At 65.8% G+C, this 56,466-nt stretch carries 51 protein-coding genes (2 of these 51 only partly in view); 27 read left to right on the plus strand and 24 right to left on the minus strand.

The window, feature by feature from the left end; translation table 11 throughout:
- Both ACZ5YA_RS30770 and ACZ5YA_RS30775 read left to right on the plus strand, forming a co-directional pair.
- Positions 1-649 carry the 3' portion of an ABC transporter permease gene (locus tag ACZ5YA_RS30770; RefSeq protein WP_464091665.1) on the plus strand. It extends 173 nt beyond the left edge of the window, so 649 of the gene's 822 nt are visible here — the last part of the coding sequence; the start codon falls outside the window, past its left edge; it ends in the stop codon at positions 647-649.
- Positions 646-2,421, plus strand: coding sequence for an ABC transporter ATP-binding protein (locus tag ACZ5YA_RS30775; RefSeq protein WP_464091666.1), 1,776 nt, complete (start codon positions 646-648; stop codon positions 2,419-2,421). The genes ACZ5YA_RS30770 and ACZ5YA_RS30775 overlap by 4 nt, the downstream gene beginning before the upstream one ends.
- 10 nt (positions 2,422-2,431) lie before the next feature.
- Here ACZ5YA_RS30775 and ACZ5YA_RS30780 read toward each other — a convergent pair whose 3' ends face one another.
- From ACZ5YA_RS30780 to ACZ5YA_RS30795, 4 genes are all read right to left on the minus strand, one after another.
- Positions 2,432-2,776, minus strand: coding sequence for an antibiotic biosynthesis monooxygenase family protein (locus ACZ5YA_RS30780; protein WP_059374714.1), 345 nt, complete (start codon positions 2,774-2,776; stop codon positions 2,432-2,434).
- On the minus strand, positions 2,773-3,876 hold the full coding sequence (locus tag ACZ5YA_RS30785) for a cytochrome P450 family protein (protein ID WP_464091667.1): 1,104 nt from the start codon (positions 3,874-3,876) through the stop codon (positions 2,773-2,775). Before ACZ5YA_RS30785 ends, ACZ5YA_RS30780 begins: the two co-directional genes overlap by 4 nt.
- Before the next feature lie 72 nt (positions 3,877-3,948).
- Positions 3,949-4,809, minus strand: a complete 861-nt coding sequence (locus ACZ5YA_RS30790; RefSeq protein WP_464091668.1) for an NAD-dependent epimerase/dehydratase family protein — start codon at positions 4,807-4,809, stop codon at positions 3,949-3,951.
- 75 nt (positions 4,810-4,884) lie between these two features.
- Complete coding sequence (locus ACZ5YA_RS30795; protein ID WP_464091669.1) at positions 4,885-6,531, minus strand: electron transfer flavoprotein-ubiquinone oxidoreductase; 1,647 nt, start codon at positions 6,529-6,531, stop codon at positions 4,885-4,887.
- A gap of 112 nt (positions 6,532-6,643) precedes the next feature.
- On the opposite strand from ACZ5YA_RS30795, the gene ACZ5YA_RS30800 reads away from it, so the two are divergent.
- The 3 genes from ACZ5YA_RS30800 to ACZ5YA_RS30810 all read left to right on the plus strand — a co-directional run bounded on the left by ACZ5YA_RS30800 (position 6,644) and on the right by ACZ5YA_RS30810 (position 8,641).
- Complete coding sequence (locus ACZ5YA_RS30800) at positions 6,644-7,093, plus strand: acyl-CoA thioesterase (RefSeq protein ID WP_059374708.1); 450 nt, start codon at positions 6,644-6,646, stop codon at positions 7,091-7,093.
- A gap of 184 nt (positions 7,094-7,277) precedes the next feature.
- Entirely contained in the window at positions 7,278-7,976 is a 699-nt protein-coding gene (locus tag ACZ5YA_RS30805) for a CoA transferase subunit A (RefSeq protein ID WP_025137174.1), read from the plus strand.
- Between the two features lie 11 nt (positions 7,977-7,987).
- Positions 7,988-8,641, plus strand: a complete 654-nt coding sequence (locus ACZ5YA_RS30810) for a CoA transferase subunit B (RefSeq protein ID WP_054450695.1) — start codon at positions 7,988-7,990, stop codon at positions 8,639-8,641.
- Positions 8,642-8,685: 44 nt separating this feature from the next.
- On the opposite strand, the gene ACZ5YA_RS30815 is transcribed toward ACZ5YA_RS30810, so the two are convergent.
- Positions 8,686-9,144, minus strand: a complete 459-nt coding sequence (locus ACZ5YA_RS30815; RefSeq protein WP_464091670.1) for a GNAT family N-acetyltransferase — start codon at positions 9,142-9,144, stop codon at positions 8,686-8,688.
- Positions 9,145-9,334: 190 nt separating this feature from the next.
- On the opposite strand from ACZ5YA_RS30815, the gene ACZ5YA_RS30820 reads away from it, so the two are divergent.
- From ACZ5YA_RS30820 to ACZ5YA_RS30860, 9 genes are all read left to right on the plus strand, one after another.
- Positions 9,335-10,210 (plus strand): MurR/RpiR family transcriptional regulator, encoded by an 876-nt coding sequence (locus ACZ5YA_RS30820; RefSeq protein ID WP_059374704.1) that lies wholly within the window; start codon positions 9,335-9,337, stop codon positions 10,208-10,210.
- A complete protein-coding gene (locus tag ACZ5YA_RS30825) occupies positions 10,207-11,187 on the plus strand; it encodes an isoaspartyl peptidase/L-asparaginase family protein (protein ID WP_059374702.1) in 981 nt (326 codons plus the stop codon). The genes ACZ5YA_RS30820 and ACZ5YA_RS30825 overlap by 4 nt, the downstream gene beginning before the upstream one ends.
- 44 nt (positions 11,188-11,231) lie before the next feature.
- The gene (locus tag ACZ5YA_RS30830; protein ID WP_054450703.1) at positions 11,232-13,112 is read left to right on the plus strand and encodes a dipeptide ABC transporter ATP-binding protein; all 1,881 of its coding nucleotides are present in this window, start codon (positions 11,232-11,234) and stop codon (positions 13,110-13,112) included.
- Between the two features lie 67 nt (positions 13,113-13,179).
- On the plus strand, positions 13,180-14,733 hold the full coding sequence (gsiB, locus tag ACZ5YA_RS30835) for a glutathione ABC transporter substrate-binding protein GsiB (RefSeq protein WP_059374697.1): 1,554 nt from the start codon (positions 13,180-13,182) through the stop codon (positions 14,731-14,733).
- Between the two features lie 89 nt (positions 14,734-14,822).
- A complete protein-coding gene (gene gsiC, locus ACZ5YA_RS30840; RefSeq protein ID WP_013392281.1) occupies positions 14,823-15,743 on the plus strand; it encodes a glutathione ABC transporter permease GsiC in 921 nt (306 codons plus the stop codon).
- A gap of 7 nt (positions 15,744-15,750) precedes the next feature.
- On the plus strand, positions 15,751-16,650 hold the full coding sequence (gene gsiD / locus ACZ5YA_RS30845; RefSeq protein ID WP_059374694.1) for a glutathione ABC transporter permease GsiD: 900 nt from the start codon (positions 15,751-15,753) through the stop codon (positions 16,648-16,650).
- Between the two features lie 108 nt (positions 16,651-16,758).
- Positions 16,759-17,853: a DmpA family aminopeptidase gene (locus tag ACZ5YA_RS30850; RefSeq protein ID WP_464091671.1), complete on the plus strand. Its 1,095-nt coding sequence runs from the start codon at positions 16,759-16,761 to the stop codon at positions 17,851-17,853.
- A 20-nt stretch (positions 17,854-17,873) separates the two neighbouring features.
- Positions 17,874-18,698 (plus strand): M55 family metallopeptidase, encoded by an 825-nt coding sequence (locus ACZ5YA_RS30855; protein ID WP_464091672.1) that lies wholly within the window; start codon positions 17,874-17,876, stop codon positions 18,696-18,698.
- A gap of 14 nt (positions 18,699-18,712) precedes the next feature.
- Positions 18,713-20,503 (plus strand): aminopeptidase P family protein, encoded by a 1,791-nt coding sequence (locus ACZ5YA_RS30860; RefSeq protein ID WP_464091673.1) that lies wholly within the window; start codon positions 18,713-18,715, stop codon positions 20,501-20,503.
- Positions 20,504-20,575: 72 nt separating this feature from the next.
- On the opposite strand, the gene ACZ5YA_RS30865 is transcribed toward ACZ5YA_RS30860, so the two are convergent.
- Entirely contained in the window at positions 20,576-21,577 is a 1,002-nt protein-coding gene (locus tag ACZ5YA_RS30865) for a hypothetical protein (protein ID WP_059374686.1), read from the minus strand.
- Between the two features lie 221 nt (positions 21,578-21,798).
- Here ACZ5YA_RS30865 and ACZ5YA_RS30870 point away from each other — a divergent pair, with 221 nt between their 5' ends.
- The 4 genes from ACZ5YA_RS30870 (at position 21,799) to ftsB (ending at position 25,712) form a co-directional block, all read left to right on the plus strand.
- A complete protein-coding gene (locus tag ACZ5YA_RS30870; protein ID WP_054450715.1) occupies positions 21,799-23,451 on the plus strand; it encodes a CTP synthase in 1,653 nt (550 codons plus the stop codon).
- Between the two features lie 203 nt (positions 23,452-23,654).
- A complete protein-coding gene (locus ACZ5YA_RS30875; protein ID WP_013392289.1) occupies positions 23,655-23,939 on the plus strand; it encodes a DUF1330 domain-containing protein in 285 nt (94 codons plus the stop codon).
- Between the two features lie 4 nt (positions 23,940-23,943).
- A complete protein-coding gene (eno, locus tag ACZ5YA_RS30880) occupies positions 23,944-25,230 on the plus strand; it encodes a phosphopyruvate hydratase (protein ID WP_054450719.1) in 1,287 nt (428 codons plus the stop codon).
- Between the two features lie 68 nt (positions 25,231-25,298).
- Positions 25,299-25,712, plus strand: a complete 414-nt coding sequence (gene ftsB, locus ACZ5YA_RS30885) for a cell division protein FtsB (RefSeq protein ID WP_059374685.1) — start codon at positions 25,299-25,301, stop codon at positions 25,710-25,712.
- Positions 25,713-25,748: 36 nt separating this feature from the next.
- Here ftsB and ACZ5YA_RS30890 read toward each other — a convergent pair whose 3' ends face one another.
- The 15 genes from ACZ5YA_RS30890 to ACZ5YA_RS30960 all read right to left on the minus strand — a co-directional run bounded on the left by ACZ5YA_RS30890 (position 25,749) and on the right by ACZ5YA_RS30960 (position 41,529).
- Positions 25,749-26,483, minus strand: coding sequence for a TadE/TadG family type IV pilus assembly protein (locus ACZ5YA_RS30890; RefSeq protein ID WP_464091674.1), 735 nt, complete (start codon positions 26,481-26,483; stop codon positions 25,749-25,751).
- A gap of 91 nt (positions 26,484-26,574) precedes the next feature.
- Positions 26,575-27,504 (minus strand): Hsp33 family molecular chaperone HslO, encoded by a 930-nt coding sequence (gene hslO / locus ACZ5YA_RS30895; RefSeq protein ID WP_059374681.1) that lies wholly within the window; start codon positions 27,502-27,504, stop codon positions 26,575-26,577.
- Positions 27,505-27,577: 73 nt separating this feature from the next.
- Entirely contained in the window at positions 27,578-28,099 is a 522-nt protein-coding gene (locus ACZ5YA_RS30900; RefSeq protein WP_464091675.1) for a gamma carbonic anhydrase family protein, read from the minus strand.
- Between the two features lie 22 nt (positions 28,100-28,121).
- Positions 28,122-29,816 (minus strand): acyl-CoA synthetase, encoded by a 1,695-nt coding sequence (locus ACZ5YA_RS30905; RefSeq protein ID WP_464091676.1) that lies wholly within the window; start codon positions 29,814-29,816, stop codon positions 28,122-28,124.
- Between the two features lie 97 nt (positions 29,817-29,913).
- A complete protein-coding gene (locus ACZ5YA_RS30910; protein WP_005801445.1) occupies positions 29,914-30,993 on the minus strand; it encodes an IS630 family transposase in 1,080 nt (359 codons plus the stop codon).
- Between the two features lie 132 nt (positions 30,994-31,125).
- Positions 31,126-32,016 carry a UDP-2,3-diacylglucosamine diphosphatase gene (locus ACZ5YA_RS30915; RefSeq protein WP_373429004.1) on the minus strand — a complete coding sequence of 297 codons (891 nt, stop codon included), beginning with the start codon at positions 32,014-32,016 and terminating at the stop codon, positions 31,126-31,128.
- A 126-nt stretch (positions 32,017-32,142) separates the two neighbouring features.
- A complete protein-coding gene (locus tag ACZ5YA_RS30920; protein ID WP_251877341.1) occupies positions 32,143-33,051 on the minus strand; it encodes a DUF2167 domain-containing protein in 909 nt (302 codons plus the stop codon).
- Positions 33,052-33,199: 148 nt separating this feature from the next.
- Positions 33,200-33,718 carry an RDD family protein gene (locus ACZ5YA_RS30925; RefSeq protein ID WP_059374672.1) on the minus strand — a complete coding sequence of 173 codons (519 nt, stop codon included), beginning with the start codon at positions 33,716-33,718 and terminating at the stop codon, positions 33,200-33,202.
- Positions 33,719-33,847: 129 nt separating this feature from the next.
- On the minus strand, positions 33,848-34,036 hold the full coding sequence (locus ACZ5YA_RS30930) for a hypothetical protein (protein WP_006389355.1): 189 nt from the start codon (positions 34,034-34,036) through the stop codon (positions 33,848-33,850).
- A 249-nt stretch (positions 34,037-34,285) separates the two neighbouring features.
- Positions 34,286-36,022 carry a THUMP domain-containing class I SAM-dependent RNA methyltransferase gene (locus tag ACZ5YA_RS30935; RefSeq protein WP_306633678.1) on the minus strand — a complete coding sequence of 579 codons (1,737 nt, stop codon included), beginning with the start codon at positions 36,020-36,022 and terminating at the stop codon, positions 34,286-34,288.
- A 34-nt stretch (positions 36,023-36,056) separates the two neighbouring features.
- Complete coding sequence (locus ACZ5YA_RS30940; RefSeq protein ID WP_187524030.1) at positions 36,057-36,485, minus strand: CopD family protein; 429 nt, start codon at positions 36,483-36,485, stop codon at positions 36,057-36,059.
- A gap of 98 nt (positions 36,486-36,583) precedes the next feature.
- The gene (locus tag ACZ5YA_RS30945; RefSeq protein WP_464091677.1) at positions 36,584-38,035 is read right to left on the minus strand and encodes a bifunctional 2-methylcitrate dehydratase/aconitate hydratase; all 1,452 of its coding nucleotides are present in this window, start codon (positions 38,033-38,035) and stop codon (positions 36,584-36,586) included.
- A gap of 70 nt (positions 38,036-38,105) precedes the next feature.
- Entirely contained in the window at positions 38,106-39,299 is a 1,194-nt protein-coding gene (gene prpC, locus ACZ5YA_RS30950; RefSeq protein ID WP_042792448.1) for a bifunctional 2-methylcitrate synthase/citrate synthase, read from the minus strand.
- Between the two features lie 97 nt (positions 39,300-39,396).
- Positions 39,397-40,287, minus strand: coding sequence for a methylisocitrate lyase (gene prpB / locus ACZ5YA_RS30955; RefSeq protein WP_054450739.1), 891 nt, complete (start codon positions 40,285-40,287; stop codon positions 39,397-39,399).
- 252 nt (positions 40,288-40,539) lie between these two features.
- Positions 40,540-41,529, minus strand: coding sequence for a malate dehydrogenase (locus ACZ5YA_RS30960; RefSeq protein WP_088139105.1), 990 nt, complete (start codon positions 41,527-41,529; stop codon positions 40,540-40,542).
- Positions 41,530-41,897: 368 nt separating this feature from the next.
- Between ACZ5YA_RS30960 and ACZ5YA_RS30965 the strand changes: the two genes are divergently transcribed.
- From ACZ5YA_RS30965 to ACZ5YA_RS31000, 8 genes are all read left to right on the plus strand, one after another.
- Positions 41,898-42,677 carry a GntR family transcriptional regulator gene (locus ACZ5YA_RS30965; RefSeq protein WP_042792450.1) on the plus strand — a complete coding sequence of 260 codons (780 nt, stop codon included), beginning with the start codon at positions 41,898-41,900 and terminating at the stop codon, positions 42,675-42,677.
- Between the two features lie 121 nt (positions 42,678-42,798).
- The gene (gene sdhC, locus ACZ5YA_RS30970) at positions 42,799-43,212 is read left to right on the plus strand and encodes a succinate dehydrogenase, cytochrome b556 subunit (RefSeq protein WP_013392307.1); all 414 of its coding nucleotides are present in this window, start codon (positions 42,799-42,801) and stop codon (positions 43,210-43,212) included.
- Complete coding sequence (gene sdhD / locus ACZ5YA_RS30975) at positions 43,212-43,595, plus strand: succinate dehydrogenase, hydrophobic membrane anchor protein (RefSeq protein ID WP_013392308.1); 384 nt, start codon at positions 43,212-43,214, stop codon at positions 43,593-43,595. The genes sdhC and sdhD overlap by 1 nt, the downstream gene beginning before the upstream one ends.
- 15 nt (positions 43,596-43,610) lie before the next feature.
- On the plus strand, positions 43,611-45,377 hold the full coding sequence (gene sdhA, locus ACZ5YA_RS30980) for a succinate dehydrogenase flavoprotein subunit (protein WP_191295314.1): 1,767 nt from the start codon (positions 43,611-43,613) through the stop codon (positions 45,375-45,377).
- An 18-nt stretch (positions 45,378-45,395) separates the two neighbouring features.
- On the plus strand, positions 45,396-46,112 hold the full coding sequence (locus ACZ5YA_RS30985) for a succinate dehydrogenase iron-sulfur subunit (protein ID WP_059374660.1): 717 nt from the start codon (positions 45,396-45,398) through the stop codon (positions 46,110-46,112).
- 132 nt (positions 46,113-46,244) lie between these two features.
- Positions 46,245-46,505, plus strand: coding sequence for a succinate dehydrogenase assembly factor 2 (locus ACZ5YA_RS30990; RefSeq protein ID WP_013392311.1), 261 nt, complete (start codon positions 46,245-46,247; stop codon positions 46,503-46,505).
- Positions 46,506-46,524: 19 nt separating this feature from the next.
- Positions 46,525-47,835 carry a citrate synthase gene (gene gltA / locus ACZ5YA_RS30995; protein ID WP_059375329.1) on the plus strand — a complete coding sequence of 437 codons (1,311 nt, stop codon included), beginning with the start codon at positions 46,525-46,527 and terminating at the stop codon, positions 47,833-47,835.
- 101 nt (positions 47,836-47,936) lie between these two features.
- On the plus strand, positions 47,937-49,049 hold the full coding sequence (locus tag ACZ5YA_RS31000) for a hypothetical protein (RefSeq protein ID WP_464091678.1): 1,113 nt from the start codon (positions 47,937-47,939) through the stop codon (positions 49,047-49,049).
- A 22-nt stretch (positions 49,050-49,071) separates the two neighbouring features.
- Here the strand turns inward: ACZ5YA_RS31000 and ACZ5YA_RS31005 are convergent, their stop codons facing one another.
- The 3 genes from ACZ5YA_RS31005 to mdeB form a co-directional block, all read right to left on the minus strand.
- Entirely contained in the window at positions 49,072-49,524 is a 453-nt protein-coding gene (locus ACZ5YA_RS31005) for a DUF2214 family protein (RefSeq protein WP_118933995.1), read from the minus strand.
- Between the two features lie 134 nt (positions 49,525-49,658).
- A complete protein-coding gene (locus ACZ5YA_RS31010; protein WP_059374654.1) occupies positions 49,659-51,956 on the minus strand; it encodes an NADP-dependent malic enzyme in 2,298 nt (765 codons plus the stop codon).
- A gap of 190 nt (positions 51,957-52,146) precedes the next feature.
- Positions 52,147-54,825, minus strand: coding sequence for an alpha-ketoglutarate dehydrogenase (gene mdeB / locus ACZ5YA_RS31015; RefSeq protein ID WP_251879512.1), 2,679 nt, complete (start codon positions 54,823-54,825; stop codon positions 52,147-52,149).
- 224 nt (positions 54,826-55,049) lie between these two features.
- On the opposite strand from mdeB, the gene ACZ5YA_RS31020 reads away from it, so the two are divergent.
- A protein-coding gene (locus ACZ5YA_RS31020) for an OPT family oligopeptide transporter (protein WP_464091679.1) crosses the window boundary here: on the plus strand, positions 55,050-56,466 show its 5' portion. It continues 632 nt past the right edge of the window; 1,417 of the gene's 2,049 nt are visible here — the first part of the coding sequence; the start codon lies at positions 55,050-55,052; its stop codon lies off the right edge, out of view.

Below are 56,466 nucleotides of genomic sequence, written 5' to 3' on the forward strand. Positions count from 1 at the left end.
CGACGTGCTGTCGCGGCTGATGGCGGGCGCCGGGGTCAGCGTGGCGGTCAGCGTGTTTTCCGTGCTGCTGGCGCTGCTCCTGGGCACGACGATAGGCGTCACGGCCGGCTATGCGGGCGGCTGGGTCGATCGCGGCATCACCGTGCTGGTGGAGTCGCTGATGGCGTTTCCCGGCCTCTTGCTCGCGCTGGGCATCATGACTGTGCTGGGACCGTCCAAATGGGGCGTGGTGCTGGCGCTGGGTCTGGCGTATTCGCCGTCGGTGTCGCGCATTGCGCGCGGCGCGGCGCTGTCCCTGCGCCAGCGCGATTTCGTCATCGCCTCGCGCGCCACCGGGCATGGCGGCCTGTGGACCGTGTTCCGCCACGTGCTGCCCAACTGCCTGCCGCCGCTGCTCATCTTCGCGACCTCGATCTTCGGTTCCGCCCTGCTGGCGGAAAGCGCGCTGAGCTTTCTCGGCCTGGGCGTGCCGCCGCCGCTGGCCACCTGGGGCGGCATGCTGTCCGAGAGCCGCAACGCCATGGACCAGGCCATCTGGCTGGCGGTATTTCCGGGCGCCATGATTTCGTTGAGCCTGCTGGGCATCAATCTGCTGGGCGACGCGGTGCGCGATCTGCTGGATCCGCGCATGCGGGGGGTGATGGCATGAGCGCTGCACAACCTCTGCTGTCCGTGCGCGACCTGGAGATCCGCTTTCCGGGCAAGCGCGACGCCGCGCCGGTGGTGAACCGGGTGTCATTCGATCTGCACGCCGGCGAATCGCTGTCCATCGTCGGTGAATCCGGCAGCGGCAAGACGCTGATCGGCAAGACCCTGCTGGGCCTGTTGCCCGATTCGGCGCGCATCACTGGCGGACAGGCGCTGTTCGAAGGCCAGGACCTGCTGCGGCAGGCGCCGCGCGACTGGCTGGCGAAGCGCGGCACCGGCATCGGCATGGTGTTCCAGGAGCCGATGGTATCGCTCAACCCGGCGTTCCGCGTGGGCGAACAACTGATCGAGGCGCTGGTGCTGCGCCGTGGCATGGCGCGCCGCGAGGCCTGGGACGAGGCCGTCCGGATGCTGGAGCGCGTACGCGTGCGCGACGCGCAGGATTGCATGAAGCGCTACCCGCATGAATTCTCCGGCGGCATGCGCCAGCGCATCCTGCTGGCGGGCGTGATGCTGCTCAAGCCGCGCCTCCTGATCGCGGACGAACCCACCACCGCGCTGGACTGCGTGGTGCAGAAGGAAGTGTTGGACCTGATGTGCGAACTGACGCGCGAGCAGGGCACTGCGCTGATCTTCATCAGCCACAACCTGGCCCTGGTGGCCGCATACACGCAGCGCGTGCTGGTGATGTGCCGCGGTCTTGCGGTCGAGACCGGGCCAGTGGCCGAGGTCCTGTCGCGGCCGGCGGATCCATACACGCTCAGCCTGCTGGACGCGCTGCCCAAGCGCGGTCCGGCCCGTCCCGCCGTCGAAGGGCCGCCCATTCTGCAGGTGGACGGATTGGCAATCGACTACTCGGTCCGCGAGGGCTGGTTCCGCAAACGCGCGGTGCGCGCCGTGCACCGCGCGACGTTCGCGGTGGCGCCGGGGGAAACGTTGGCCATCGTCGGCGAGTCGGGCAGCGGCAAGACCACGGTCATGATGTCCATCCTGGGGCTGGTGCCGCAGGCGCAGGGGCGGATTGAACTGGATGGCCAGGCCTTGCCCGCGGGCGGTTCGGGCCAGTCTTGGCAGGCGGCGCGCCGGCGGGTGCAGATGGTGTTCCAGGATCCCTATTCATCGCTGGACCCGCGCATGACCATCGGCGACCTGGTGGGGGAAGGCCTGCGGCTGGAAGTTGGCATGACGGCGGAAATCCGCCGCAAGCGCGTGGCCGAGGCGCTGCGGGACGTGGGCCTGGGCGAGGGCTACGCGGAGCGCTATGCGCACGAACTCTCTGGCGGCCAGCGCCAGCGCGTGGCCATCGCGCGGGCGCTGGTGCTGCGGCCCGAGGTCATCATCGCGGACGAGCCGGTGTCGGCGCTGGACGTCACCGTGCAGAAGCAGGTGCTGGAGACCCTGATGTCGCTGCAGCGCTCGCATGGCTTTGCCTGCCTGCTGATTTCGCATGACCTGGGCGTGGTCGAGCAGATCGCCGACCGCGTGGTGGTGATGTTGCGCGGCCATATCGTCGAAGAAGGCACGCGCGATGAAGTGTTCGACCGGCCCACGCATCCCTACACGCGCCGCCTGTTGCAGGCAGTGCCGGAACTGCGTGGCAACCGGACCGAGGGCTTTCGCGTGGAAGTGCGCGACCTGCCGGCGGGCCCGGGGCGCGACGAGGCCGATTACTTCGATCCCTCATCCGCGCCGGGCCTGCCCGCGATGACGGCGGTGTTCGAATCCGGCGCCACCCATCGGGTGGCGCTGGCGGCAGCCGCGGCCGGGGCCTGAGGCACAGGCCTCAGCCGTGCCGCTCGCGGCTGTCGGCGGGTGCCGCGTCGCGCTGGTTCATGCCATAGTCGCGCAGCACCTGCGCGACGCGCAGGCGGTAATTGGCGAAGACGCCGCCGCGCCCGGCTTCCTGGGCCCGGCGGTGCGACTCCAGCGTGCGCCAGCGCTGGACCGCCGCTTCATCGCGCCAGAACGAGAGCGACAGCAGCTTGCCCGGCTCGGACAGGCTCTGGAATCGTTCGACCGAGATGAAGCCGTCCACGGCCTTCAGTTCGTCGATGAGGCCGGCGGCGATGTGCAGATAGGGATTGGGGTCGCCGTGGGCGGGTTCGACTTCGAATATCACTGCGATCATGGCGCTTGCTCCTCGGAAAAATCAAACTGCGGCACGCGCGCGTTGGGCAGCGGCCGGTAACGGAAACGGGCCGCCAGCGCGGCGGCATCCAGGCCTGCGCGCAGCAGGCGCGTGAGCGCGCCCGCCGCATGCTGGCGGGCCGGCAGGCGGCCGGGGCAGGCGTGCCCGAACGCGCCGAAAGTCCAGTGCGCCTCGGGCTGCGCCGTGGCGGCCGCGGCCAGCACCAGCAGCACGGTCTGGCCGGCTTCGATGTATAGACCGCCGACGTCGATGCCGGCGGCGAGAAAGCGCCGCGTGTTGTGCAGCGGCGGGTCGCTGCGTTCCACGTCATCCATCAGCGCCAGCGCCGCATCGTCCGTGAGGTCCGCGCGCAGGCCGCGCCGTCCGGCCAGGATGATGGCGTTGCCCAGCAGGCCTGCGCCGGCCTCGCAGGATTGGAACAGCAGGCCGGCCAGATTGGCGGCCAGCAGCGCCGGCGCTATTCCCGCCCGCGCGCCGTCGTCGCGCAGCCGGCGCAAGGCGGGCGCGGCGTCTGGGGCCTGCAGATGCGACTCCAGGCGTGCCTGCAGACGCTGCGCGGCGGCGTGCCCCGCTTCAATGCGATCCGCCGCTGCGGTGGCGGGCAGCGCGGACAGGAACGCCGCGATATCGGCGGCGCAATCCGCGTACAGGCCTGGCGGCAGGCCCAGGAACGCGGCTTGCGCATGTACCGGCGCGGCGCTCAGGTAACGGTCGACGGCCGCGGCGTCCAGCGGGCCCGGATCCGGCCACATGGGCATACAGGCCTGCGCCGTCTGTTCGCGGAGGTAGGCGCTCAGCAGGGTCTTCACCTGCGTGTGCGTTGCGCTGTCGTTCATGCGCACGAAGCGGCCGAAGAGTTCGCCCGCCGGGCCTGGGCACAGTGCCTTGGGCACGGGCTCCGCCGCCGGACGCACGCGCGCGGCCGGATGTTGCATGATGGCCGCTATCGTGTCCGGATGGCTGGCCACCCACAGGTCCAGCGCCGCCTCGCGATACAGCGGCCGCTCGCGCGCCAGCGCGGCGTAGTACGGGTAGGGGTCGGGGTGAGTGACCGCCTGCAGGGGGTGGGCAGGATGCATGGCGATGGCCGGTAATGGATACGGCCGCCAGTATCCGCCAGCCTCGACGGTCACGATTCGATGCGCGGCGAACTATGCCTGCGGCGCGTCCGGGTTGCCTGCCGCTGCCAGCAGCGCGGCATAGCCGAGCCGCGAGTCCGGCCATTGCAGGGCGAAGCCGCTGGCGCGCAGGCGGGCGTTGCTCAGCTTCTTGCTGCCGACGTTGGCCGGCGCCGCCGCCTCGCGCGGCGCAGGGGCGCCGATCAGCCTGGCGAGGTCGGCGTAGAGCTCGTGCAAGGGCAGCGGCGTATCGTCGCAGCCTATGTAGACGGGCGCGGCGTGGGGCAGCAGCGCCAGGTGGACCACGGCCGCAGCCGCGTCGTCGATGTGGATGCGGTTGGCCCAGTGTTGGGGAGAGGCCGGCGCGCCTGCCGCGCCTTGGCGCAGGCGTTCGATCAGTTGCAGGCGTCCGGGCCCATACAGCCCTGCCAGCCGCAAGGCGGTCGAGGGCAGGCCGCGGGCCGCCAACGCGGCTTCGGCTTCGAGCAGGATGCGGCCATTGCTGCCCAGCGGCGCGGGCGGCGTGTCTTCGTCGACCCAGCCGCCCTCGTGTTCGCCGTAGACCGCGCTGGATGAGACGAACACGATGCGCTTGAGCTGCGTGGCGTCCAGTGCGTCCAGCACGTGTTTCAGGCCATCGACGAATACCGCGCGATAGGCGGCGGCTTCGCGCGCGCCGGGCGCGGGCAGGTGGATGAGCCGGGTGACGCCATCGGGCAGGGCGGGCAGTCCGTCGGCGCGGGAAATGTCGCCCCGCAGCCAGCGGATGCCGTCCGCAGTTCCGGCCGGCGGATTGCGGCGCAGCGCGTAGACTTCGTCGCCGCGCGCGAGGAAGCGCCGGGCCGCGCGCTGACCCAGGTCGCCGCAGCCGATGAGGAGTACGCGTTCAGTCATGGATAGTCCTGCCTGTCGAAAAAAAAGGCGCCCCGCGGGGCGCCTGTGGTGGCCGGGCGCGGGCGTCCGGTAGCTTTACATGCCGCTGTAGACGGGCCCTTCGCCGCCTTGCGGGGCCACCCAGACGATGTTCTGGGTCGGGTCCTTGATGTCGCAGGTCTTGCAGTGCACGCAGTTCTGCGCGTTGATCTGCAGGCGGTCCTCGCCGTGGTCGTCCTTGACGAATTCGTACACGCCCGCCGGGCAGTAGCGCGATTCCGGGCCGCCGTACTTGGCCAGGTTGGCCTGCACCGGTATGGAGGGATCCTTGAGCGTCAGGTGGATGGGCTCGTTCTCGTCATGGTTGGTGTTCGAGATGAACACCGAGCTGAGCTTGTCGAAGGTGAGCTTGCCGTCGGGCTTGGGGTAGTCGATGCGCGCGCATTGCGATGCGGGCTGCAGACAGGCATGGTCGGGCTTGTTGTGGCGCAGGGTCCAGGGCATCTTGCCCTTGAGCAGCAGCTGTTCGACGCCGGTCATCACGGTGGCGACGGTGCGGCCCTTCTTGAACCACTGCTTGAAGTTGCGCGCCTTGTTCAGCTCCGCATGCAGCCAGGAAGCCTCGAAGGCCGCGGGGTAGGCGGCCAGCTCGTCCTGGCGGCGGTCGGCGAGCAGCGCGTCGAACGCGGCTTCGGCGGCCAGCTTGCCGGACTTGATGGCGGCGTGGCTGCCCTTGATGCGCGAGGCATTGAGGAAGCCGGCCTCGCAGCCGACCAGCACGCCGCCCGGGAAGGTCAGCTTGGGCAGGGCCAGCAGGCCGCCCGCGGTGATGGCGCGCGCGCCGTAGGCGATGCGCTTGCCGCCTTCGAAGGTGCCGCGGATGGCGGGGTGCGTCTTGTAGCGCTGGAATTCGTCGAACGGCGACAGCCAGGGGTTGGCGTAGTCGAGGCCAACGATCATGCCCACCGCCACCAGGTTGTTGTCCAGGTGATAAAGGAAGGAACCGCCGTAGGTGTCGGCGTCCAGCGGCCAGCCGGCGGTGTGGATCACCAGGCCGGGCTTGGATTGGGCCGGATCGACTTCCCACATTTCCTTGATGCCGATGCCGTAGGACTGAGGATTGCGGCCGTCGTCCAGCTTGTAGCGGTCGATCAGCTGGCGGCCCAGCTGGCCGCGCGCGCCTTCGGCGAACACGGTGTAGCGGGCGTGCAGTTCCATGCCGGGCTGGTAGTGGTCGGTGTGCGAGCCGTCGCGGGCCACGCCCATGTCGCCGGTGGCCACGCCGCGGACGGCGCCGTTCTCGTCGTACAGCACTTCCACGGCCGCGAAGCCCGGGAAGATGTCCACGCCCAGCGCCTCGGCCTGCTCGCCCATCCACTTCACCACGTCGCCCAGGCGGACGATGTAGTTGCCTTCGTTGTGGAAACAGGGCGGCAGCAGCCAGTTGGGCGTGGTGCGCGCGCCGGTTTCGGACAGGAACATGAACTTGTCATGCGTGACGGGCACGTTCAGCGGCGCGCCTTTTTCCTTCCAGTCGGGGATGAGCTCGGTCAGCGCCAGCGGGTCCATGACGGCGCCGGACAGGATGTGCGCACCCAGTTCCGCGCCCTTTTCAAGTACGCAGACGCCGATTTCCTGATTCTTCTCAGCGGCCAACTGCTTAAGACGGATAGCAGTGGCCAGGCCGGCGGGTCCACCGCCAACCACGACCACGTCATATTCCATCGACTCGCGTTCAGACATTGCAAAGCTCCCCGTATGTATTCCATATATGGCTGGAAGTATTATCGGCGATTGTATTGCAGGCGGAGGCCATGGTTGCCTTCGTATTTCTTTTAGCCATCAGGAGCAATTGGTGAACGCGGACAAAACCTCAGCGCGGATCCTGGCCGTGGGAGATATCCATCAAGTCGAACTGCCTTTGCGGTGGGGCGACTCGGACGCTCTGAACCATCTGAACAATGCGATGTATTTCCGCCTCATGGAAGAGGCCCGGATACAGATACTCTATGGCGCGGGTTTCGCGCTGCCCGCCGATCAGGGACTCATCCTGGCGCATGCGTCCTGCGATTTCCTGCGGCCGTTGACCTATCCGGCCAATGTGCTCGTGACGCACAAGCTCATGCGCATAGGCCGCTCCAGCGCGGAATTCGAATTGCTGCTGGAGAGGGCGGGCGACGAAGGCGGTCCTTATGCCCGCGCGCGCAACGTGCTAGTCTGGATGGACTATGTGGCCAATGCGTCCGCCCCGTGGCCGCATGAGGTGCTGGTCAAACTGGGCGCCATGTTCAAGCCCGGGGCTTGAATCGGCGCCGGCCAAAATAGCGCGTGCGTTGGCCGGCCATGCCGGTAAAATCAGCGCAAAATCAAAAAAGCAATAAGGGCGCGCCACCCTAGGCGCCAGCCGCACAGGACTCCGTACGGTGTTGCTGGGCCGGCGCCGGCAGCCGCGCCCTCTTCAAGTTCGACCTTAACTAGGAGTTGGAGCGATGGACAAGGTTTTTGCAAGCGCCCAGGAGGCGCTGGCAGGCATCGTCAAGGACGGCCAGATGATTGCCGTGGGCGGTTTCGGCCTTTGCGGCATTCCCGAGGCACTGATCGCCGCGCTGCGCGATTCGGGCGTGAAGGACCTCACTTGCATCAGCAATAACGCGGGCGTCGACGGCTTCGGCCTGGGCCAGCTGCTCAATACGCGCCAGGTCCGCAAGATGATTGCGTCCTACGTGGGCGAAAACAAGGAATTCGAGCGCCAGTATTTGTCGGGCGAACTCGAGCTGGAGTTCACGCCCCAGGGCACGCTGGCCGAGAAGCTGCGCGCCGGCGGCGCCGGCATCCCGGCCTTCTTCACCCGCACCGGCGTGGGCACCATCGTGGCCGACGGCAAGGAAATCCGCGAGTTCGACGGCCAACAATACGTGATGGAGCGTTCGCTGGTGCCGGACGTGTCGCTGGTCAAGGCGCACATCGCCGACCGCAGCGGCAACCTGGTGTTCCGCAAGACCGCCCGCAACTTCAATCCGAACGTCGCCATGGCGGGCAAGTTCACGGTGGTCGAAGTCGAGGAAATCGTTGATACCGGCAGCCTGGATCCCGATCAGATCCATCTGCCCGGCATCTATGTGCATCGGATCGTGCTGAATGCCACGCCCGAAAAGCGCATCGAACAACGCACCACTCGCCCGGCCTAAGGAGAACAGACATGGCATGGTCACGCGATGAAATGGCGGCACGCGCCGCGCGCGAGCTGCAAGACGGCTTTTATGTGAACCTGGGCATCGGCCTGCCGACCCTGGTGGCCAACCACGTGCCCAAGGGCATGGAAGTGTGGCTGCAATCCGAGAACGGCCTGCTGGGCATCGGCCCGTTCCCCACCGACGATGAAGTCGACGCCGACCTCATCAACGCAGGCAAGCAGACGGTCACGACCTTGCCCGGCTCCTCGATCTTCTCGTCGGCGGATTCGTTCGCGATGATCCGCGGCGGCAAGATCAACCTGGCCATTCTTGGCGCCATGCAGGTGTCCGAAAAGGGCGACCTGGCCAACTGGATGATCCCGGGCAAGATGGTCAAGGGCATGGGCGGCGCCATGGACCTGGTGGCGGGCGTTGGCCGCGTCGTGGTCCTGATGGAGCACGTGGCCAAGAAGAAGGACGGCACCGAGGACATCAAGCTGCTGTCCGAATGCAACCTGCCGCTGACGGGCGTGGGCGTGGTCGACCTGATCATCACCGACCTGGGCGTGATGGAAGTCACCGAAAACGGCCTCAAGCTGCTGGAAACGGCGCCGGGCGTGACGGTGGACGAGATCAAGTCCAAGACCCAGGCCAAGCTGGACGTGTCGGCAGTCAAGTAATCCTTGCGCCGCACCCACGAAAAACGCCCCTCCGGGGCGTTTTTTTATGCCGTTTCGTCGAGCCGCATTCCCACATGCGGGATGCCGTCCTCGATGTATTCCTCGGTGACCTGCACAAAGCCGTGGCCGCCGTAGTAGTTGCGCAAGCGGGCCTGGGCGCCCAGATACATGGCGCGGCCGGGCCAGCGCAGGCGTACTTCCTGCATCGCATGGCGGATCAGTTCGTGGCCCAGGCCTTGGCCGCGGGTCGAGGGGGCGGTGATGACGCGTCCGATCTCGATCTGGCCGTCCTTCAGCGACGGATCCAGGATGCGGCAATAGGCCGCGAGCTTGCCGTCCTGCCAGGCCATCAGGTGCGAGGTCTGCCCGATCAGATCCTTGCCGTCCATGTCCTGGAAGATGCAATTCTGTTCAATGACAAAGACTTCCGTGCGCAACTGCAGGATCGCGTAGATCTCGGTCACGGTCAGTTCCTGGTGCGGCTTGCAGATCCAATCGGGCATAGCGTCAATCCGGTGTGGCGGGGTGGGAGGCCATTAGGGCGGGCCTTAGCGTACCTCAAACCGACCCCGTTTTATTTGATGCACTGTTACATGTTTTCACGGGTATACCCTTAGTATGAAAATCTATTTTCTTCTCTAAAATTTGTTTGTAAACAGATTTACATAAACTCCCGCTACACCTCCCTCCTCGATGAACAAGGCTGCACTTACGATTGCTGACCGGATCGCCCGGGCCCAGCCCGCGCTGAGCCGTACTCAGCACAAGATGGCCGAGTACGTGCTGGCGCACCAGTTCCGCGCCGCCACCATGACCATCGATGAGTTCGCCGCGGCAGTGGGGGTATCGGTGGCGACGGCCAACCGGTTTGCGCGCGCCCTGGACCTGCCGGGCTATCCGCAGTTCCGCGCCGAACTCGCGCGCGGCTTCGAGGCGGCGCTGGAGCCGGTGGAAAAGCTGCGCACCGAACTGGCGCATTCCGCCAGCGCCGTGCAGATCTTCGCCGCCACGCTGGAAGAAGACATCCGCAACGCCCAGCGCAACCTGCAGTCGCTGGACGCCGCCGCCTGCGAGCAGGCAGTGGAGGCCATCCTGGCCGCCGACCGCGTTTTCATCATCGGTTTCGGCGCCAGCGGCTTCCTGGCCGGCCTGTTGCAGCGCGGCCTGTGCATGCATCTGCATTCCGTCGAATCGCTGGCCGGTCCCGGCGGCGTGTCGCACGCGGCGCGCCAGATGGCGCGGATGACGTCCAAGGACCTGGTGATCGCGATCGGCTTTCCCCGCTATCTGGCCGACACGGTGACGCTGGCCGGAGCCGCCAAGCAGGCCGGCGTGCCCGTGCTGGTGCTGACCGACAAGCCCACCTCGCCGCTGGCGCCCACGGCTTCCGTGCTGCTGTATGCGTATTCCGCGCGCCAGCTGATTCCCAATTCCGAAACCGCTGCCCTGGGGCTGATCGAAGCCCTGTCGGCCGCGGTGGCCTATCGGGCCAAGAATTCCGTCGCGGCCGCCGCTGGGGTAACCCAGTCCGTCATGCCGTGGCTCATCCATGGAGTAGGTAAACGATGATTCAACCCGTGATCGCGATTCACGGTGGCGCCGGCGCGATGTCCCGCGCGGCCATGTCGCCCGAGAAAGAACAGGAGTACCTGAGCGCGCTGGAATCCATCCTGACCGCCGGCCAGGCCGTGCTGGCCCGGGGCGGCAGCGCCCTGGACGCCGTGACCGAAGCCGTCCGTCTGCTGGAAGACTGTCCGCTGTTCAACGCCGGCCATGGCGCCGTGTTCACCAGCGCCGCCACCCACGAGCTGGACGCCGCCATCATGGACGGCGCCACGCTGCGCTCGGGCGCGATCGCCGGCGTGCACCGCGTGCGCAACCCGGTATTCGCCGCGCGCAAGGTCATGGAAAACAGCAAGCACGTGTTCTTCGTGGGCGAGGGCGCCGAAGCCTTCGCCAAGGAAGAAGGCGTGGAACTGGTCGATCCTTCCTACTTCTCCACCGAAGCCCGCCGCGAACAGCTGCTGCGCGTGCAACGCGAAACGCCGGAAGCGGCGGTGCTGGACCACGACGGCCAGGCGCTGGTCGCGCGCGGCCAGCCGGCGCCGGCCGATCCGCTGGACTCGGACAAGAAGTTCGGCACGGTGGGCGCGGTGGCGGTGGACGCCCAGGGCAACCTGGCCGCGGCCACTTCGACCGGCGGCATCACCAACAAGCAGGTCGGCCGCGTGGGCGACGCGCCGCTGATCGGCGCCGGCACCTATGCCAGCAACAAGACCTGCGCGGTGTCCACCACGGGTACGGGCGAAATGTTCATCCGCATGGTCGCCGCCTATGACGTGGCGGCCCAGATGGAATATTGCGGCGCGTCGCTGGAAGCGGCCGCCGACCGCGTCGTGCATGAAAAGCTGCCCACCATCGAGGGCAAGGGCGGCCTGGTGGCTGTCGACGCCCAGGGCAATGTGGCCTTGCCGTTCAACACGGAAGGCATGTATCGGGGTTACGCCCGCGTCGGCGAGAAGCCGGTCACCGCTATCTACCGATAAGCGGCGGCGGGTTCGTTTTTTCAGTATTTGGGGAATCAAAAGAGATGGTTGATCGCGCAAACAGCCTGGCGCTGCCGGAAAACCGCGTGGTCCAGGTCGACGACCTGACAGTGCGCTTCGTGGGATCGGAGCGCACGGTCGAAGCCGTGCGCAATCTGTCGTTCCATGTGGACCGGGGCGAGACCCTGGCCATCGTGGGCGAATCGGGTTCGGGCAAATCGGTGACGTCCCTGGCGCTCATGCGTCTGGTGGAGCACGGCGGCGGGCGCATCGCCCAGGGCAGCATGGCCCTGCGGCGGCGCAACGGTTCCGTGATCGACCTGGTCGGATCCAGCCAACGCGAAATGCGCAGTGTGCGCGGCGCGGATATGGCCATGATCTTCCAGGAGCCGATGACCTCCCTGAACCCGGTCTTCACCGCCGGCGACCAGATCGCCGAATCGATCCGCCAGCACCAGGGCAAGGACGCCGCGGCCGCGCGCGCCGAGGCGCTGCGCATGCTGGAACAGGTCCGCATTCCGGAAGCCAAGTCGGTGCTGGACCGCTACCCGCACCAACTGTCGGGCGGCATGCGCCAGCGCGTGATGATCGCGATGGCGCTGGCCTGCAAGCCGGCGCTGCTGATCGCCGACGAACCCACCACCGCGCTGGACGTCACCATCCAGGCGCAGATCCTGCAGCTCATCCGTCAGTTGCAGGAAGAAATGCACATGGGCGTGGTGTTCATCACCCACGACATGGGCGTGGTCGCCGAAGTGGCCGACCGCGTGCTGGTCATGTACCGCGGCGACAAGGTCGAGGAAGGCCCGTCCGAGCAGGTATTCGCCTCGCCGCAGCACCGCTACACCAAGGCGCTGCTGTCGGCCGTGCCGAAGCTGGGCGCCATGCAGGGCACGGACCTGCCCGCGCGCTTCCCGCTGCTGCAGGCCGAAGGCCAGGCGCAGCCCGAGGCCGCTCCCGTCAGCGCGCCCGCCGCGCCGGACGCCAAGCGCGAGCCCATCCTGAGCGTGCGCAAGCTGGTCACGCGCTTCGATCTGCGCGGCGGCATCATGAGCCGCGTGCAGCGCCGCGTGCATGCCGTGGAGCAGGTCAGCTTCGACCTGTTCCCCGGAGAAACGCTGTCGCTGGTGGGCGAATCCGGTTGCGGCAAGTCCACCACCGGCCGTTCGCTGCTGCGCCTGGTCGATAGCCAGGGCGGTGAAATCCGCTTCGGCGGCCGGGACATCGTGCGCCTGAAGAACACCGAACTGCAGTCCCTGCGCCGCGACATCCAGTTCGTGTTCCAGGACCCGTTCGCCTCGCTCGATCCGCGCGTGACGGTCGGCTTCTCCATCATGGAGCCGCTGCTGGTGCACGGTGTGGCCCGTGGCCGCGATGCCGAGCGCCGCGTGGCCGAGCTGCTGGAGCGCGTGGGCCTTCCCGCCGAAATGGCGCAGCGCTATCCGCACGAATTCTCGGGCGGCCAGCGCCAGCGCATCTGCATTGCGCGCGCCCTGGCCCTGAACCCCAAGGTCGTGATCGCGGACGAATCCGTGTCGGCGCTGGACGTGTCGATCCAGGCGCAGATCGTGAACCTGCTGATCGACCTGCAGCGCGACATGGGCATTTCCTTCCTGTTCATTTCGCATGACATGGCCGTGGTCGAGCGCGTCAGCCACCGCGTCGCCGTCATGTACCTGGGCCAGATCGTGGAGATCGGTCCGCGCCGCGCCATTTTCGAGAATCCGCAGCACCCTTACACCAAGAAGCTGATGTCCGCCGTGCCGATCGCCGATCCGGCCCGCCGCCACATGAAGCGCACGCTGTTGTCCGACGAAATCCCCAGCCCTATCCGCAAGCTCGGCGACGAGCCGGTGGTGCAGCCGCTGGTGCAGGTCGGAACGGATCACTTCGTCGCCCGGCATCCGGTCGGCGGAGCGTATTGAGTCAGTCGTCGTAATTGTTTTTCTTCCACCAAACCCCCTAATTCCTTTTTTGGAACCAGGAGTTGCAATGATGAAAGTTCTGCGCCCCACCAAACTGATGGCCGCCGCTGCGCTGGCCTTCGGCGTGATCGCGTCGCCGCTGGCGCATGCCGCCAAGGACGTGACGTTCGCCGTCTCCATCGCGCTGGAAACGCTCGATCCGTACAACACCAACAGCACGCTGAACCAGGCGGCCGGCAAGGCCTACTACGAAGGCCTGTTCGAATTCGACAAGGACCTGAAGATCCAGAAGGTTCTGGCCACCGACTACACCGTCAGCGAAGACGGCCTGGTCTACACCTTCAAGCTGCGTCCCGGCGTGAAGTTCCATGACGGCACCGATTTCAACGCCGAAGCCGTCAAGATCAACTTCGACCGTCCGGCCAATCCGGACAACCGCCTGTCGCGCTACATCCAGTTCAGCGTCATCGACAAGACCGAAGTGGTCGACCCGATGACCGTCAAGATCACGCTGAAGAAGCCGTTCTCGGCCTTCATCAACGCGTTGGCCCACCCGGCCGCCATGATGATCTCGCCCGCCGCGCTGGCCAAGTACGGCAAGGAAATCGGCTTCCACCCCGTGGGCACCGGTCCCTTCGAATTCGTCGAATGGAAGCCGGCCGAATACCTGAAGGTCAAGAAGTTCGACGGCTACTGGAAGAAGGGCTACCCCAAGGTCGACACCCTGACCTTCCGTACCGTGACGGACAACAACACCCGCGCCGCCGTGGTGCAGACGGGTGAAGCGCAGTTCGCCTTCCCGGTGCCGTTCGAGCAAGCCGCCGTGCTGAAGAAGAACGACAAGCTGGACGTGGTCGATCACCAGAACTCGATCATGGCGCGCTACCTGTCGATGAACACGCAGCAAAAGCCATTCGACAACGTCAAGGTGCGTGAAGCCATCAACTACGCCATCAACAAGGAAGCCCTGGCCAAGGTCGCTTTCTCGGGCTATGCCACCATCGTCGACGGCGTCGTGCCGCAAGGCGTGGACTACGCGTACAAGACCGGCCCGTGGCCGTACGACATCAAGAAGGCCAAGGCCCTGCTGGCCGAAGCCGGCTACCCCAACGGCTTCGAAAGCCAGCTGTGGTCCGCCTATAACGACGGCACCTCGGTGAAGGTGGTGCAGTTCCTGCAGCAGCAACTGGCGCAAGTCGGCATCAAGGTGTCGGTCGAAGTGCTGGAATCGGGCCAGCGCGTGCAGCGCGTCCAACAGGTGCAGAAGCCTGAAGACGCCAAGGTCCGCATGTACTACGCCGGCTGGTCGTCCTCGACCGGCGAAGCCGACTGGGGCCTGCGTCCGCTGCTGACCACCGCCGCGTTCCCGCCGGTGCTCAACAACGTGTCGTACTACTCGAACAAGTCGGTGGACGACGGCATCCAGCAAGCCCTGGCCACGACCGACCGCGCCAAGAAGACCGAGATCTACAAGAACGTTCAGGAAACCATCTGGAAGGACGCCCCGTGGGCCTTCCTGGTGACCCAGAACAACCTGTACGTGAAGTCGAAGAACCTGTCGGGCGTGTACGTTGAGCCGGACACCTCGTTCTGGTTCGGCGACATCGATCTGAAGCAGTAAATCTGGCAGTAACTCTCGGGGCCTAGTCGCCCCTGTAAGGCCACATACGGCGGGGGCGCGGTGTCCCCGCCGATGTTGCAGGAATTTCAATGCTGACCTACATCGTCAAACGTCTTTTGGGCATGATCCCCACGCTGCTGCTGGTGGCCGTGGTCGTGTTCCTGTTTGTGCACATGCTTCCGGGCGACCCGGCGCGACTGGCCGCGGGCCAGGAGGCCGACCAGCAAACCGTCGAGCTCGTGCGCAAGGAACTGGGACTGGATCTGCCCCTGCCGCAGCAGTTCGTGCGCTACTTCAGCCACATGCTGCAAGGCGACCTGGGTACCTCCTTGCGTACCAAGCGCCCCGTCTCGACCGAAATCGCCGACCGTTTCATGCCTACCTTGTGGCTCACGCTCGCCAGCATGGTGTGGTCAGTGACCTTCGGCATGATCATCGGGATCGTGTCGGCGGTATGGCGCAATCGCTGGCCCGACCGTCTCGGCATGACGCTGGCGGTGTCCGGCATCTCGTTCCCCGCGTTCGCGCTGGGCATGATGCTGATGCAGGTCTTCTCCGTGAACCTGGGCTGGCTGCCTACCGTGGGCGCCTCGACCTGGCAACACTACATACTTCCGTCCATCACGCTGGGCGCCGCCGTGGCGGCCGTGATGGCGCGCTTTACCCGGGCTTCCTTCGTGGAAGTCATCCAGGAAGACTTCGTGCGGACCGCCCGCGCCAAGGGCCTGACCGAGCGCCGCGTCGTCATCAAGCATGCGCTGCGCAATGCGCTGATTCCCGTCGTCACGATGATGGGCCTGCAGTTCGGCTTCCTGCTGGGCGGCTCCATCGTGGTCGAGACCGTGTTCAACTGGCCTGGCCTCGGCCGCCTGCTGGTGGACGCCGTGACCCAGCGCGACTATCCGGTGATCCAGGGCCTGGTGCTGCTGTTCTCGCTGGAATTCATCCTGATCAACCTGATTGTCGACGTGCTCTATGGCGTCATCAATCCCAGCATCCGTTACAAGTGAGGCGGCCATGAGCAATACGACACCCGCCACGACCATCGCCGCCGTTCCCAAGAACGACGTGCGCACGCCGGCCACCGAGTTCTGGCGCAAATTCAAGAAGCAGAAGCTCGCCGTCGGCGCGGGCCTCTTCGTCCTGCTGCTCGTCGTCGTCGCGGTTTTCGCGCCGTGGATCGTGCCGTTCGATCCGGAGAACTTCTTCGACTACGACGCCCTGAACGCCGGGCCTTCCGCGACCCACTGGCTGGGCGTGGACTCGCTGGGCCGGGACATCTTCAGCCGCATCATCATGGGCGCGCGCATCTCCTTGGCCGCGGGCTTCCTGTCGGTCGCCATGGGCGCCATCGTCGGCACCTTCATGGGCCTGATGGCGGGCTACTACGAAGGCTGGTGGGAACGCATCACGATGCGTATCTCCGACGTGCTGCTGGCGTTCCCCGGCATGCTGCTGGCCATCGGCGTGGTTGCCATCCTGGGTTCCAGCATGGTCAACGTGATCGTGGCCGTGGCCGTGTTCAGCGTGCCGGCGTTTGCCCGCCTGGTGCGCGGCAACACGCTGTCGATCAAGCAGATGACCTATGTCGAAGCGGTAAAGAGCGTGGGCGCGTCCGACTGGACCATCATCATGCGCCACATCCTGCCCGGCACGATCTCGCCGATCGTGGTGTACGGCACGATGCGTATCGGCACTTCGATCATCACCGCGGCCAGCCTGTCGTTCCTGGGCATGGGCGCTTCGCCTCCCACGCCGGAGTGGGGCGCGATGCTGAACGAAGCGCGCGCCGACATGGTGATCGCGCCGCACGTGGCGATCTTCCCGGCGCTGGCGATCTTCTTCACGGTGCTTGCGTTCAACCTGCTGGGCGACGGCCTGCGCGACGCGCTCGATCCCAAGATCGACCGCAAGTAATCCTGCCGCCGGTCCTCCCTGAAGGGCCGGCGTGGAGGGCGAATCTTTGCGCCGTCGCCCCAGGGCGGCGGCGTTTTACATTCAGGAGCGTGGCGACACGTAGCGAACATGGACAAACAAGCGCTGGACATCCCCCGCATCGGCATATTGCCATCGGGACCGCTGGATTCGATCTGCGACGTGGGCGAGGTCTCGGTTGGCCACCGCACGCTGGCCGAAGGCCCGCTGCAGACCGGCGTGACCGTGGTGCTTCCGCATGGCGGCGATCCCTATCTGGACAAGGTGCCGGCCGCCGCCACCGTGCTGAACGGCTTCGGCAAGAGCACTGGCCTGGTCCAGGTGCAGGAACTGGGCGTGCTGGAAACGCCCATCGGCCTGACCAACACGTTTGGCGTGGGCACGGTGGCCAATGCGCAGATCCGCGCGGCGGTCGCGGCGAACCCTGGCATTGGCCGCGGCATGGCTACCGTCAATCCGCTGGTCTTCGAATGCAACGATGGCTATCTGAACGATATCCAGGCGCTGGCGGTGCAGGAATCGCATTACGCCGAGGCGCTGGCCGCCGCGGACAAGCGGTTCGAGCAGGGCGCAGTCGGCGCCGGCCGGGGCATGTCGTGTTTTTCGTTCAAGGGCGGCATCGGCTCCGCGTCGCGCGTGGCCTCCATCCAGGCGGGACCGCAGTACACCGTAGGCGCGCTGGTGCTGGCGAACTTCGGCCGCCTGCCCAACCTGACCGTGGCGGGCCGGCCCTTCGGCCGACGGCTGGCGCAGCAGCTGGACAGCGGCCTGGCGCAGGCGGGCGAGAACGCCGCCATCGTGCCCGAGAAGGGTTCCATCATCCTGCTGCTGGCTACCGACGCGCCGCTGGACTCGCGCCAGTTGCGCCGCCTGTCGCTGCGGGCAGGGGCAGGGCTGGCCCGCACCGGTTCGGTGTACGGCCATGGCAGCGGCGATATCGCGCTGGCGTTTTCCACGGCCTATACGGTGCCGCAACTGCCCGAGCAGCCCATGCCGGCGGTGGCGATGCTGCACGAGGCCCGCATCGATCCCTTGTTCGAGGCGGCCGCCGAAGCCTGCGAACAGGCCATCATTTCCGCGCTGTGGCATGCCGAAGGCGTGACGGGGCGCGACGGCAACCACCGCGCCGCGATCCGCGACGCGGCGCCGCAGTGGCGCCAGTGGCTGTCCGAAACCGAATTCTGAAATCCTCCGAGGCTGATTCCATGAAGATCCTGATTTCCACCGACATCGAAGGCGTTGCTGGCGTCTTCCATTCCGAACAAGTCCGCGCCGGCAACGGCGAATACGAGCGCGCCCGCGCCTGGATGACCGCCGAGGCCAACGCGGCCGTGCAAGGCGCGATCGCCGGCGGCGCCGAAGATATCCTGGTCAACGATTCGCATGGCGGCTTTCGCAACCTGCTGCCCGACGGCCTGGACGAGCGCGCACGCCTGGTGCTGGGCAAGCCGCGCTACCTCGGCATGATGGGCGGCCTGGAAGAGGGCTGCGACGCGGTCTTCATGATCGGCTACCACTCGCGCTCGCAAGGCCGCGGCATCCTGGCCCACACCATCAACAGCTTCGCCTTTGCGCGCGTGTTCATCAACGGCATGGAGCTGGGCGAGGCCGGCCTGTACGGCGCGCTGGCGGGCGAGATGGGCGTGCCCGTCATCCTGGGCACCGGCGACGATGCCTTCATCGCGGAGACCCGCGATACCTTCCCGGGCGCCGAATGGGTGCAGACCAAGGTGGCCCATGGGCAGGGCAGCGGCGTGACCCTGTCGCCTGCTGCATCGCGCCGCGCGATTGCGTCCGCCGCCGAAACCGCCGTGCGCAATTTGAAGAAAGGGGGAGTGGTTCCTTTCCGCATTCCCGCCCCTATAGAATGCCGGTTGCAGACGCAGAGCTCGGCCCTGGCCGACCTGTTCTGCATGTGGCCCACGCTGGAACGCGTGGACGGCGTGACCTTGCGATTCACCACGGATAGCATGCAGTCCGCCGTCCGCACGCTGAACAGCCTGGCCGCCATGTCTTTCATGTTGCGCTAAGGATCCCATCCCCCATGTCTAGCACCGACGCCCGTATCGCCCAATTGCGGCAGGCCATGAGCCGCCGCGGCCTGTCCGCCTATGTCGTTCCGTCCTCGGACCCGCACCTGTCCGAATACCTGCCCGCGCGCTGGCAGGGACGGCGCTGGCTGTCCGGCTTCACGGGCTCGGTCGGCACGCTGGTGGTCACGGCCGATTTCGCCGGCCTGTGGGTGGACAGCCGCTATTGGGTACAGGCCGAAGCCCAGTTGGCCGGCACCTGCGTGCAGCTGATGAAGATCGCGCTGGCCACGACGCCGGGCCATGTGGACTGGCTGGCGGCCAATGCCAAGGCGGGCGAGGTCATCGGGGTGGACGGACAGGTGCTGGGCCTGGGCGCGTTCCGTGCCCTGTCGGCGGCCGCGGCCTCGGCCGGCGCCGTCCTGGAAATCCGCGAGGATCTGCTGGACGACGTCTGGGCGGACCGTGCCGGACTGCCCGGCGCCGCCATCTATGAACACGTGGCGCCCGAAGCCTGCGTGACCCGCGCAGACAAGCTGGCGCAGGTGCGCGGCGCCATGCGCACGCATGGCGCCGACGTGCATTTCATCAGCACGCTGGACGACATCGCCTGGCTCTTCAACCTGCGCGGCGCGGACGTGGACTACAACCCGGTTTTCGTCGGCCACGCGCTGGTCGGGCTGGACCATGCCACGCTGTTCGTGGCCGAGGGCAAGATCGACGACGCCCTGCGCGCCGTGCTCGCGGCCGATGGCGTGGAAGTGGCCGCCTATGCCCAGGCGGCCGATGCCCTGGCCTCGCTGGAACTCGATCAGAAGTTGCTGATCGATCCGGCCCGCGTGACCTGCGGCGTGTTCCATGCGATGGACCCCGCCGTGCCGCGCGTCGAAGCCATCAATCCGTCCACGCTGCTGAAGTCCCGCAAGACCGATGCCGAGCTGGCGAACGTGCGCCAGGCCATGGCGCAGGACGGCGCGGCGCTCTGTGAGTTCTTCGCCTGGTTCGAAGGCGCGCTGGGCAATGAAACCATCACCGAACTGACCATCGACGAGCAGATCACCGCTGCCCGCGCGCGCCGGCCGGCCTATGTCTGCCCCAGCTTCGCCACCATCGCCGGCTTCAACGCCAACGGCGCGATGCCGCACTACCGCGCCACCCAGGAATCGCACGCCACCATCGAAGGCGACGGCCTGCTGCTGATCGACTCGGGCGGCCAGTACCTGGGCGGCACGACCGACATCACCCGCGTGGTCGCGGTGGGCACGCCCAGCGCCGACCAGAAGGTGGACTTCACGCTGGTGCTCAAGGGCATGATCGCGCTGTCGCGCGCCTCGTTCCCGCGCGGCACGCCTTCGCCCATGCTGGACGCCATCGCGCGCGCGCCCATCTGGGAAGGCGGGGCGGAATACGGCCATGGCACGGGCCATGGCGTGGGTTACTTCCTGAACGTGCACGAAGGCCCGCAGGTCATTTCCTACCGCGCCGTTCCGGGCCCGCATACCGCCATGGAGCCCGGCATGATCACCTCCAACGAGCCGGGCATCTACCGCCCGGGTCGCTGGGGCGTGCGCATCGAGAACCTGGTCGCCAATCGCGCCTGGCTGACCTCGGAATTGGGCGAATTCCTGTGCTTCGAAACGCTGACGCTGTGCCCGATCGACACGCGCTGCATCGAACCGTCGCTGATGCGCGCCGACGAAATCGCCTGGCTCAACGACTATCACAAGACGGTGCACGAACGCCTGTCGCCGCTGGTCGAAGGCGAGGCGCTGGCCTGGCTGGAGCGCCGCACCGCCGCGATCTGAACCGCTGCGTGAGTGCATGAAAAAAGGCCGCGGGCGCAATGCCCGCGGCCTTTTGCTTTGCGCGAAATCAGGTCAGCTTGCGGGCGTGGCAGCCTTGGCGCCGGGATACAGCGCGAGCCTGCCGATCAGGCAGCCCAAGGCCAGCAGCGCGCCATAGGCCAGCAGCGTCAGGCCGGCGGCCGCATGGGATTCCGCGGCGCGCATCAGTTGCCCCCAGGTCATCGCCCGGACGGCCAGGAATCCCAAACCTATGCCCAGCGCCTGCGCCAGCCAGAAGGCGATGGAGCCGTGGGCGACGGCCCGCCCGAATCGGGCCGCGCCGATCGGGCGCGGCAGGACGTTCAGGCAGACCAGGGTGCATAGACCCAGCAGGGCCGCGGGCAGGACCAGATAGCCCAGCGCGTACGCCGTCCAGCCAGCGCCCTGAGCCTGCATCTGCAGGAAGCCGCCCAACGAGATCGAAACGGTCAGTTGCCAGACCAGCACGGTCAGCCCGGTTGTCCAGGCGGCATGGCGCCGTTCATAGGCCGGGCCGCCGGCCGGGCCTGCGGGCTGCACGGTCCAGGCGGCAATGCGCACGATGACGCAGATGCCGATGATCTCCAGCACGATGCTCACGAGCTTGGTGATGGTGTTCAGGGCCAGAAACTGGCCGATCATGCCGAAGCCGAGCCGTTCCTGCAGCACGTCGCGATGGTCCATGACGAAGCGCATCAGCGTGTTTTGCAGGAAGGCGATGCCGGCCGCCACCGCCAGGGTGTAAAGCAGAAACAGCGCGATGAAGGTGCCGAACAGCTTGCGCGGCTCGGTCACCGCCTGGGTGTCATGGCGCGCCAGCCAGCCTCGCATCGCTCCCCAGGCGGTCAGTCCGGCGATCACCGCGCCCGCGACGATATGGGCCAGCAGCGGCGCCAGGAACTGCGGCTGGCTGTACATCTCCCGCATTTGCTCGAACTGGGGCAGGGCCAGCAGGCTGTACGACTGGACCAGCGCCGAGTAAGCCAGGCGCAGGAAAACGGCGGTCAGCGCAAGACGCCAGGCGAGCGAGTAGGAGGATCGGGCGGGATCGGTCATCGGCGAAAGGATGGAATGTTGAGAAAAAACAGCAAGCAGAAAAATAGGGATCGAACATAGCACGGCGCTGCGCCGCGCCACACAAGGCGATGGCCCTTGCGCCGATTCGAGTGCTGCCAAATGTTACGCCCCGGAGCTAGGGGAAAACCCAAATAAGCTCCGCCTCCCGGCTATAATCCAAATTTCCCGCACGCGCCCGCTCGTCCCGGGTGCTCATTACGATGACCAAATACGTATTTGTCACCGGCGGTGTGGTGTCTTCCCTGGGCAAAGGCATCGCCGCTGCGTCGCTCGCCGCCATCCTCGAGTCGCGTGGCCTGCAAGTCACCATGCTGAAGCTCGACCCGTACATCAACGTCGATCCGGGCACCATGAGCCCGTTCCAGCATGGCGAGGTGTTCGTCACGGAAGACGGCGCCGAAACCGACCTGGACCTTGGCCACTACGAGCGTTTCATTTCGGCTCGCATGCACAAGGTGAACAACTTCACCACCGGCCAGATCTACGAATCGGTACTCCGCAAGGAGCGCCGCGGCGACTACCTGGGCAAGACCGTCCAGGTCATTCCGCACATCACCAACGAAATCCAGGACTTCATCGCCCGTGGCGCCGAAGCCGCCTGGAACGGCAACACCGACGTCGCGATCGTCGAGATCGGCGGCACCGTGGGTGACATCGAGTCCCTGCCGTTCCTGGAAGCCGCGCGCCAGATGAGCCTGCGCATGGGCCGCAACAACGCCGCCTTCGTGCACCTGACGCTGGTGCCCTTCATCGCGTCGGCCGGCGAGCTCAAGACCAAGCCGACCCAGCACTCGGTGCAGAAGCTGCGCGAAATCGGCATCTACCCGAACGCGCTGCTGTGCCGCGCCGACCGCCGCATCCCGGACGACGAGCGCGCCAAGATCTCGATGTTCTCCAACGTGCCCCTGGACGCGGTCATCTCCGTCTGGGACGCCGATTCGATCTACAAGATCCCGGCGATGCTGCATGCGCAGGGCGTGGACAACATCGTCTGCGAAGCGCTGGGCCTGACCCCGCCGCCGGCCGACCTGTCCATGTGGGACAACCTGGTCGAAGCGCTGGAGCACCCGCAGCACCAGCTCACCATCGGCATGGTCGGCAAGTACGTCGACCTGACCGAGTCGTACAAGTCGCTGACGGAAGCCCTGGTACACGCCGGCATCCACACGCGCTCGAAGATCAACATCGAGTACATCGACTCCGAAGACATCGAAACCCGCGGCACCGACCAGCTCAAGCACCTGGATGCCATCTTGGTTCCGGGCGGCTTCGGCAAGCGCGGCACCGAAGGCAAGATCGCCGCGATCCGCTACGCTCGTGAAAACGGCGTGCCGTACCTGGGCATCTGCCTGGGCATGCAGCTGGCCGTGATCGAGTTCGCGCGCCACGTCGCCGGCCTGGGCGGCGCCAACAGCACGGAATTCGATCCGTCCGCGCCGCATCCCGTGGTGGCCCTGATCACCGAATGGATGGACCGCGAAGGCAAGGTCGAAAAGCGCAACCAGTCGTCCGACCTGGGCGGCACCATGCGCAAGGGCGCGCAGCGCGTGCCGATCAAGCCGGGCACCCGCGCGCAGTCGATCTACGGCGACGAAGTGAACGAGCGTCACCGCCATCGCTACGAGGTCAACAACGTCTACGTGCCGCGCCTGGAAGAAGCCGGCATGGTGATCAGCGCCCGCACGCCGACCGAGAACCTGCCGGAAATGATGGAATTGCCCGACCACCCGTGGTTCGTGGGCGTGCAGTTCCACCCGGAGTTCACGTCGACCCCGCGTGACGGCCACCCGTTGTTCGCCAGCTATATCCGCGCCGCCATCGAGCAGAAGGCTCGTCGCGGTCAGGAGGCGTAATGCGCGTCTGCGGTCTGGAGTTCCGTAAGCGGATCTTCGGGACCGCGGGCCGCCGCCTCAGCGCCGCCCTATACGGCGGCGCTTCTTTCGGATACAACCAATTAGCATCGGATATGCGTCGCCCGGCCGCCTTGCGCGACACTGGCGGCGTCGCCGTATCCGGCGTCAGACCGAAACCAACGCAACTGCTCTGAAGGAATCCCATGAGTGCCTACCTCATCGCCGACGTCTCAGTGACCAAGCCCGCGCAGTACGAGGATTACAAGCGTCTGTCCACGCTCGCGATGCGCGCGTACGATGCGAAGATCCTGGTGCGCGGCGGCGATTCCAGGCACCTCGAGGGCCGTGAGCCTGGCCGTACCGTCGTCATGGAGTTCCCCTCCATGACCGCGGCCCAGGCTTTCTACGACTCCTGGCAGTACCGCCGCGCCCGCAATGCCCGCGAAGGCGCGGCTGTCATGAATATGTTTATCGTTCAGGGAATGTAAAGTCATGAGTGCTATCGTCGATATCATCGGCCGCGAGATTCTGGATTCGCGCGGCAACCCCACCGTCGAATGCGATGTGCTGCTGGAGTCCGGCGCCATGGGCCGCGCGGCCGTGCCGTCGGGCGCGTCCACCGGCGCGCGCGAAGCCATCGAGCTGCGCGACGGCGACAAGAGCCGTTATCTGGGCAAGGGCGTGCTGCGCGCCGTCGAGAACCTGAATACGGAAATCTCGGAAGCCCTGATGGGCCTGGATGCCCAGGAACAGACCTTCGTCGATCGCACCCTGATCGAGCTGGACGGCACCGAATCCAAGGAACGCCTGGGCGCCAACGCGATCCTGGCTGCCTCCATGGCCGTGGCCCGCGCCGCCGCCGACGAATCGGGCCTGTCCCTGTACCGCTATTTCGGCGGCAGCGGCCCCATGAGCATGCCCGTGCCGATGATGAACGTCATCAACGGCGGCGCGCACGCCAACAACACGCTGGACCTGCAGGAACTGATGATTCTGCCGGTGGGCGCAGGCAGCTTCCGCGAAGCCCTGCGCTGGGGCGCCGAAGTCTTCCATATGCTGAAGAAGCTGATCCACGGCCAGGGCATGTCCACGGCAGTGGGCGACGAGGGCGGTTTCGCGCCCAACGTGGCCAGCCATGAAGCCGCCATCCAGCTGATCCTGAAGGCCATCACCGAAGCCGGCTACGAGCCGGGCACGCAGATCGCCCTGGGCCTGGATTGCGCCAGCTCCGAGTTCTACCGCGACGGCAAGTACACGCTGGCCGGCGAAGGCGGCATCTCGCTGTCCTCGCAGGAATTCACCAACCTGCTGGCCACCTGGTGCGACAAGTACCCGATCATCTCGATCGAAGACGGCATGGCCGAAAACGACTGGGAAGGCTGGAAGCTCCTGACCGACCAGTTGGGCAAGAAGGTGCAGCTGGTGGGCGACGACCTGTTCGTCACCAACACCAAGATCCTGCGCGAAGGCATCCAGAAGGGCGTCGCCAACTCGATCCTCATCAAGATCAACCAGATCGGCACCCTGACCGAGACCTTCGCTGCCATCGAAATGGCCAAGCGCGCCGGCTACACCGCCGTCGTGTCGCACCGTTCGGGCGAAACCGAGGACTCCACCATCGCCGACATCGCCGTGGCGACCAACGCCATGCAGATCAAGACGGGTTCGCTGTCGCGTTCGGACCGCATGGCCAAGTACAACCAGCTCCTGCGCATCGAGGAAGAGCTGGCTGAAGTCGCGTCGTATCCTGGCTTGGAAGCTTTTTACAACCTGCGTTGATGAGAAGCGCGGCCCCCGGCGCAATCCTGGGGCCGCATCCACGCCACGACTGCTGAGGGTTCCCGCGTATGCGCCTGTTGTTCCTGGTGCTGTTCGTGCTGCTAGGCCTGATCCAATACCCGCTGTGGCTGGGTAAGGGCGGGTGGTTCAAGGTCTGGGATCTGCAACGCCAGGTGGCGGAGCAACGCGAGACCAACGAAGGCCTGCGCGCGCGCAATGCCGCATTGGAAGCCGAAGTGCGCGACCTCGAAGGTGGCTCCGGCGCCATCGAGGAACGCGCCCGCGGCGAACTGGGCATGATGCGCGACGGCGAGGTGTTCGTGCACATCCTGCCGCAGAACACCCCGGCCCCGGCTGGCGGCGCCTCTTTGGCTGCCGACGCCGCGGCCAAGCCGGCCACGCCCGCGCGCGCCAGCGCGCCGGCGGCCCGCCCGGCGGCGACGCCTCCCAAGCCCGCCAATCAGGCCAATACCCGGCACTGAGCGCCGGCTGCCGTTCCTGTTCATCCCCCGTTCCGTTCAGCCGCAGCGCATGCTGCGGCATTCGCCGTACACGATGCCGGCGGGTTGCGGCGTCCTGCGCGCCCAATCCACCGGGTGCGAGTGCATCTCCGTTTCCAGTTCCATGCGCAAGGGCAACAGGCCCCGGGCCTGCGCGTTGCCGGCATAGCTGCCGCGATCGGCGCCCAGCGCGGCCAGCAATGCCCGCAAGGGCGGCAGCAGCGGCTTGTGCAGATAGGTCAGCCGCAGCTTCAAGGTGTTGGCCTGGAAGATGGTCTGTCCGCCCGGATGCGGCGGCCGGCGCGCATGCTGCAGGTCCTGGTAGCCGTTGTCGATGGCGCGCAGGCCTGACGCCGCGGGCACCTTGAGGTCCGGGCGGGCGTGTTCGCGGAACGATTGCTCATCGGGCAGCAGGACTTCGATGCGCCAGGGGTGGGTGCCCGAAATGGCAGCCAGCTCGGCTTGCTCGTCAGCTTGGCGGCGGCGCGCGCCAGCCTGGCCTTGCGGGTCCGCGTGGCGCGGCAGCAGGGCCTGCAGAAAGGCCGTCCGCATGCGCGCGGGATCGCCGTTGCCGGTAGCGCCGGCGCGCGCCGCCTCCATCAGCGCCAGATAGGCCATCTGGCGCACACCCTGCCAGCGGGCGGCCTCGATCGCCAGCAAGCCCAGCAGCAGCACCACGGCGCCAGCCACCGCGAATTCGATGGCGGCGGCGCCGTGTTGCCGGCAGGAGGGAACATGAAAAAAGGCGGTCATGGCTGCGCAGTCTGGCGCAGGCATGACCGCCTGTCGATGAGGATAAGCCGGTGTGATCGAAACGTCCCGGCGGCCAGGCCGCCGGTGTGGATCAGTGCACCGTGGGAGGTTCGTCCGCGGAGGGAGCCGTGCCGGACGAGAACAAGGTGGCACAGTCGACGGAGTCGAACTTATACGGTTTGCCGCAGAAGTCGCAGGCCACGTCGACCTGGCCGCGTTCGGCCAGGATGCTGTTGATCTCTTCCTGGCCCAGCGTGCGCAGCATGCTGGCCACGCGTTCGCGGGTGCAGGGGCAGTGCCAGCGCACCGCCAGCGGATCGAACGCCACCAGGGTTTCTTCCCAGAACAGGCGATGGATCAGCGTGTCGATGTCGGTGGCCAGCAGTTCGTCGCGCTTGATGGTGCCGGCCAGGGCGCAGGCGCGGTCCCAGGTTTCGGCGGCGTTCTGTTCGGTGAGCGCGGGCGCGTCCGAGCCGCCATGGTAGGGCAGGCGCTGGATCAGCATGCCCGTGGCATGGTCGGCGTCGGCCGCCAGCCACAGCCGGGTATCCAGCTGTTCGGAGGCCTTCATGTAGTGCTGCAGCGCTTCGGCCACGGTGTCGCCCTGCAGGGGCACGATGCCCTGGTAGGCCTGTTGGCCCGGCAGCTTGCGCTGCGGGTCCAGCACCACGATGAAACGGCCGTTGCCGCCCGGGTTCAGCAAGCTTTGCATGTTGCCATCGCTGGGTACCTCGTGGCCTTCGCGCATCTTGACGGTGGCGCGCAGGCTCAGGTCGTTGCGGCATTCCACCACCAGCAGGGCGATGGGGCCGTCGCCCTGGATCTGCAGCACCAGCGAGCCGTCGAACTTGATGTTGGCGGCCAGCAGCGTGGACGCCGCCACCAGTTCGCCCAGCAGGTGGGTGATGGCGGGAGGATAGTCGTGATTGGCCTGCACGGCCTTCCAGGTCGCGTCCAGGCGCACGGCCTGGATGCGGACGCTGCGGTCTTCGGTAAGGTATTTCTTGAGCTGATCGGTCATGGAGGAATGTTAGCCGATCAGGCCCGTCTATTCCCCCTGCCGCCAGCAGGGTCGAAGCGCCGCCCAGGGGCGCTCAGCCGATCCGTTTCAGCGCGGTCTTGTAGTGTTGGCCGCACGCCACGTAATGGGCGGTGTTCTTGTGCAGATTGGCGATTTCCTCGGCCGAGAGTTCGCGGACGATCTTGCCGATGCCGATGACCAGGGAGTTGTCGGGAATGATGCGATCTTCGGGAATGATCGCGCCGGCGCCGATCAGGCAGTTGCGGCCGATGACCGCGTTGTTCAGCACGATGGCCTGCATGCCCACGAGGGCGCCTTCGTGGATGGTACAGCCGTGCAGCATGGCTTGATGGCCCACCGTCACGTTGGGGCCGATGGTCATGGGACAGCCGTCGTCCACATGCAGCACGCTGCCTTCCTGGATATTGGTGCCGCTCTTGATCAGGATGGCGTCGTTGTCGCCGCGGATCGACACGTTGGACCAGATGCTGACGCCTGCCTCCAGCGTTACGTTGCCGATGATGTCGGCGCTGTCGGCCACGTAGGCCGCCGGGTCGATGCGGGGAATCAGGTCGTCGAGCTGGTAAATGGGCATGCCTAGGTCTCCGGTTGCGGCTTCACGCCTTGGGGGCGTGCGGCGCGTCTGTAATGCCTGCGGTCATCCGCGAGCGCTCTTCTTCGCGCAGGCGCAGGATGCGGCGCTGGATTTTACCGGTGGTGGTCATGGGCAGCTCGTCGACGAATTCGATCTCCTTGGGGTACTCGTATGGGGCCAGGCGCTCGCGCACATGTTCCTGCAGGTTCTCGATGATGTCGTTGCGGTCGCGCTGCGCGAATTCCGGCGTCAGCACCACGTAGGCCTTGACCAGGGCGCCGCGCTCGGCGTCGGGCTTGGGCACGACCGCGGCGTTGGCCACGGCCGGATGTCCGATCAGGCAGCTTTCGATTTCGCCCGGGCCGATGCGGTAGCCGGCGGACTTGAAGACGTCGTCGGCGCGGCCCGCGTACCAGAGGTAGCCGTCGGCGTCGATCTTGGCCAGGTCGCCGGTCAGGCACCAGTCGCCCTTGAACTTGGCCTGGGTGGCGGCTTCATTGCGCCAGTAGCCCAGGAACATCACGGGATCCGGATAGCCATGGATGTCGAGCCGGTTGACGGCGATCTCGCCGGTGGCGCCGGGCGCCACGGGCTTGCCGTCCTCGTCCAGCACCGCGACGTTGTGGCCGGGGTAGGGGCGGCCCATGCTGCCAGGCTTGGCGGGCCAGCGCCTCTGGCTGTTGCCCACCACGTAGTTCATTTCCGTCTGGCCGAACATTTCGTTGGGCGTCACGCCCAGCGCCGATTGGCACCATTCGAAGACGGTCTCGCCCACGCTTTCGCCGGCGCTCATGATGGAACGCAGGGCCAGCTGGTAGCGGCCGCGCGGCTCCGGCACCGCCTTCATCATCATCTTGAGCGCGGTGGGGAAGAGGAAGGTGTTGGTGACCTGGTAGCGTTCCAGGAGTTCGAATGCGCGCTCGACCGAGAAGCGGCCGCGCGTGCCGACGATGGGGTGTCCGAAGTACAGGGTGGGCAGCAGGGCGTCCATCATGCCGCCGGTCCAGGCCCAGTCGGCCGGCGACCAGAACACGTCGGCGGGCTTGGGGAACCAGTCTTGCGAGGCGACGAAGCCCGGCAGGTTGCCGATCAGCACGCTGTGCGGCAGTAGCGCGCCCTTGGGGGCGCCGGTGGTGCCGGAGGTATAGAGCAGAATGGCCGGATCCGAGGAACGGGTCTGGACCATCTTGAATTCGCTGGGTTGGCGCGCCAGCAGGCTGCGCCAGGGCAAAACACGTTCGTCGGCGAAGCCGATGCCGATGATCTGCTGCAGGTTGGGACAGTTGTCGCTCACGGCCAACAGGTTGGCGCTGGAGGCGTAATCCACGATCGCGACGCGGGTTTCCGAGTCGCGCAGGCGGCTTTCCAGGGCTTCCGGGCCGAACAGGGCGGACAGCGGCAGCACCACGGCGCCGACGCTGTAGATGGCCATATGGGCCACCACGGTCTCGGGCCGTTGTCCCAGCACCACACCGACGCGGTCGCCGCGCCCGACGCCCATTTTCACCAGGCCGTTGGCCAGCTGATTGGCCGCTTCCGCCAGGCGGGCATAGGTCCAGACCTCGCGGTTGCCAGATTCATCTTCGTAGTAGATGGCAATGCGCCGCGCATCCGGACTACTGGATGCCCAGCGGTGGCAGCACGCTTCCGCGATGTTGAACTGGGTGGGTACCAGCCAGCGGAATGTTTGGTAGAGCGCCTGATATTGGTCGTTCATGGCCCTATGTTGTGAGCATGTTGCAGCGTGAACGGGTCAAGTTGGCCCGTTGCCCCAGATGCAAGCATGACCTAGTGTGGTGTCTCAAAAGTAATCATCAAATAATGGTACTCGCTGCCCGCGCCACAGATGCCAAGATGGTGTCCGCACTTTTATGCCACACGAACGGCTTGGGATCCTCGTTGTGACGATCAATGTATTCCCGTATGGATTGCTCCAGCTGAGCAACGCTGGTGTGGGCGCTGCGCTTGATCCACTGCTCGCTGATCTGGCTAAAGAAACGCTCGACCAGATTGAGCCAGGACGCTGAGGTGGGCGTGAAGTGAACGTGGTAGCGAGGATGGGCTGCTAGCCAGGCCCGCACTGCCTGCGTCTTGTGCGTGCCGTAGTTGTCCATGATCAGGTGGATGTCTTGTTCGCCAGGCACCGCTGCATCGATGGCTTTGAGGAACTGCAGGAATTCCACACTGCGGTGACGGCGCTTGAGCTGTCCTATGACTTTGCCAGTGGCCACATCCAGCGCTGCAAACAGCGACGTTGTGCCATGGCGCTTGTAATCGTGCGTGCGCGTGCTGGGTTTGCCAAACGTCAGTGGTAACCCTGGTTGGGTGCGATCCAGAGCCTGGATCTGGCTCTTCTCGTCCACGCACAGCACCAAGGCGCGATCGGGTGGTGCCATATACAGCCCCACCACATCCCGTACCTTGTCCACGAAATGGGGATCCGTCGATAGCTTGAAGGTTTCTTGCAGGTGCGGCTTCAGCCCAAAGGCATGCCAGATGCGCTGCACCGTCGCGGGCGATACGCCAGCGTGCCGACTCATCTGGCGCACGCTCCAGTGCGTGGCGTTGTCAGGCTTGCTCTGGCGAACCTTGTCCACAATGAGCTGAACCTGCTCGTCGCCCACACTGCGCGGGCGGCCAGCGCGCGGGGCATCGGTCAAACCCGCCAGACGATACGCCCGGTAGCGCCGCCGCCACTTGGAGACAGTTTGCACCGTCGTGCCCAAGCGTTGGGCAATCATGGTGCCCGACTCCCCATCTGCGCAGCCCAGCACGATTCGCATGCGCAGCTTCTCGTCCTCGGGCGCTTTGCGTACGCGCAGTCGCGCATGCAGCTCTGCGCGCTCGGCATCGGTGATCTGCAGCTTCGTGGCGGGGCGTCCAGGGTGGGCCATCAGCGTAGTCTCCTATAAGGAAGCTGATTCGACCAACACCGGTCAAAATAGTTCTATCTATTTTTGAGACACCACACTAGAGGGCCGTGAACTGCAACATCCCCGTTGCGTAACGGGGACGCATACGGGTTATCACGGGTGTTTGCCCTGGCGGCGCAGCGCGGACGGCAGGGCCGGCAGCGTCAGCGAGCGGGGCGGCCGGGTGGCGGGATCGGCTTCGCGTTCCGCCATGACGGCGGCCCAGTCCAGCAGCTGGAGCTGGCCGTCGTGCGTTTCCGCCAGGGCGGACAGGCTCTCCACCCAGTCGCCGTCGTTGCAGTAGAGGATCTCGCCCACATAGCGCAGTTCGGCTTTGTGGATATGGCCGCAGACCACGCCGTCCAGACCCCGGCGCCGGGCTTCGCCCGCCAGCGCCTCTTCGAAGTCCGTGATGAAGGACACGGCGTTCTTGACCTTGTGCTTCAGGTATTGCGACAGGGACCAGTAATGCAGTCCCAGGCGGTGGCGCAGCCGGTTGAAATGATGGTTGATCCACAGCGCCAGTTGATAGAGCCCGTCGCCCAGATGGGCCAGCCAGCGGCTGTGCTGGATCACGCCGTCGAACTGGTCGCCGTGCAGCACCAGCAGGCGCTGTCCCTTGGCGGTGACGTGCACGTCCTCGTCCAGGATTTCGATGTCGCCGAAGGCGTATCCGGCGAACTCGCGCGCGAATTCGTCATGGTTGCCCGGGATGAATACGACCCGGGTGCCGTTGCGCGCCTTGCGCAGGATGCGCTGGATGACGTCGTTGTGCGCCCGGGGCCAGTGCCAGTGCTTGCGCAGCTGCCAGCCGTCGACGATGTCCCCCACCAGGTAAAGGGTGTCGGAATCGTTGTGGTCGAGAAAGTCTATGAGGAATTCCGCCTTGCACCCGGCGGTGCCCAGGTGAATATCGGAAATCCAGAGGGCGCGCCAGTGCGCGGGGCGGATTTCGTTCACGGTCGCGTTCCCAGGGGCTGTGCTCATGCCTGGGAATGAAACCATCCGGCGATGACCGGAACGTGAACGCCGCGTGACACTGTTGTGTCGGCCGGGCGAGGTTTCGCGATGCACGGCGGGCCGCCGCGCATCGGTTTCAAGGCATAGTGCGGCCGCGATCCGAAACGGCGGTCAGGGCTGCTGTTGGTTGGCCTTCTTGGCGCGCAGGCGCTTCCACAGGCCGCCGCCCAGCGCAGCCGCGGCCAGCACGCCGACCTTGGCGAATTTCGCCAGGAAGGCGGCGATCACGGCGAACAGGCCCAGCTTCTTGGCCGCCACGCCAGCCACCAGGGCGGCCAGGCCGTACTCGGCCACCTTGTCGGTCGAGGAATTGAAGTCGGCGTAGCGCTTGCCTTCGACGTAGTTCAGGTTGTCCAGCAAGGTCAGCACGGCCGTCTTGTCCTTGGGCACCATGCTCTTCTGCGTGATCAGGTCCAGCGTGATGTAGCCGTCGCGGCCCAGCGCGTAGGTGTTGTAGTTGACGGTGGGGTTCTCGGTGGCGCTTTCGCCCTTGTGCTTGACCGCGACCGACCAGACCAGGCGTTGCGAGTTGCTGTCGTACTTCGGCGCTTCGACCCAGCCGTCCATGATCAATTCGGGGAAACCGCGCTTCTTGCGCTCTTCGTTGGACTGCTCGGTGCCTTCGCGCAGGCTGTCCAGCAATTCGTTGACGTTCCAGTTCTTGGCGTCGTCGTCCTTGATGTAGCCGGCCTTGTCGAAATTGACGGTGATGACCCAATCGTCATCGTCGCTCTTGGGCATCACCACGCCCAGCAGGGAAGGATCCTTGCCGTTGCCGTAGGCCGCCATCAGCCGGTCCGCCTGCATGCGCGGCACGAAGAACATGGATTCGGGCAGATGCACGACCGCCTGCTCGCCCAGCTTGACGTCGGCGGGCCCCTCCTGGGCGGCGGCGAAGGCGGCCTTGGTGGCCGCTTCGATCTCCTGCTGGGCGGCCGCGTTCTGCGCGAGCGCACCGGCGGGCAGCAGGAACAGGGCGCTGGCGGTGGCCAGCGCAACACGGGAAAGGAAAGCGCGCATGATGGTTCTGGGGCGTCTGAAAAAAGGGGCCCCATTGTCTTTGCGGTCGACTTTCAACTTTCTGAAAGCAAACGGCTAATTCGGCGCACGATGTTGCCGTTTGTCGCAGGATGTATACGGCGCGGCGGCTGATGCCGCCGACTGGGGGCTAGCGGGCCTTCTTGTGCCGCGGCGCGTTGCGTAGCCGCGTGCCCAGGATGCGGTCGTGCAGGAACTGGCCGTCGGGATCGAACCAGGACCAGATGAAGATGGTGAAGGGCGCGGCGACGATGAACATGTCCATCGAAGGCCAGCCGGTGGCGCTGGCAGCCGCCCACACGACCGCCGCGCCGGCCAGCACCAGCGGCCAGACGAGGACGTAGCGCAACATCAGGCGGGGCGTGGACGGGGTGTTGCCGTCGCGGTCGACCAGGCGGATGTTCCAGGTCTTCATGGGCAGGGTCTGGCCGCGGCGGCGCCAGCACAGCACGAAGTACGCCCCGATGGCGACGAACAGCCAGGCCTGCCGGGCGCCGCGCAGTTCCAGCGCGTTCTTGCTTTGGGTCAGGGTGTCCAGCAGGTAGCCCGCCAGGAACACCACGCCGAACAGCAGCACGGCTTCGTACATCATGCAGGCGAACCGGCGCAGCCGGTTGGGGGTCTGGTCGAGGAGGGCGTCGGTCGTCATGGGTCGCTATTATCCGACAAAGCCCAGGCCTTCCAAGGCAAAAAAAAACCCACCGGTAAGGGCGGGTCTTAAAAGGGGCTATGCAGCCCCCAAGGGGAAAACTGTTCAGGCCGTAAGCCTGGGCCTTGCTTAGGCGGCGGAGTGCGCGTTCTTGGCGCTCGTCTTGCCAGCCAGGGCACGGATGCCGTGGGCCAGCTTACGCAGGCCGGCGGCCAACGCCCGCATCGGGTGCGGACGGAATTGTTCTTCAATAGCCTGGAGCATCAGTTGGCGCTCGAGTTCGTCGGTCAGGCGGATGGTGTTGTTCGGGTTGATCACAATAGCCTCCACGGGCTTGCACTGTTTGTTTAGCTACTAGGGATAACCCGAATTATAGGGGTTAACCCTGAACTTGTGCAAGTGCCCGGTGCATATTGGCAACACCTTGGTGCGATGATGCGCTCAAACGGTGCTGGGGAAAACCATAAGCAAAGATAAGCGCGCCATGTTGCGGCGCCTTTACAACGCGCTGTTCAAGGCGAAAGGGGGGGCGCCCCGGGGGCGAAACCGCCCGGGGCGCGAGGCCGCTCAGGCGTCGCGGTAACCGGCCGCGACCAGCTCGAAACCGAACAGGCGGCAGTCCAGCGAACCGTTGTGCAGGGGCACGCGGCGCTTGGGTTTCAGGCGCAGCTGGTTGGGCAGCGTCAGGTCGCTGGTGATGACGTGCAGCTGCCAGCCCGCGAAATTGCGCTTCAGGCAGGTGGCCCAGTCGCGCCACAGATCCGCATCCTGTTCCGTCCCCATGCGCTCGCCGTAGGGCGGGTTGGTGACGATCCAGCCGTGGTCGGCGGGCGCGGTGACGTGGCGGGCATCGCCGACCTCGAAGCGGATCGAGTCTTCGGTCAGCCAGGCGCGTTCGGCGTTGTTGCGGGCGAATTCGATGGCTTGCGGGTCCAGGTCGTAGCCGACCAACGGCGCGTCCAGCTGCGGCAGGATGCGCGCGCGGGCGTCGTCCTTCAGGTCGCGCCAGCGGTAGGCGTCATGCCCGCGCAGGCGTTCGAAGCCGAACGGGCGCGAGATGCCCGGGGGCACGCCCAGCGCGATCCAGGCGGCCTCGATCAGGATGGTGCCCGATCCGCAGAACGGATCCAGCAGCGGGGCGGCCGGATCCCAGCCCGCCAGCGCCAGCATGCCGGCGGCCAGGTTCTCGCGCAGCGGCGCCTCGCCCTTGTCCAGGCGCCAGCCGCGCTTGAACAGCGACTCGCCCGAGGTGTCCAGGTACAGCGTCGCGGTATGCCCGGTCAGGAACAGGTGCACGCGTGCGTCCGGACGCACGGTGTCGATGCTGGGGCGTTCGCCTTCCAGTTCGCGCAGGCGGTCGCAGATGCCGTCCTTGGCGCGCAAATTGCAGTACTGCAGGCTTTGCACCGGACTCTTGATGGCCGAGGTGTCCACGCGCAAGGTCTGCTCCGCGCCGAACCAGCGCTCCCAGGGAGTGTCGCGGGCCAGGTCGAGGATGTCGTCTTCGTGCGAGATCTCGGCATGGGCGACCTGCACCAGGATGCGGGTGGCCAGGCGCGAATACAGATTGGCGCGCTGCACGCCGGCCCAATCGGCCGTGAACGAGCAGCCAGCGCGGCCGGCCCGGGCGTCCTCGAAGCCCAGCGCCTGCATTTCGGCCGTCAGCGCCTCTTCCAGCCCTTGGGGGCAGGGGGCGAAGATGGGGAACGTTTCCGCCTGGCGGGTTTCGCGCGGACGGCGGTTGCGGACCTCGACGGCGGGTTCGCGGCGGTCTTCGTGCTGCTCGCGGCTGTCAACGACATCCGATTCGTGCTCGGGTTCAGCCTGGTATTCCGGCGCCGGACCGTCGTCCTCGAATGGGTCGTAGAAGCGTCCCGCCGGCGTGGCCGGCGCGATGTACTGATCGTCGCGCAGGCGCGGCGCGCGCTGGGGGGGGCGGCCGGAGCGGCCGCCGGACTCGGTCTCGCGGCGCGGGCTGTCGGCCCGCTTGCGGTCCGGCGCGGGCCGCCCGGAGGCAGCCCGGTCCGAGGCGCCGCGTCCCGGCGTGGCCCGATCCGACGCGCCGCGCGCGGACTGGCCGCGGCCGGCGCCGCGCGGGCCGCGGGCTTCCTCGTCCTTGCGCCGCTGGTAGGCGGCGGGATCCTTCTGGCGTTCGATGCTTTCCTTGGTGCGCTCCTGTTGCGCGACCAGGCGGGCGCGGGCGCCCGTGCGGGTGCGCTTGGGGGCGTCTTCGGCATAGGCGTCGCGCGCCGTTTTCTTGATCGTCAGCGTCTTGCGCGGGCGGTCCTGTTCATCAGAGGACATACGAATCCTGGCGAATGTGCAGAGGTAGGGGGTATCAGAAGGGTTTGACGACGACCAGCGCCACCACCACCAAGAGCAGCAAGACGGGAACTTCGTTGAACCAGCGATAGAACTTGTGCGAACGGGTGTTCTTGCCCTGTTCGAATTTGCGCAGCATCAGGCCACAGGCGTGATGGTAGCCGATGACGAGCAGGACGAAAAAGAGCTTGGCGTGCATCCAGCCGTTGCCGGGGCCCACGCCGATGCCATAACCCAGGTACAGCCACATGCCGAACACGACCGCGACGATGGCCAGAATGGTGGTGAAGCGGTACAGGCGGCGCGCCATGCCCAGCAGGGTGGTATGGACCGCGGGGTCCGATTGCTGCGCCAGGTTCACGAATATGCGCGGCAGGTAGAACAGGCCGGCGAACCAGGAAGCGATAAAGACAATATGAAAGGTCTTGACCCAAAGCATGGCCATGGCGCGATCCAGTCGAGAAAGCCGCATTGTAAGCTGCGCCACCGCGCGCTCAGGCCAGCAAGCCAAGCCCCGCGGACGGGGCTGGTCGGGACGGCGGCTCAGATCACATACAGGTCGACGTACTCGTGCACCGGCATGGCTTCCAGCCGCTTCTGGTCCAGCGAGGCCTGCAGGATGCGGTCCTGCTGGCGGGCGGGGAACATGCGCGCCAGATTGGTGCGGAACTTGGTTTCCAGCAGCGGTATGCCTTCGGCGCGGCGGCGCTTGTGGCCGATAGGGTACTCGCAGACGATCTCGTCCAGCCGCATGCCGTCCTTGAATTCCACCGTCAGCGCATTGGCGATGGAACGCTTGTCGGGGTCGTGATAGTCGCGGGTGTAGGCCGGGTCTTCGACGCAGACGATCTTGTCGCGCAGCGCGTCGATGCGCGGATCCCGCGCCACTGCATCCTCGTAGTCGGCCGCGGTCAGGCGGCCGAACAGCGTCGGCACCGCCACCATGTACTGGATGCAGTGGTCCCGGTCGGCCGGGTTGGCCAGCGGCCCCTTCTTGTCGATGATGCGGATGCAGGCTTCGTGCGTGCGGATGGTGATTTTCGCGATGTCGTCGGCGCTCTTGCCGACGGCCTGCAGCCGGGCGTGGAGTTCCATTGCGCATTCGACGGCGGTCTGCGCATGGAATTCGGCCGGAAACGAAATCTTGAACAGCACGTTTTCCATCACGTAGCTGCCGTAGGGGCGCTGGAATCGGAACGGCTGGCCCTTGAACAGCACGTCGTAAAAGCCCCAGGTCTTGGCCGTCAGCACGGACGGATAGCCCATTTCGCCGGTGCGGGCGATCAGCGCCAGGCGCACGGCGCGGCTGGTGGCGTCACCCGCGGCCCAGCTTTTCCTGCTGCCGGTGTTGGGGGCATGCCGGTAGGTGCGCAGGCTCTGGCCGTCGACCCAGGCCAGCGACACCGCGTTGATCACTTCCTCGCGGCTCAGGCCCAGCATCTGCGCCACCACGGCGGTGGAGGCGACTTTCACCAGCACGACGTGGTCCAGGCCGACCTTGTTGAAGGAGTTTTCCAGTGCGATGCAGCCCTGGATCTCGTGCGCCTTGATCATGCCGGTCAGCACGTCGCGCATCAGCAGGGGCGGTTTGCCGGCCGTGACCGCGGTGCGGGACAGCCAGTCGGCGGTGGCCAGGATGCCGCCCAGATTGTCGGACGGGTGGCCCCATTCGGCGGCCAGCCAGGTGTCGTTGAAGTCCAGCCAGCGGATCATCGCGCCGATGTTGAAGGCGGCCTGCACGGGATCGAGCTGGAATTGCGTGCCCGGCACCTTGGCGCCGTGGGGGACTGTCGTGCCGGGTACGATGGGGCCCAGCAATTTCCTGCACGCCGGATATTCCAGCGCTTCCAGGCCGCAGCCCAGCGTGTCGATCAGGCAGTTGCGCGCCGTTTCGTACGCCAGGCCGTTCTGGATTTCATACTTCAGGACGTAGTCGGCGATATCGACCAGAACCAGGTCGGGATCGGGACGGACGTTGGAGATCGGGGCAGACATAGCGGTACCTCTCCATGGAATGAATACAGGTGGCCATGCCGTGCCCTCGTCCGCGCCCTGGTGCCGTGGCTTACTTGCGCTTTTCCAGCGGCACGAACTTCTGGTCTTCCGGGCCCACGTAATTGGCGGTGGGGCGGATGATCTTGTTGTCGATGCGCTGCTCGATGATGTGGGCCGACCAGCCCGCCGTGCGCGCGATGACGAACAGCGGCGTGAACATGGCGGTGGGGACTCCCATCATGTGATAGCTGACGGCCGAGAACCAGTCCAGGTTGGGGAACATCTTCTTGATGTCCCACATGACCGTTTCCAAGCGTTCGGCGATGTCGAACATCTTGGTGCTGCCGGCCTTCTTGGACAGCTTCTTGGCCACTTCCTTGATGACCTTGTTGCGCGGGTCGGACACGGTGTAGACGGGGTGGCCAAAGCCGATGATAACTTCCTTGGCTTCGACGCGGCGGCGGATGTCGGCCTCGGCCTCGTCCGGGGTTTCATAGCGCTTCTGCACGTCGAAGGCCACTTCGTTGGCGCCGCCGTGCTTGGGGCCGCGCAGCGCGCCGATGGCGCCCGAGATCGCGGAGAACATGTCCGAGCCGGTGCCGGCGATGACGCGCGCGGTGAACGTGGACGCATTGAACTCGTGTTCGGCGTACAGGTTCAGCGAGATGTGCATGGCCTTGACCCACTCGTCGCTGGGCTTCTCGCCGTGCAGCAGGTGCAGGAAATGGCCGCCGATGCTGTCGTCGTCGGTCTGCACGTCGATGATGCGGCCGTTGTGGCTGTAGTGGTACCAGTACAGCAGGGCCGAGCCCAGGTTGGCCATCAGGCGGTCGGCGATGTCGCGCGCGCCCGGGGTGTTGTGATCGTCTTTTTCAGGCAGCACGCAGCCCAGCACCGACACGGCGGTGCGCATCACGTCCATCGGGTGGCTGGCGGCGGGCAAGGCTTCCAGCGCGGCTTGCAGTTGGGCGGGCAGGCCGCGCAGGCTGCGCAGCTTTTCCTTGTAGGCCTTCAGTTCGGCCTTGTTCGGCAGCTTGCCGTGGACCAGCAAGTGGGCGATTTCCTCGAATTCGCTGGCGTCGGCGATATCCAGGATGTCGTAGCCGCGGTAGTGCAGGTCGTTGCCGCTGCGGCCGACCGTGCACAGCGCGGTGTTGCCGGCGACGACGCCGGACAGCGCAACCGACTTCTTGGGCTTGAAGCCGGCTTTTTCTTCCGGCTGGGCGTCCGTCTTGGCCACTTGCTTCTTGGGAGCCGTGCTCATGTCTCTACTCCTTCCTTTCGCGATGGTCGTTGCTATTGGGGGTGGGCATGCAAGGCGCCGGGCGGCTGCCGCGGCGCCGGAAACCGGGGGGGCTGGCTTACGCCTTGCCCTTCTGGAACAGCGCGTCCAGCTTCGATTCGAATTCGTGGTAGCCGATGCGGTCGTACAGTTCCTCGCGCGTCTGCATCAGGTCCACCACGTTCTTCTGGTGGCCGTCGCGGCGGATCGCGGTGTAGACCGCTTCGGCGGCCTTGTTCATGGCGCGGAAGGCCGACAGCGGGTAGAGCACCATGCCCACGCCCACGCTCTTCAGTTCTTCCACCGAGAACAGCGGCGTCTTGCCGAATTCGGTGATGTTGGCCAGCACCGGTACCTTGACCGCCTTGACGAAGCGGTCGTAGGTGGGCAGGTCGTAGGCGGCTTCGGCGAAGATCGCGTCCGCGCCCGCTTCCACGCAGGCCAGCGCGCGCTCGATGGCGGCATCCACGCCATGCGAGGCGATCGCGTCGGTGCGGGCGATCAGGTAGAAATCGGTGTCGGTGCGGGCGTCGGCCGCGGCCTTGACGCGGTCGGCCATTTCCTCGGTCGAGACGATTTCCTTGCCGGGGCGATGGCCGCAGCGCTTGGCGCCGACCTGGTCTTCGATGTGGCAGGCGGCGGCGCCGAACTTGATCAGGCTCTTGACGCTGCGGGCGATGTTGAACGCCGACGGGCCGAAGCCGGTGTCGATGTCGACCACCAGCGGCACGTCGCAGACGTCGGTGATGCGGCGCACGTCGGTCAGGACGTCGTCCATGGTGTTGATGCCCAGGTCGGGCAGGCCCAGCGAACCGGCCGCGACGCCGCCGCCGGACAGGTAGATGGCGCGGTAGCCGGCGCGCTTGGCCAGCAGCGCGTGATTGGCGTTGATGGCGCCGATGATCTGCAGGGGGCTTTCTTCGGCAAGCGCGCGGCGAAAGAGGGCGCCGGCGGATTCGGGTCTGGACATGGGTGGTCTCCGTAATTTGGACCGGGTGTTTTCATGGGCCCCGGATGAAACGACTGGAATGCGGACTGGCGCGTCGCAGGCCTGGCCGGGACGCGTCCCGTCCTGGTTCCTGACCTTACCGCGGGCCCGGAAAATAAATCTGTCCCCTTCGCGACATTTCTTTGCGCAGGGGCAAAGGGACAGGTTTATGTTTCGGTCTTGCCTAGGAATTGGGCCCGCGCAAACGGGCCCAATTCTTTACTCATGCGCTGCTTACTTCAGCAGGTCCTTGACGCCGTCGCGCTCTTCGAGGAGCTCTTTCAGCGTGAAGTCCAGGCGCTCGCGCGAGAAGGCGTCGATTTCCAGGCCTTCGATGCGCTTGTATTCGCCGTTTTCGGTCGTGACCGGCACGCCGTAGATGATGCCTTCGGGGATGCCGTAGGAGCCGTCCGACGGGATGCCCATCGTGACCCACTTGCCGTTGCTGCCCAGGACCCAGTCACGGACGTGGTCGATGGCGGCGTTGGCGGCCGAAGCGGCCGAGGACAGGCCGCGGGCTTCGATGATGGCGGCGCCGCGCTTGCCCACGGTGGGGATGAACGTGTCGCGGTTCCAGGCGTCGTCGTTGATCAGCTTGGACAGCGATTCGCCGCCGACGGTGGCGAAGCGGTAGTCGGGGTACATCGTGGGCGAGTGGTTGCCCCACACGACCAGCTTTTCAATCGCGGCGACCGGCTTGCCCGACTTGGCGGACAGTTGCGACAGGGCACGGTTGTGGTCCAGGCGCAGCATGGCGGTGAAGTTCTTGGCGGGCAGGTCCGGCGCCGACTTCATGGCGATGTAGGCGTTGGTGTTGGCCGGGTTGCCGACGACCAGGACCTTGACGTTGCGGCTGGCGACGTCGTTCAGGGCCTTGCCCTGAGCCGTGAAGATCTGGGCGTTGACCGACAGCAGGTCCTTGCGTTCCATGCCGGGGCCGCGCGGGCGGGCGCCAACCAGCAGGGCCACGTCGGCGTCCTTGAAGGCGGTGCGCGGATCGCTGTGGGCGGTGACTTCTTGCAGCAGCGGGAAGGCGCAGTCATCCAGTTCCATGATGACGCCCTTCAGGGCCTTTTGCGCTTTCTCGTCGGGGATTTCCAGCAGTTGCAGGATGACGGGTTGATCTTTACCCAGCATTTCGCCCGAGGCGATGCGGAATAGCAGTGCGTAACCGATTTGGCCGGCGGCGCCGGTGACGGCGACACGCAAGGCAGGCTTGGACATGGACGTTCTCCGTAATGGTTTGGCGAGAAAAAATCTCACCAAGCAGTGTAATCGTTGGGCGTGAAAATCAACGCGTGTGCAACGGCGCGCGCAGCGGCATGCGCGGGGCCCGGGCAGCGTTGAATCCTAGATCGAATTTACGTGTCCGTCAATTGCTCTTCTATCTTATATAAGACATAAGACGTTGGACAGCGTCCCGGCCGATATGCCACAATAGAGCGTTTATTCGAATGCGCCGCAACCCGGTTTCGGTTGCGCGCCTGTATCAAGCCAGAACACCGGCGGCAGCAGCGCATTGCGGATGGGTTCGCTGCCTTGCGCCGCCCTCCCATTTCCTCCGGATAAACATGACTCAATCAAAAAGATCCATGGCAGAGCCCCGGCCCGAAACCTCCTTACGCATTCGCGCCGCCCGCACGGCGGGCGAGGGGGCCGCTTTCAGTCCGCTCTACCGGCAAATCAAGGATCTGCTTGTCCAGAGCCTGGAACGCGGCGAATGGAAGCCCGGTGAACTCATCCCCAGCGAAATCGATCTGGCTGCCCGTTTCCAGGTGAGCCAGGGCACGGTGCGCAAGGCGGTCGATGAGCTGGCTGCCGAGCACATGCTGCTGCGCCGCCAGGGCAAGGGCACTTTCGTCGCCACCCACCACGAAGCGCGCGTGCGCTACCGCTTCCTGCGCCTGGCCGCCGACGACGAAGGCGAGGCCGGCCGGGCGGAAAGCCGCATCCTGGAATGCCGGCGCCTGCGTGCGCCCGCCGAGATCGCGCGCGCCCTGGACCTGCGGGCCGGCGAAACCGTCGTCATGATCCGCCGCCTGCTGTCCATGGGGCAGACGCCCACCGTCGTGGACGACATCTGGCTGCCTGGTTCCATCTTCCGTGGACTGACCCTGGAGCTGTTGACCGCCAACAAGGCGCCGCTCTACGGTCTGTTCGAATCCGAATTCGGCGTGAGCATGGTGCGCGCGGACGAAAAGCTGCGCGCGGTGATCGCGCCGGCCGAGGTCTGTCCGCTGCTTAATGTTCCCGCCGGGACGCCGTTGTTGCAGGTGGATAGGGTGTCTTATACGTATGGTGACCGCCCCATGGAAATTCGCCGGGGGTTGTACTTGACCGATCGATACCACTACCGCAATAGTCTGAATTGATGAGTTTTTTACCTACGATTTGATACCGACCCTATCTCTGGGCGAAAATACCGTGTTTGCCCGCAAGGGCTACGGCATTTCCGCCGTAACGATTCCCTAGTTCCGAAACACCGAGGCCGTCATGTCCGACACCGCTGCCAAGCCACGTCCGCAGTTTCGCAATATTGGTATTGCGCAACTCGCCAGCTACCGCCTGCCCCTGGCCGGCAAGCTGTCCATCCTGCACCGCGTCAGCGGCGCGCTGCTGTTCCTCTGTCTTCCCTTGGTCATTCTGCCGCTGTTCGCGGCCAGCGTGGCCGCGCCGCAGACGTTCGCAGCCGTGGCCGCGTACGCTGGCAATCCGATCGTCAAGCTTGTCTTCCTGGTCCTGATCTGGGGCTATCTGCACCACTTCTGTGCCGGCATCCGCTACCTGCTGCTGGACCTGCACATCGGTATCGACAAGCTGTCGGCCAAGAAGAGCGCCGGCGTGGTTTTCGGGGTGAGCCTGGCGCTGACCCTGGTGTTCGCTCTCAAACTGTTCGGAGTGCTGTAATGGCCGACGTCAAAAACTACGGACCCAAGCGTCTGGTCGTGGGCGCCCATTACGGCGTCATGGATTTCATCATCCAGCGCATCACCGCCGTCATCATGGCCGTGTACACGCTGGTGCTGCTCATCGGCATCCTGATGATGCCGGCCTTCACGTACGAGCACTGGACTGCGCTGTTCAACTTCTACGTGGGCGTTCTTCCGGTTGGCCAGATCCTGGCTACCCTTGCATTCATTGCGCTGGCCTGGCATGCCTGGATTGGTGTGCGCGACATCTGGATGGACTACGTCAAGTCGGTGGGCGTGCGCCTGCTGCTGCAAGTGCTGACGATCCTCTGGCTGGTCGGTTCGGTCGTTTACTTCGCGCAAATCCTCTGGAGCATTTAAGCCGTGGTCTCTGTCATGAAATCCCTGCCGCGCCGCCAGTTTGATGTGGTGGTCGTTGGCGCCGGTGGAGCCGGCATGCGTTGTTCGCTGCAACTGTCCCAAGCGGGCCTGTCCGTTGCAGTGCTGTCCAAGGTGTTCCCCACGCGTTCGCACACGGTTGCCGCACAGGGCGGCGTGAGCGCCTCGCTGGGCAACATGAGCGAAGACAACTGGTACTGGCACATGTACGACACCGTCAAGGGTTCGGACTGGCTGGGCGACCAGGACGCCATCGAATTCATGTGCCGCGAAGCGCCGAACGCCGTGTACGAGCTCGAGCACTTCGGCATGCCGTTCGACCGCAACCCCGACGGCACCATCTACCAGCGTCCGTTCGGCGGCCACACCGCCAACTTCGGTGAAAAGCCGGTCCAGCGCGCCTGTGCCGCTGCCGACCGCACCGGCCACGCGCTGTTGCACACCCTCTACCAGCGCAACGTCGCCGCGCGCACCCAGTTCTTCGTCGAATGGATGGCGCTGGACCTGCTGCGCAACGAAGCGGGCGACGTCGTGGGCGTGACCGCCCTGGAAATGGAAACGGGCGAAATCTACATCCTGGAAGCCAAGACCACGGTGCTGGCCACCGGCGGCGCCGGCCGCATCTGGGCCGCTTCCACCAACGCCTTCATCAACACCGGTGACGGCCTGGGCATGGCCGCCCGCGCGGGCATTCCGCTGCAGGACATGGAATTCTGGCAATTCCACCCGACCGGCGTGGCCGGCGCCGGCGTGTTGATCACCGAAGGCGTGCGCGGCGAAGGCGGCATCCTGCTGAACAAGGATGGCGAACGCTTCATGGAGCGCTATGCGCCCACGCTGAAGGATCTGGCCCCGCGCGACTTCGTGTCCCGCTCGATGGACCAGGAAATCAAGGAAGGCCGCGGCTGCGGTCCGGACGGCAGCTACGTGGTCCTCAAGCTGGACCACCTGGGCGCCGACGTGATCAACAAGCGTCTGCCCTCGATCCGCGAAATCGCGATCAAGTTCGGCAACGTGGACCCGATCAAGGAACCGATCCCCGTCGTTCCGACCATCCACTACCAGATGGGTGGCATTCCGGCCAACTACCACGGCCAGGTGCTGACGCGCGAAAACGGCGAGAACAAGATCGTCAACGGCCTGTACGCCATCGGTGAATGCGCCGCGGTGTCGGTGCACGGCGCCAACCGCCTGGGCACCAACTCGCTGCTGGACCTGATCGTGTTCGGCCGCGCCACCGGCAACCACATCGTCAATTCGCATCCGGAACGCCAGCACGCGCACCAGCCCGTGCCGCAGCAAGCCGTCGAATTCTCGCTGGACCGCGTCAACAAGCTGGAATCGCGCACCTCGGGCGAGAAGACCCAGGACATCGGCAACGCCATCCGCTTCTCGATGCAGCGCCACTGCGGCGTGTTCCGCACGCTGGAGCTGCTGAACGAAGGCGTGACCCAGATCGAGGATCTGGCCAAGCAGGCCGACCACATCTACTTCAAGGACAAGTCCAAGGTGTTCAACACCGCGCGCGTCGAGGCGCTGGAAATGGCGAACATGACCGAAGTGGCCCGCGCCACCATCAAGTCGGCCGCCGCCCGCACCGAAAGCCGCGGCGCACACGCGCTGGACGACCACCCGACGCGCGACGACGAAAACTGGCTGAAGCACACGCTGTGGTACTCCGAAGGCAGCCGCCTGGATTACAAGCCCGTGCAGATGAAGCCGCTGACGGTCGAGTCCTTCCCGCCCAAGGCGCGTACCTTCTAAGTCCGGATTGAGCCCACTATGAGCACCAAGAGAATCGTCAAGTTCGAAATCTACCGCTACGATCCGGACAAGGACGAGCGCCCGTACATGCAGAAGCTGGACGTCGAACTCCAGCCGACCGACAAGATGCTGCTCGATGCGCTGGTGCGCATCAAGAACGACGTCGATGACAGCCTGGCCCTGCGCCGCTCGTGCCGTGAAGGCGTGTGCGGTTCGGACGCCATGAACATCAACGGCAAGAACGGTCTGGCGTGCACGACCAACCTGCGCGAACTGAAGGAACCCATCGTTCTGCGTCCGCTGCCGGGCCTGCCCGTCATCCGCGACCTGATCGTGGACATGACGCACTTCTTCAACCAGTACCACTCGATCCGCCCGTACCTCATCAACGACACGCCGCCGCCCGAAAAGGAACGTCTGCAGTCGCCCGAGGCCCGCGAAGAGCTGGACGGCCTGTACGAATGCATTCTGTGCGCGTGCTGTTCCACTTCCTGCCCGTCGTTCTGGTGGAACCCGGACAAGTTCGTCGGCCCGGCCGGCCTGCTGCAAGCCTACCGCTTCATCGCCGACAGCCGCGACGAAGCCACGGGCAGCCGCCTCGACAACCTGGACGATCCGTACCGCCTGTTCCGTTGCCACACCATTATGAATTGCGTCGACGTCTGTCCCAAGGGACTGAACCCGACCAAGGCGATCGGCAAGATCAAGGAACTGATGGTTCGCCGTACGGTCTAGTTTTAAGCAAGCGCATTTTGCCTCCGGCGGCGTTTTTGCCGCCGGGCCGTCCCAAGGCAAAAACGCCCTCCAGGGGGTGGCAAACCCGCGTAGCGGGTGCGGCGTTGGGGCTTTTTTTAGGTGTAAAGAAAGATGAGCAAGCTAACTGAATTGGAGCGGGCGCGTTTGCGTTGGCGGGCGCGCCGCGGCTTGCTCGAAAACGACTTGATCATCACCCGGTATCTGGATGCCCACGAGGCTGAACTTACCGATGATGACGTGGCCGCATTGACGCAGCTTTTCGAGATGGGAGACAACGACCTTCTCGATCTGCTGCTGGCCCGCAAAGAGCTTGAGGGCGCGCTGGACACGCCCAGGCTTCGGAGCATCATTGGCCAGATGCGCGCGCTCTGATTAATTGAGAGGAATGAACATGAACCTGTCTGACAAAAAAGCCACTCTATCCTTCTCGGATGGCAGCGCCCCCATTGAGTTCCCTGTTTACAAGGGTACGGTTGGTCCGGATGTGATCGACATCCGCAAGCTGTACGGCCAGACGGGCATGTTCACGTTTGACCCCGGCTTCATGTCCACCGCCGCCTGCGAATCGGGCATCACGTACATCGACGGCGACAAGGGCGAACTGCTGTACCGCGGCTACCCCATCGAGCAATTGGCCGTCAATTGCGACTTCATGGACATCTGCTACCTGATCCTGAACGGCGAACTGCCCAACAAGGACCAGAAGGCCGATTTCGATTCGCAAGTGACCCATCACACGATGGTCAACGAGCAGCTGCACTTCTTCCTGCGCGGCTTCCGCCGCGACGCGCACCCGATGGCCGTGCTGACCGGCCTGGTCGGCGCGCTGTCCGCGTTCTACCACGACTCCACCGACATCACGAACCCGCAGCATCGCCACATCTCGGCCATCCGCCTGATTGCCAAGATGCCGACGCTGGTCGCGATGGCCTATAAGTACTCGCAAGGCCAGCCCTTCATCTACCCGCAGAACAACCTGTCCTACACGGGCAACTTCCTGCGCATGATGTTCGCCACGCCGTGCGAAGACTACAAGGTGAACGAAGTCGTCGAGCGCGCGCTGGACCGCATCTTCATCCTGCACGCCGACCACGAGCAGAACGCTTCGACCTCGACCGTCCGCCTGTGCGGCTCGTCGGGCACCAACCCGTTCGCCGCCATCTCGGCCGGCGTGGCTTGCCTGTGGGGCCCGGCTCACGGCGGCGCCAACGAAGCTTGCCTGCAGATGCTGGAAGAGCTGCAAGCCAACGGCGGCATCGCCAAGGTCGGCGAGTTCATGGAGAAGGTCAAGGACAAGAACTCGGGCGTGCGCCTGATGGGCTTTGGCCACCGCGTCTACAAGAACTACGACCCGCGCGCCAAGCTGATGCAGGAAACCTGCAAGGAAGTGCTCTCGGCCCTGGGCCTGGAAAACGACCCGCTGTTCAAGCTGGCCATGGAACTGGAACGCATCGCCCTGTCGGATCCGTACTTCGTTCAGCGCAAGCTGTACCCGAACGTGGACTTCTACTCGGGTATCGTCCAGCGCGCCATCGGCATCCCGACCTCGCTGTTCACGGCCATCTTCGCGCTGGCCCGCACGGTGGGCTGGATCGCCCAGTGGAACGAAATGCTGTCGGATCCCGATTACAAGATCGGCCGTCCGCGCCAGCTGTTCACCGGTTCGGTCACGCGCGACGTGCCGCCGATGGACAAGCGTTGATACGCAGCCTGGCTTGAGCAAGAAACCGCCTTCGGGCGGTTTTTTGTTGCCTGTTCGCCGTGTGGCCGCGGCGTGATGGTTTGGCGTGTACCATCCTTGCCATGATTCCGATAGCGCTGCCTTCCGCCGGCTTTTACATTTTTGTTTCCCTGGGCTTTCTCGCCGGTCTGGCGCTGCTGGCCTGGGCCGTGGTCCTGGTTGCCAGCGGCGGCGCGCGCCGCACGGTGCGCAAGTACTGGAAGACCTCCACCCTGGTATTCGTCGTGCTGGCCGTGCCGTTCGCCTTCTATGCCTGGGTGCAGACGGTGATCTGGCAAATCGAGCGGGAGGGCGCCCGCGCCGAGGCAGCTCGCAATGTCGCGCTGCAGGAAGCGACGACCGTCGGTGGCACCGTCATGCCCGCGGGAACGCGGCTGAAGCTGCAGGACGAAGGGCAACTGGAGACCTATCTCGAAGCGGAGTTTCCGCAGCCCGTGGCCATGTATGGCGTGCAGGCGTCGAGCGCGCGGCGTTATCTCGATTCGGACTATGACGACAAAACCTACGCCTTGCGGGGCCGCTATCCGCGCAACGTCATCCTGCGCGGTGCGGGCAGCCAGACCGTGCTGGGCTGGCATTGCGACGCCACGCAGGAGATCGAGTTCGAGGTGAAGCGCGATGGCGCGATGACGGCGCTAGACAAGTGCGTGCTGGGTCCGGGCAACCGCGCCGAAACCCTGGATCTCGCGCCGGGTTCCATCCTCTATGGCTCCAGCGGCACGGTCTACACCGATGGCTCGAGCGATCCGGATCGCTGGCGCATCGAGGTCAAGGATCCGATGGCGGTCCGGATATTCGGGCTGCCCTTGATCGAGCCCAGGCTGTATCTTGACGAGGCGCGGCGCCTGCTGCGGGTCAGCGATGCGGAACTGGCTTGCCCGACGCGATTCGGCGGCGTGAGCTATGCCGCCGGCACTCAGGTGAAGTCGGTGCGCCGCGGCCGCGGCGATGCGCGCGAACCGTACCCGGGCGTGCTGGTGCTGAGCCCCTGGAATGGCCAGGCCGCCAAACGCGACGGCCAGGCCGACGTGCCGGAAGGCATGTCGGTGATGCAGACCTTGGCCGGCGAGGTCGTGGACGTGGTCCAGAACGATACGGTGGGCGTTTTCCACTTCGCCACCTTTGTCGTGGGCGACGAGGAGCCCGAGGCCCGCCGCCGCGCATCCTGCTCTTGAAGCGCGCGGCCCTGGCGGAGTGTTACGCGCCGATGCCGCGCGCCATCAGCACGGCGAACAGCGGCAGGAAGATGAACAGGTGCGATTCGATCATGACCCAGCGCCGCGCCCGCTTGATGTCGGCGGCCGCGGGCAGGAAGCCCGGCTGCTGGCGCGATTGCTTGGCCCAGCGCAGGAAGGTCATCGTGGGCGCGATCGAACAGAGGCCGATGATGACGAAGAGCGTGATCTTGGCGTGGAACCAGGGATTGCTCATGTAGAACGCGGCGCCCTTGATGCCCAGCGTCAGGCGCAGCACGCCGGTGACAAGCACCACCACGGCGCTCAGCGCATAGAGGCGGTCATAGATGACCAGGCGCTTGAGGCCGGCGGCGGTGAGATCGGGCCGCAGCAGCACGGCTTCGGCGGTCAGGACCACCACCAGCAGGAAAATGGCCAGGTAATGAAACCAGGCATACAAGGCGTCGGCCAGCATGTGGACTCCAGAAAACAAGGTTGAACTTGGTTTTTACCATCAGCCCGGGCCGGCAGGCTATCGCGGCGGAAAGTGCCCGCAGCAAGAAATAGGGCGCCCCAAGGGGCGCCCTTTGCCTTAATGGCCGTCGTTGATCAACGACGCTTCTTGGCGGCCTCGGCGGCTTCCTGCTGCGCGTCCACCACGGCCAGCGCCGTCATGTTGACGATGCGGCGCACGGTGGCGCTGGTGGTCAGGATGTGCACGGGGCGCGCCGCGCCCAGCAGGATCGGACCCATCGCGACGCCATTGCTGCCAGTCATCTTCAACATGTTGTACGTGATGTTGCCGGTGTCCAGCGTGGGCATGACGAGCAGGTTGGCGCGGCCCTTGAGCGTGCTGTCCGGGTAGGCCAGGACGCGGATCTTTTCCGACAGGGCGGCGTCGGCGTGCATTTCGCCGTCGACTTCCAGGTCGGGAGCGCGGTCCTGCACCATCTGGCGCGCGGCGGCCATCTTGCGCGAGGATTCCGTCACGCGGCTGCCGAAGTTGGAGTGCGACAGCAGGGCGATCTTCGGCACCACGCCAAAGCGCAGCATTTCGTCCGCGGCCTGGATGGTGATGCTGGCGACTTCCTCGGCCGTCGGGTTCTCGTTGACGTGGGTGTCGGTGACGAACAGCGTCTGGTCGGGCAGCATCAGCACGTTCAGGGCGGCGTAGGTCTGGCCTTCCTTCTTGCCGATGATTTCGTCGATGTACTTGAGCTGGTTGTCGTACTTGCTGGCCACGCCGCAGAGCAGGGCGTCCGCGTCGCCACGGCGCAGCAGCATCGCGCCGATCAGCGTGTTGTGCTTGCGGATCATCGCCTTGGCGATGGCCGGCGTCACGCCTTCGCGGCCCTTCAACTGGTAGTACGCATTCCAGGTTTCGTTGAAGCGGCTGTCGTCTTCCGGATCCACGATCTCGAAATCCTGGCCGGCCGCCAGGCGCAGGCCGAACTTCTTGATGCGCATTTCGATGACGGCGGGACGGCCGATCAGGATCGGGAACGCCAGCTTTTCATCGGCCACGGTCTGCACCGCGCGCAGCACGCGCTCGTCTTCGCCGTCGGCGTAGATGACGCGCTTGGGCGCCTTCTTGGCCTGGGCGAACAACGGACGCATCAGCTGGCCCGAGTGGTACACGAAGCCCATCAGCTTCTGGCGGTAGGCCTCGATGTCTTCGATGGGGCGGGCAGCCACGCCGGAGTCGGCGGCGGCTTGGGCCACGGCCGGGGCGATCTGGACGATCAGGCGCGGGTCGAAGGGCTTCGGGATGATGTAGTCCGGGCCGAACGACAGTTCCTGGCCGGCGTAGGCGCGGGCCACTTCGTCGTTTTGTTCGGCTTGAGCCAGTTCGGCGATGGCCTTCACGCAAGCCAGCTTCATTTCTTCCGTGATGCGCGAGGCGCCGGCGTCCATGGCGCCGCGGAAGATGAACGGGAAGCACAGCACGTTGTTGACCTGGTTCGGGTAGTCCGAACGGCCGGTGGCGATGATGCAGTCCGGGCGGGCGGCCTTGGCCACCTCGGGACGGATTTCCGGTTCCGGGTTGGCCAGCGCCAGGATCAGCGGGCTGGCGGCCATGGTCTTGACCATGTCGGCGGTCAGCACGCCGGCGGTCGAGCAGCCCAGGAACACGTCGGCGCCGTTGACCACGTCAGCCAGCGTGCGGGCGTCGGTCTTCTGCGCGTAGCGCTTCTTGTTGGCTTCCATGTTTTCATCGCGGCCGTCCCAGATCACGCCGCGCGAGTCCACCACGTAGATGTTCTCGCGCTTGACGCCCAGGTGCACCAGCAGGTCCAGGCAGGCGATGGCGGCGGCGCCGGCGCCCGAGCAAGCCAGCTTGACCGAGCCGATGTCCTTGTTCACGACCTTCAGGCCGTTCAGGATGGCGGCCGACGAAATGATGGCGGTGCCGTGCTGGTCGTCGTGGAAGACGGGGATCTTCATGCGCTCGCGCAGCTTCTTCTCGATGTAGAAGCACTCGGGCGCCTTGATGTCCTCGAGGTTGACGCCGCCCAGCGTGGGCTCCAGCGCCGCGATGATGTCGACCAGCTTGTCGGGGTCGTTCTCGGCCAGTTCGATGTCGAACACGTCGATGCCGGCGAACTTCTTGAACAGGCAGCCCTTGCCTTCCATCACAGGCTTGGCGGCCAGCGGGCCGATGTTGCCCAGGCCCAGCACGGCGGTGCCGTTGGTGATCACGCCCACCAGGTTGCCGCGCGAGGTGTACTTCGAGGCGGCGTCATCGCCTTGGTCGAAGATGGCCATGCAGGCGGCCGCCACGCCGGGGGAGTAGGCCAGGGACAGGTCGTCCTGGTTGGCCAGCGTCTTGGTCGGGGTGACCGAGATTTTGCCGGGGGTGGGGTAGGCGTGGTAGTCCAACGCCATTTTGGTGAGGGTTTCGTCCATGGGATACAGGCCTTGCGGGCGCTAAATGGAAAGGAAATGGGATTGCAAAAAGCGGGCTCGCGGCCCGCCGTATTTTCTGGGAAATGCTTGGGAACACCCGTATTTCAACAGAAAGCGCGGGTGCTTGGTTGTTGCGCTGCAGCGAATGGACGATTTTGCGCAAAACCTCGCTGCATCCCGGATTGCAATCCTATCTATCCCAAGGCGGCGTTTGCCGCGTGCCGGCATTCAGGCGCGCGCGCAGCGCCTGGGCGTCTTCCTGGCGGTCCAGGCTGTCCAGCGCGTACAGCACGATCCAGTCCGCGCTGACCTCGAAGAAGTCGCGCAGCTGGGCGCGGGTGTCGCTGCGGCCGAAGCCATCGGTGCCCAGCGTGCGGTAGGGCGCAGGCACCCAGGCGCGGATCTGCTCCGGCACGGCGCGCACGTAGTCGCTGGCGGCAACCACCGGGGCGTTGCTGACGCCCAGGCAGGTGCGGACCCAGTCGGCGCCGGACGCAAGGCCGAGCACGCGGGCGCGTTCGGCTTCGCGGCCGGCGCGGGCCAGCTCGGAAAAGCTGGTGACGCTCCAGACTTCGGCGTCCACGCCGTAGTCGGCCTGCAGCCGTTGCGCGGCAATTTCGGCCTCGCGCAGCATGGGGCCGGCGCCCAGCAGGCGCACCTGGGCCTGCCCGCGCGCGGGCCGCAGGCGGTACATGCCGCGCAGGATGCCCTCGCGCACGTCTTCGCCTGCCGGCATGTCCGGCTGCGCCAGGTTCTCGTTGGTGACGGTCAGGTAGTAGAACTCGTCGCGCTGCTCGTCCAGCATGCGGCGCATGCCGTGCTCGACGATGATGGCGACCTCGTAGGCATAGGCCGGGTCATAGGCGCGGCAGTTCGGCACGGCGGCGGCCATGATGTGGCTGGAGCCGTCCTGGTGCTGCAGCCCTTCGCCGCCCAGCGTGGTGCGGCCGGAGGTGGCGCCGACGAGGAAGCCGCGCGTGCGCTGATCGGCGGCAGCCCAGATCAGGTCGCCGATGCGCTGGAAGCCGAACATCGAGTAATAGATATAGAAGGGCAGCATCGGCAGGCCGTTGACCGAATAGCTGGTGCCCGCGGCCGTCCACGAGGAAATCGCGCCGGCCTCGGTAATGCCTTCTTCCAGGATCTGGCCGTCGCGCGCTTCGCGGTAATACAGCACCGAGCCGATGTCCTCGGGTTCGTAGAGCTGGCCTTGCGCGGAATAGATGCCGATCTGGCGGAACAGGTTGGCCATGCCGAAGGTGCGCGCCTCGTCCGCCACGATGGGCACGATGCGCGGCCCCACGGTGGCGTCCTTGAGCAGGGCGGTCAGCATGCGCACGATGGCCATGGTGGACGACATTTCCTTGCCGTCGGCGGCCAGCGCGAAACGCGCCCAGTGTTCCGCGTCCGGCGGCGCCAGGCGCGGCGCCTCGGTGTTGCGGCGGGGAATGTGGCCGCCCAGCGCGGCGCGGCGCGCCTGCAGGTGGCGCAGTTCGGCGCTGTCCTCGGCCGGGCGGTAGAACTTGAGCGCCAGGCAATCGGCGTCCGAGATCGGCAGCGCGAAGCGGTCGCGGAAGGCTAGCAGCGCCTCGTCGTCCAGCTTCTTCTGCTGGTGCGTGGTCATCTTGCCCTGGCCGGCCGACCCCATGCCGAAGCCCTTCTTGGTCTGCGCCAGGATCACCGTGGGCTGGCCGCGATGGCGCACGGCGCGGTGGTAGGCCGCATGGATCTTCACCATGTCATGGCCGCCGCGGTGCAGCCGGTCGATGGCCTCGTCGCTCCAGTCGGCCACCAGGGCGGCCAGTTCGGGATTCTGGTTGAAGAAGTGGGCGCGGTTGAAGGCGCCGTCGTTGGCCGCGAAGGTCTGGAACTGTCCGTCCACGGTGTTGGCGAAGGCGCGCGCCAGGGCGCCGCCGGTGTCGCGCCGCAAGAGTGCGTCCCAGTCGCTGCCCCAGACCAGCTTGATGACGTTCCAGCCCGCGCCCGCATACAGCGTTTCCAGCTCATCGATGATGCGGCCGTTGCCGCGCACCGGGCCGTCCAGGCGCTGCAGGTTGCAATTGACCACGAACACCAGGTTGTCGAGTTTCTCGCGCGCGGCCAGCGTCAGCGCGGCGATGGATTCGGGTTCGTCCATTTCGCCGTCGCCGAAGATGCCCCAGACCTTGCGGTCGCCGCCGGGCATGAGCGAACGGTGCTCCAGATAGCGCATGAAGCGCGCCTGGTAGATGGCGTTGATGGGGCCGATGCCCATCGACCCCGTGGGGAACTGCCAGAAGTCGGGCATCAGCCACGGGTGCGGGTACGACGACAGTCCGCGCAGGCCGCGCGCGCCGGCCGTGATCTCCTGGCGGAAATGCGCCAGGTCCTCTTCGCCCAGGAATCCTTCCAGATAGGCGCGGGCATACACGCCGGGCGCCGAGTGCGGCTGCATGTAGACCAGGTCGCCGGGGCCGTCCGGGCTCTGCGCGCGGAAGAAATGGTTGAAGCCGACCTCGAACAGGTCGGCGGCCGAGGCATAGCTGGCGATGTGGCCGCCCAGCTCCCCATGCGCCTGGTTGGCGCGCACCACCATCGCCAGCGCGTTCCAGCGGTTGATGCGGGCGATGCGCTCCTCCACGGCGAGGTTGCCGGGGAAGGGCGGCTCCTGGTCGGCGGGGATGGTGTTGAGGTAGGCGGTGCGGGTCTGGCTGTTGGCGCGCAGGCCCAGCGACGCCGCATGGCCCAGCAGATTGTCCAGCACGTAGCCCGCCCGTTCAGAACCTTCCGCCTGTACCAGCGATTCCAGCGCCTCGCGCCATTCGGCGGTTTCGGCGGGATCGGCGTCGTGCTGGATGTCTTGCCCGGGGGCGGAACTGGCGTCGCGCATGGTCTGGTCGTCTCCTGGTTTGACGTCCATGCTAGACCCTAGCCCCTGGCATGGGTGATCAAAATTCTGGGGAAACTTCGGAAAATTCAGCATAATCTTTTGCAAGTTTTACTGCTTGCGGCAGCTTCTGCCGAGGATATGCTTGGCGGTCGTCTCAGAGGGGTGACCGCTGGGTGGACGCGAAGGCGCTAGAATTCGCGCCTGGCAAGATAGGAATAACTGCAATGACCCAACCCATCAGCGTCCCGGCAGAGGTCACGTTGCCCGAACTTACGTTCCGCGGCATCCTCCTGGGCGCAATCATCACCGTCATCTTCACGGCTTCCAACGTCTTTCTCGGACTGAAGGTGGGCCTGACGTTCTCATCCGCCATTCCGGCGGCGGTGATCTCGATGTCCGTCCTGCGCCTGTTCAAGGACGCGAACATCCTCGAAAACAACATGGTGCAGACCCAGGCCTCCGCGGCCGGGACGCTGTCGTCCATCATCTTCATCCTGCCGGCCCTGGTCATGATGGGACACTGGCAGGGCTTCCCGTTCTGGCAGACGCTGGGCATCTGCGCCGCCGGCGGCATGCTGGGCGTGATGTTCACCATTCCGCTGCGCCACGTGATGGTGGTGCAGAGCGACCTGCCGTATCCGGAAGGCGTGGCCGCCGCTGAAATTTTGCGGGTGGGCAGCGCCGAGCGCGCCCAGGACGAGGCCGCGGAGGACGGACGCGCACCGGCCAAGGCCGAGACCGGCATGGGCGACATCGTGGCTGGCGGCGTGGTCGCCGCCGCGGTCAGTTTCGCCGCCAGCGGACTGCGCGTGCTGGGCGACAGCGTCAGCGGCTGGTTCGCACTGGGCGGCGCGGTGTTCCGGCTGCCCATGGGCTTTTCGTTGGCGCTGCTGGGCGCGGGCTACCTGATCGGCATCGTCGCCGGGCTGGCCATGCTGACCGGACTGATCATTTCCTGGGGCATCGCCGTGCCCATCCTGACCGCCATGGGCGACATGCCCGCGGGCACGTCGCTGGCGAAGTACGCTACCGGCCTGTGGGCTTCGCAGGTGCGCTTCATCGGCGCCGGCGTGATCGGCGTGGGCGCCATCTGGACGCTGGCCACGCTGTTCATGCCGATGGCGCGCGGCGTCAAGGCTTCGTTCGCGGCGCTGACCAAGGCGGGCGCCGCCCGTGCCGGGCGCGCGCCGCGCACCGAGCGCGACCTGTCGGCCGGCTGGATTTCAGCGGTGACGCTGGTACTGGTGGCGGTGCTGGTCGTCACGTTCCAGGTGTTCCTGTCCGGCGCGCCGCTGTCGCCCGCCGGCATCTGGAAGCTGGTGGCCTACGCCGTGCTGTTCGCCTTCGTCTTCGGCTTCCTGGTGGCCGCGGCCTGCGGCTACATGGCCGGCCTGGTAGGGTCGTCGACCAGTCCGATCTCGGGCGTGGGTATCGTCGCCATCGTGCTGGTGTCGCTGCTGATGCTGGCGCTGGGCGGCGAACTGCTGGGCGCGCAGAACGGCGTGCAGATGGCGATTGCGCTGTCGATCTTCAGCACCTCGGCGGTGGTGGCGGTGGCCTCCATTTCCAACGACAACCTGCAGGACTTGAAAACCGGCTGGCTGGTGGGCGCGACGCCCTGGCGTCAGCAGGTGGCCCTGC

The organism is Achromobacter sp. JCM 18799 (assembly GCF_055395645.1).

Coding starts and splice junctions, on each gene's coding strand:
- ACZ5YA_RS30775 (WP_464091666.1), top strand. CDS start 646: ATGAGCGCTGCACAACCTCTGCTGTCCGTGCGCGACCTGGAGATCCGC.
- ACZ5YA_RS30780 (WP_059374714.1), bottom strand. CDS start 2,776: ATGATCGCAGTGATATTCGAAGTCGAACCCGCCCACGGCGACCCCAAT.
- ACZ5YA_RS30785 (WP_464091667.1), bottom strand. CDS start 3,876: ATGCATCCTGCCCACCCCCTGCAGGCGGTCACTCACCCCGACCCCTAC.
- ACZ5YA_RS30790 (WP_464091668.1), bottom strand. CDS start 4,809: ATGACTGAACGCGTACTCCTCATCGGCTGCGGCGACCTGGGTCAGCGC.
- ACZ5YA_RS30795 (WP_464091669.1), bottom strand. CDS start 6,531: ATGTCTGAACGCGAGTCGATGGAATATGACGTGGTCGTGGTTGGCGGT.
- ACZ5YA_RS30805 (WP_025137174.1), top strand. CDS start 7,278: ATGGACAAGGTTTTTGCAAGCGCCCAGGAGGCGCTGGCAGGCATCGTC.
- ACZ5YA_RS30810 (WP_054450695.1), top strand. CDS start 7,988: ATGGCATGGTCACGCGATGAAATGGCGGCACGCGCCGCGCGCGAGCTG.
- ACZ5YA_RS30815 (WP_464091670.1), bottom strand. CDS start 9,144: ATGCCCGATTGGATCTGCAAGCCGCACCAGGAACTGACCGTGACCGAG.
- ACZ5YA_RS30820 (WP_059374704.1), top strand. CDS start 9,335: ATGAACAAGGCTGCACTTACGATTGCTGACCGGATCGCCCGGGCCCAG.
- ACZ5YA_RS30825 (WP_059374702.1), top strand. CDS start 10,207: ATGATTCAACCCGTGATCGCGATTCACGGTGGCGCCGGCGCGATGTCC.
- ACZ5YA_RS30830 (WP_054450703.1), top strand. CDS start 11,232: ATGGTTGATCGCGCAAACAGCCTGGCGCTGCCGGAAAACCGCGTGGTC.
- gsiB (WP_059374697.1), top strand. CDS start 13,180: ATGATGAAAGTTCTGCGCCCCACCAAACTGATGGCCGCCGCTGCGCTG.
- gsiC (WP_013392281.1), top strand. CDS start 14,823: ATGCTGACCTACATCGTCAAACGTCTTTTGGGCATGATCCCCACGCTG.
- gsiD (WP_059374694.1), top strand. CDS start 15,751: ATGAGCAATACGACACCCGCCACGACCATCGCCGCCGTTCCCAAGAAC.
- ACZ5YA_RS30850 (WP_464091671.1), top strand. CDS start 16,759: ATGGACAAACAAGCGCTGGACATCCCCCGCATCGGCATATTGCCATCG.
- ACZ5YA_RS30855 (WP_464091672.1), top strand. CDS start 17,874: ATGAAGATCCTGATTTCCACCGACATCGAAGGCGTTGCTGGCGTCTTC.
- ACZ5YA_RS30860 (WP_464091673.1), top strand. CDS start 18,713: ATGTCTAGCACCGACGCCCGTATCGCCCAATTGCGGCAGGCCATGAGC.
- ACZ5YA_RS30865 (WP_059374686.1), bottom strand. CDS start 21,577: ATGACCGATCCCGCCCGATCCTCCTACTCGCTCGCCTGGCGTCTTGCG.
- ACZ5YA_RS30870 (WP_054450715.1), top strand. CDS start 21,799: ATGACCAAATACGTATTTGTCACCGGCGGTGTGGTGTCTTCCCTGGGC.
- ACZ5YA_RS30875 (WP_013392289.1), top strand. CDS start 23,655: ATGAGTGCCTACCTCATCGCCGACGTCTCAGTGACCAAGCCCGCGCAG.
- eno (WP_054450719.1), top strand. CDS start 23,944: ATGAGTGCTATCGTCGATATCATCGGCCGCGAGATTCTGGATTCGCGC.
- ftsB (WP_059374685.1), top strand. CDS start 25,299: ATGCGCCTGTTGTTCCTGGTGCTGTTCGTGCTGCTAGGCCTGATCCAA.
- ACZ5YA_RS30890 (WP_464091674.1), bottom strand. CDS start 26,483: ATGACCGCCTTTTTTCATGTTCCCTCCTGCCGGCAACACGGCGCCGCC.
- hslO (WP_059374681.1), bottom strand. CDS start 27,504: ATGACCGATCAGCTCAAGAAATACCTTACCGAAGACCGCAGCGTCCGC.
- ACZ5YA_RS30900 (WP_464091675.1), bottom strand. CDS start 28,099: ATGCCCATTTACCAGCTCGACGACCTGATTCCCCGCATCGACCCGGCG.
- ACZ5YA_RS30905 (WP_464091676.1), bottom strand. CDS start 29,816: ATGAACGACCAATATCAGGCGCTCTACCAAACATTCCGCTGGCTGGTA.
- ACZ5YA_RS30910 (WP_005801445.1), bottom strand. CDS start 30,993: ATGGCCCACCCTGGACGCCCCGCCACGAAGCTGCAGATCACCGATGCC.
- ACZ5YA_RS30915 (WP_373429004.1), bottom strand. CDS start 32,016: ATGGTTTCATTCCCAGGCATGAGCACAGCCCCTGGGAACGCGACCGTG.
- ACZ5YA_RS30920 (WP_251877341.1), bottom strand. CDS start 33,051: ATGCGCGCTTTCCTTTCCCGTGTTGCGCTGGCCACCGCCAGCGCCCTG.
- ACZ5YA_RS30925 (WP_059374672.1), bottom strand. CDS start 33,718: ATGACGACCGACGCCCTCCTCGACCAGACCCCCAACCGGCTGCGCCGG.
- ACZ5YA_RS30935 (WP_306633678.1), bottom strand. CDS start 36,022: ATGTCCTCTGATGAACAGGACCGCCCGCGCAAGACGCTGACGATCAAG.
- ACZ5YA_RS30940 (WP_187524030.1), bottom strand. CDS start 36,485: ATGGCCATGCTTTGGGTCAAGACCTTTCATATTGTCTTTATCGCTTCC.
- ACZ5YA_RS30945 (WP_464091677.1), bottom strand. CDS start 38,035: ATGTCTGCCCCGATCTCCAACGTCCGTCCCGATCCCGACCTGGTTCTG.
- prpC (WP_042792448.1), bottom strand. CDS start 39,299: ATGAGCACGGCTCCCAAGAAGCAAGTGGCCAAGACGGACGCCCAGCCG.
- prpB (WP_054450739.1), bottom strand. CDS start 40,287: ATGTCCAGACCCGAATCCGCCGGCGCCCTCTTTCGCCGCGCGCTTGCC.
- ACZ5YA_RS30960 (WP_088139105.1), bottom strand. CDS start 41,529: ATGTCCAAGCCTGCCTTGCGTGTCGCCGTCACCGGCGCCGCCGGCCAA.
- ACZ5YA_RS30965 (WP_042792450.1), top strand. CDS start 41,898: ATGGCAGAGCCCCGGCCCGAAACCTCCTTACGCATTCGCGCCGCCCGC.
- sdhC (WP_013392307.1), top strand. CDS start 42,799: ATGTCCGACACCGCTGCCAAGCCACGTCCGCAGTTTCGCAATATTGGT.
- sdhD (WP_013392308.1), top strand. CDS start 43,212: ATGGCCGACGTCAAAAACTACGGACCCAAGCGTCTGGTCGTGGGCGCC.
- sdhA (WP_191295314.1), top strand. CDS start 43,611: ATGAAATCCCTGCCGCGCCGCCAGTTTGATGTGGTGGTCGTTGGCGCC.
- ACZ5YA_RS30985 (WP_059374660.1), top strand. CDS start 45,396: ATGAGCACCAAGAGAATCGTCAAGTTCGAAATCTACCGCTACGATCCG.
- ACZ5YA_RS30990 (WP_013392311.1), top strand. CDS start 46,245: ATGAGCAAGCTAACTGAATTGGAGCGGGCGCGTTTGCGTTGGCGGGCG.
- gltA (WP_059375329.1), top strand. CDS start 46,525: ATGAACCTGTCTGACAAAAAAGCCACTCTATCCTTCTCGGATGGCAGC.
- ACZ5YA_RS31000 (WP_464091678.1), top strand. CDS start 47,937: ATGATTCCGATAGCGCTGCCTTCCGCCGGCTTTTACATTTTTGTTTCC.
- ACZ5YA_RS31005 (WP_118933995.1), bottom strand. CDS start 49,524: ATGCTGGCCGACGCCTTGTATGCCTGGTTTCATTACCTGGCCATTTTC.
- ACZ5YA_RS31010 (WP_059374654.1), bottom strand. CDS start 51,956: ATGGACGAAACCCTCACCAAAATGGCGTTGGACTACCACGCCTACCCC.
- mdeB (WP_251879512.1), bottom strand. CDS start 54,825: ATGCGCGACGCCAGTTCCGCCCCCGGGCAAGACATCCAGCACGACGCC.